This window comes from Paracoccus sp. M683 (assembly GCF_007096355.1).
GTDB lineage: Bacteria > Pseudomonadota > Alphaproteobacteria > Rhodobacterales > Rhodobacteraceae > Paracoccus.
In genome coordinates this window covers 1-56511 of sequence record NZ_VKDF01000004.1, presented here as the reverse complement: position 1 = coordinate 56511, position 56511 = coordinate 1, and the positions used below count along the sequence as shown (strand labels likewise).

57 protein-coding genes and 1 riboswitch (1 of these 58 only partly in view) are annotated in these 56511 nt (G+C 64.8%); of the genes, 25 read left to right on the top strand and 32 right to left on the bottom strand.

From position 1 onward, the window contains the following. From FNJ84_RS06940 to FNJ84_RS06925, 4 genes are all read right to left on the bottom strand, one after another. Positions 1–609, bottom strand: the 5' portion of a protein-coding gene (locus FNJ84_RS06940) for a DUF2189 domain-containing protein (protein WP_370454585.1). Its footprint begins 270 nt before the window's first position; only the first 609 of its 879 coding nucleotides appear in the window; its start codon is at positions 607–609; the stop codon falls past the left edge of the window. 54 nt (positions 610–663) lie between these two features. Beyond that, positions 664–1161: a pantetheine-phosphate adenylyltransferase gene (gene coaD, locus FNJ84_RS06935; RefSeq protein WP_143792296.1), complete on the bottom strand. Its 498-nt coding sequence runs from the start codon at positions 1159–1161 to the stop codon at positions 664–666. Positions 1162–1246: 85 nt separating this feature from the next. Continuing rightward, positions 1247–1708, bottom strand: a complete 462-nt coding sequence (locus FNJ84_RS06930) for a CBS domain-containing protein (RefSeq protein WP_143792295.1) — start codon at positions 1706–1708, stop codon at positions 1247–1249. A gap of 73 nt (positions 1709–1781) precedes the next feature. Continuing rightward, positions 1782–2684, bottom strand: a complete 903-nt coding sequence (locus FNJ84_RS06925; RefSeq protein ID WP_143792294.1) for a LysR family transcriptional regulator — start codon at positions 2682–2684, stop codon at positions 1782–1784. Positions 2685–2787: 103 nt separating this feature from the next. Between FNJ84_RS06925 and FNJ84_RS06920 the strand changes: the two genes are divergently transcribed. From FNJ84_RS06920 to FNJ84_RS06895, 6 genes are all read left to right on the top strand, one after another. Beyond that, a complete protein-coding gene (locus FNJ84_RS06920; RefSeq protein ID WP_143792293.1) occupies positions 2788–4287 on the top strand; it encodes a CoA-acylating methylmalonate-semialdehyde dehydrogenase in 1500 nt (499 codons plus the stop codon). 157 nt (positions 4288–4444) lie between these two features. Then, the gene (locus FNJ84_RS06915) at positions 4445–5590 is read left to right on the top strand and encodes an acyl-CoA dehydrogenase family protein (protein WP_143792292.1); all 1146 of its coding nucleotides are present in this window, start codon (positions 4445–4447) and stop codon (positions 5588–5590) included. Between the two features lie 3 nt (positions 5591–5593). Beyond that, on the top strand, positions 5594–6601 hold the full coding sequence (locus FNJ84_RS06910) for an enoyl-CoA hydratase/isomerase family protein (RefSeq protein ID WP_143792291.1): 1008 nt from the start codon (positions 5594–5596) through the stop codon (positions 6599–6601). Then, the gene (gene mmsB, locus FNJ84_RS06905; RefSeq protein ID WP_143792290.1) at positions 6598–7467 is read left to right on the top strand and encodes a 3-hydroxyisobutyrate dehydrogenase; all 870 of its coding nucleotides are present in this window, start codon (positions 6598–6600) and stop codon (positions 7465–7467) included. The genes FNJ84_RS06910 and mmsB overlap by 4 nt, the downstream gene beginning before the upstream one ends. A 98-nt stretch (positions 7468–7565) precedes the next feature. After that, the gene (locus tag FNJ84_RS06900) at positions 7566–7871 is read left to right on the top strand and encodes a hypothetical protein (RefSeq protein WP_143792289.1); all 306 of its coding nucleotides are present in this window, start codon (positions 7566–7568) and stop codon (positions 7869–7871) included. A 151-nt stretch (positions 7872–8022) separates the two neighbouring features. Next, the gene (locus FNJ84_RS06895; RefSeq protein ID WP_143792288.1) at positions 8023–8469 is read left to right on the top strand and encodes an RcnB family protein; all 447 of its coding nucleotides are present in this window, start codon (positions 8023–8025) and stop codon (positions 8467–8469) included. Positions 8470–8478: 9 nt separating this feature from the next. Here the strand turns inward: FNJ84_RS06895 and recN are convergent, their stop codons facing one another. From recN to ftsW, 14 genes are all read right to left on the bottom strand, one after another. Then, entirely contained in the window at positions 8479–10125 is a 1647-nt protein-coding gene (gene recN / locus FNJ84_RS06890) for a DNA repair protein RecN (RefSeq protein WP_143792287.1), read from the bottom strand. Positions 10126–10137: 12 nt separating this feature from the next. Next, positions 10138–10989, bottom strand: coding sequence for an outer membrane protein assembly factor BamD (locus tag FNJ84_RS06885; RefSeq protein ID WP_143793008.1), 852 nt, complete (start codon positions 10987–10989; stop codon positions 10138–10140). A gap of 155 nt (positions 10990–11144) precedes the next feature. Next, entirely contained in the window at positions 11145–12080 is a 936-nt protein-coding gene (lpxC, locus tag FNJ84_RS06880) for a UDP-3-O-acyl-N-acetylglucosamine deacetylase (RefSeq protein ID WP_143792286.1), read from the bottom strand. A 228-nt stretch (positions 12081–12308) separates the two neighbouring features. Continuing rightward, complete coding sequence (gene ftsZ, locus FNJ84_RS06875; protein ID WP_143792285.1) at positions 12309–13946, bottom strand: cell division protein FtsZ; 1638 nt, start codon at positions 13944–13946, stop codon at positions 12309–12311. A 226-nt stretch (positions 13947–14172) separates the two neighbouring features. Further along, entirely contained in the window at positions 14173–15507 is a 1335-nt protein-coding gene (gene ftsA, locus FNJ84_RS06870) for a cell division protein FtsA (protein ID WP_143792284.1), read from the bottom strand. Between the two features lie 12 nt (positions 15508–15519). Continuing rightward, on the bottom strand, positions 15520–16440 hold the full coding sequence (locus tag FNJ84_RS06865) for a cell division protein FtsQ/DivIB (protein ID WP_255471089.1): 921 nt from the start codon (positions 16438–16440) through the stop codon (positions 15520–15522). Next, the gene (locus tag FNJ84_RS06860; protein WP_255471088.1) at positions 16428–17318 is read right to left on the bottom strand and encodes a D-alanine--D-alanine ligase; all 891 of its coding nucleotides are present in this window, start codon (positions 17316–17318) and stop codon (positions 16428–16430) included. The genes FNJ84_RS06865 and FNJ84_RS06860 overlap by 13 nt, the downstream gene beginning before the upstream one ends. A gap of 208 nt (positions 17319–17526) precedes the next feature. Further along, entirely contained in the window at positions 17527–18459 is a 933-nt protein-coding gene (murB, locus tag FNJ84_RS06855) for a UDP-N-acetylmuramate dehydrogenase (protein ID WP_143792282.1), read from the bottom strand. A 102-nt stretch (positions 18460–18561) separates the two neighbouring features. Then, positions 18562–18741 (bottom strand): hypothetical protein, encoded by a 180-nt coding sequence (locus FNJ84_RS06850; RefSeq protein WP_143792281.1) that lies wholly within the window; start codon positions 18739–18741, stop codon positions 18562–18564. 102 nt (positions 18742–18843) lie between these two features. Next, the gene (locus FNJ84_RS06845) at positions 18844–19197 is read right to left on the bottom strand and encodes a hypothetical protein (RefSeq protein WP_143792280.1); all 354 of its coding nucleotides are present in this window, start codon (positions 19195–19197) and stop codon (positions 18844–18846) included. A 1-nt stretch (position 19198) separates the two neighbouring features. Beyond that, complete coding sequence (locus FNJ84_RS06840) at positions 19199–19450, bottom strand: DUF2484 family protein (RefSeq protein ID WP_143792279.1); 252 nt, start codon at positions 19448–19450, stop codon at positions 19199–19201. Further along, positions 19447–20880, bottom strand: a complete 1434-nt coding sequence (gene murC, locus FNJ84_RS06835; RefSeq protein WP_143792278.1) for a UDP-N-acetylmuramate--L-alanine ligase — start codon at positions 20878–20880, stop codon at positions 19447–19449. Before murC ends, FNJ84_RS06840 begins: the two co-directional genes overlap by 4 nt. Then, the gene (locus tag FNJ84_RS06830; RefSeq protein ID WP_143792277.1) at positions 20877–21962 is read right to left on the bottom strand and encodes a UDP-N-acetylglucosamine--N-acetylmuramyl-(pentapeptide) pyrophosphoryl-undecaprenol N-acetylglucosamine transferase; all 1086 of its coding nucleotides are present in this window, start codon (positions 21960–21962) and stop codon (positions 20877–20879) included. The genes murC and FNJ84_RS06830 overlap by 4 nt, the downstream gene beginning before the upstream one ends. After that, a complete protein-coding gene (gene ftsW, locus FNJ84_RS06825) occupies positions 21962–23128 on the bottom strand; it encodes a putative lipid II flippase FtsW (protein ID WP_143792276.1) in 1167 nt (388 codons plus the stop codon). Before ftsW ends, FNJ84_RS06830 begins: the two co-directional genes overlap by 1 nt. 152 nt (positions 23129–23280) lie before the next feature. Between ftsW and FNJ84_RS06820 the strand changes: the two genes are divergently transcribed. From FNJ84_RS06820 to thiD, 5 genes are all read left to right on the top strand, one after another. Next, complete coding sequence (locus FNJ84_RS06820; protein ID WP_143792275.1) at positions 23281–23622, top strand: helix-turn-helix transcriptional regulator; 342 nt, start codon at positions 23281–23283, stop codon at positions 23620–23622. Then, positions 23619–24080 carry an SRPBCC domain-containing protein gene (locus FNJ84_RS06815; protein WP_143792274.1) on the top strand — a complete coding sequence of 154 codons (462 nt, stop codon included), beginning with the start codon at positions 23619–23621 and terminating at the stop codon, positions 24078–24080. Before FNJ84_RS06820 ends, FNJ84_RS06815 begins: the two co-directional genes overlap by 4 nt. A gap of 27 nt (positions 24081–24107) precedes the next feature. Further along, positions 24108–24202: riboswitch (TPP riboswitch) on the top strand. Positions 24203–24251: 49 nt separating this feature from the next. After that, positions 24252–25043, top strand: a complete 792-nt coding sequence (thiM, locus tag FNJ84_RS06810; RefSeq protein ID WP_143792273.1) for a hydroxyethylthiazole kinase — start codon at positions 24252–24254, stop codon at positions 25041–25043. Further along, positions 25040–25660: a thiamine phosphate synthase gene (gene thiE, locus FNJ84_RS06805; RefSeq protein WP_143792272.1), complete on the top strand. Its 621-nt coding sequence runs from the start codon at positions 25040–25042 to the stop codon at positions 25658–25660. The genes thiM and thiE overlap by 4 nt, the downstream gene beginning before the upstream one ends. Then, complete coding sequence (gene thiD, locus FNJ84_RS06800; protein WP_143792271.1) at positions 25657–26466, top strand: bifunctional hydroxymethylpyrimidine kinase/phosphomethylpyrimidine kinase; 810 nt, start codon at positions 25657–25659, stop codon at positions 26464–26466. Before thiE ends, thiD begins: the two co-directional genes overlap by 4 nt. 25 nt (positions 26467–26491) lie before the next feature. Here the strand turns inward: thiD and murD are convergent, their stop codons facing one another. The 9 genes from murD to FNJ84_RS06755 all read right to left on the bottom strand — a co-directional run bounded on the left by murD (position 26492) and on the right by FNJ84_RS06755 (position 37562). After that, on the bottom strand, positions 26492–27919 hold the full coding sequence (gene murD, locus FNJ84_RS06795; protein ID WP_143792270.1) for a UDP-N-acetylmuramoyl-L-alanine--D-glutamate ligase: 1428 nt from the start codon (positions 27917–27919) through the stop codon (positions 26492–26494). Between the two features lie 76 nt (positions 27920–27995). Next, on the bottom strand, positions 27996–29078 hold the full coding sequence (mraY, locus tag FNJ84_RS06790; RefSeq protein WP_143792269.1) for a phospho-N-acetylmuramoyl-pentapeptide-transferase: 1083 nt from the start codon (positions 29076–29078) through the stop codon (positions 27996–27998). A gap of 3 nt (positions 29079–29081) precedes the next feature. Next, complete coding sequence (murF, locus tag FNJ84_RS06785) at positions 29082–30464, bottom strand: UDP-N-acetylmuramoyl-tripeptide--D-alanyl-D-alanine ligase (RefSeq protein ID WP_143792268.1); 1383 nt, start codon at positions 30462–30464, stop codon at positions 29082–29084. Next, on the bottom strand, positions 30461–31945 hold the full coding sequence (locus FNJ84_RS06780; RefSeq protein WP_143792267.1) for a UDP-N-acetylmuramoyl-L-alanyl-D-glutamate--2,6-diaminopimelate ligase: 1485 nt from the start codon (positions 31943–31945) through the stop codon (positions 30461–30463). The genes murF and FNJ84_RS06780 overlap by 4 nt, the downstream gene beginning before the upstream one ends. A 14-nt stretch (positions 31946–31959) precedes the next feature. After that, the gene (locus FNJ84_RS06775; RefSeq protein WP_143792266.1) at positions 31960–33789 is read right to left on the bottom strand and encodes a penicillin-binding protein 2; all 1830 of its coding nucleotides are present in this window, start codon (positions 33787–33789) and stop codon (positions 31960–31962) included. Continuing rightward, positions 33786–34169 carry a cell division protein FtsL gene (locus tag FNJ84_RS06770; protein WP_143792265.1) on the bottom strand — a complete coding sequence of 128 codons (384 nt, stop codon included), beginning with the start codon at positions 34167–34169 and terminating at the stop codon, positions 33786–33788. The genes FNJ84_RS06775 and FNJ84_RS06770 overlap by 4 nt, the downstream gene beginning before the upstream one ends. After that, entirely contained in the window at positions 34169–35140 is a 972-nt protein-coding gene (gene rsmH, locus FNJ84_RS06765; protein WP_143792264.1) for a 16S rRNA (cytosine(1402)-N(4))-methyltransferase RsmH, read from the bottom strand. Before rsmH ends, FNJ84_RS06770 begins: the two co-directional genes overlap by 1 nt. A gap of 4 nt (positions 35141–35144) precedes the next feature. Then, complete coding sequence (mraZ, locus tag FNJ84_RS06760; RefSeq protein WP_143792263.1) at positions 35145–35645, bottom strand: division/cell wall cluster transcriptional repressor MraZ; 501 nt, start codon at positions 35643–35645, stop codon at positions 35145–35147. 606 nt (positions 35646–36251) lie between these two features. Beyond that, complete coding sequence (locus FNJ84_RS06755; protein ID WP_143793006.1) at positions 36252–37562, bottom strand: FAD-binding oxidoreductase; 1311 nt, start codon at positions 37560–37562, stop codon at positions 36252–36254. Between the two features lie 252 nt (positions 37563–37814). On the opposite strand from FNJ84_RS06755, the gene FNJ84_RS06750 reads away from it, so the two are divergent. Beyond that, positions 37815–38495, top strand: coding sequence for a hydrolase (locus FNJ84_RS06750; RefSeq protein WP_143792262.1), 681 nt, complete (start codon positions 37815–37817; stop codon positions 38493–38495). Positions 38496–38565: 70 nt separating this feature from the next. Here the strand turns inward: FNJ84_RS06750 and FNJ84_RS22345 are convergent, their stop codons facing one another. From FNJ84_RS22345 to FNJ84_RS06735, 4 genes are all read right to left on the bottom strand, one after another. Continuing rightward, a complete protein-coding gene (locus FNJ84_RS22345; protein WP_255471084.1) occupies positions 38566–38694 on the bottom strand; it encodes a hypothetical protein in 129 nt (42 codons plus the stop codon). Then, on the bottom strand, positions 38687–40048 hold the full coding sequence (locus tag FNJ84_RS06745) for a glutamine synthetase family protein (protein WP_143792261.1): 1362 nt from the start codon (positions 40046–40048) through the stop codon (positions 38687–38689). The genes FNJ84_RS22345 and FNJ84_RS06745 overlap by 8 nt, the downstream gene beginning before the upstream one ends. A gap of 115 nt (positions 40049–40163) precedes the next feature. Then, positions 40164–40862, bottom strand: a complete 699-nt coding sequence (locus FNJ84_RS06740) for a type 1 glutamine amidotransferase (RefSeq protein WP_143792260.1) — start codon at positions 40860–40862, stop codon at positions 40164–40166. A gap of 66 nt (positions 40863–40928) precedes the next feature. Next, positions 40929–41897, bottom strand: coding sequence for a threonine dehydratase (locus tag FNJ84_RS06735; protein WP_221931941.1), 969 nt, complete (start codon positions 41895–41897; stop codon positions 40929–40931). Positions 41898–42013: 116 nt separating this feature from the next. On the opposite strand from FNJ84_RS06735, the gene FNJ84_RS06730 reads away from it, so the two are divergent. Continuing rightward, complete coding sequence (locus FNJ84_RS06730; RefSeq protein ID WP_143792258.1) at positions 42014–43141, top strand: aminotransferase class V-fold PLP-dependent enzyme; 1128 nt, start codon at positions 42014–42016, stop codon at positions 43139–43141. Positions 43142–43254: 113 nt separating this feature from the next. Here the strand turns inward: FNJ84_RS06730 and FNJ84_RS06725 are convergent, their stop codons facing one another. Next, complete coding sequence (locus FNJ84_RS06725) at positions 43255–43923, bottom strand: GntR family transcriptional regulator (protein WP_143792257.1); 669 nt, start codon at positions 43921–43923, stop codon at positions 43255–43257. A 131-nt stretch (positions 43924–44054) separates the two neighbouring features. On the opposite strand from FNJ84_RS06725, the gene FNJ84_RS06720 reads away from it, so the two are divergent. From FNJ84_RS06720 to vgrG, 12 genes are all read left to right on the top strand, one after another. Beyond that, the gene (locus FNJ84_RS06720) at positions 44055–44672 is read left to right on the top strand and encodes a flavin reductase family protein (RefSeq protein ID WP_143792256.1); all 618 of its coding nucleotides are present in this window, start codon (positions 44055–44057) and stop codon (positions 44670–44672) included. Further along, positions 44672–45445: an aspartate/glutamate racemase family protein gene (locus FNJ84_RS06715; RefSeq protein ID WP_255471083.1), complete on the top strand. Its 774-nt coding sequence runs from the start codon at positions 44672–44674 to the stop codon at positions 45443–45445. Before FNJ84_RS06720 ends, FNJ84_RS06715 begins: the two co-directional genes overlap by 1 nt. 221 nt (positions 45446–45666) lie before the next feature. After that, entirely contained in the window at positions 45667–46635 is a 969-nt protein-coding gene (locus FNJ84_RS06710; protein WP_143792255.1) for an ABC transporter permease, read from the top strand. Between the two features lie 14 nt (positions 46636–46649). Further along, a complete protein-coding gene (locus FNJ84_RS06705) occupies positions 46650–47594 on the top strand; it encodes an ABC transporter permease (RefSeq protein WP_143792254.1) in 945 nt (314 codons plus the stop codon). Between the two features lie 2 nt (positions 47595–47596). Next, on the top strand, positions 47597–48793 hold the full coding sequence (locus FNJ84_RS06700; protein WP_143792253.1) for an amidohydrolase family protein: 1197 nt from the start codon (positions 47597–47599) through the stop codon (positions 48791–48793). Then, positions 48793–49545, top strand: coding sequence for a hypothetical protein (locus FNJ84_RS22180; RefSeq protein WP_221931940.1), 753 nt, complete (start codon positions 48793–48795; stop codon positions 49543–49545). Before FNJ84_RS06700 ends, FNJ84_RS22180 begins: the two co-directional genes overlap by 1 nt. Next, positions 49542–50288, top strand: a complete 747-nt coding sequence (locus FNJ84_RS22175; RefSeq protein WP_221931939.1) for an amidohydrolase family protein — start codon at positions 49542–49544, stop codon at positions 50286–50288. The genes FNJ84_RS22180 and FNJ84_RS22175 overlap by 4 nt, the downstream gene beginning before the upstream one ends. Continuing rightward, positions 50281–51267: an ABC transporter ATP-binding protein gene (locus tag FNJ84_RS06690; protein WP_143792252.1), complete on the top strand. Its 987-nt coding sequence runs from the start codon at positions 50281–50283 to the stop codon at positions 51265–51267. The genes FNJ84_RS22175 and FNJ84_RS06690 overlap by 8 nt, the downstream gene beginning before the upstream one ends. Beyond that, a complete protein-coding gene (locus FNJ84_RS06685) occupies positions 51264–52223 on the top strand; it encodes an ABC transporter ATP-binding protein (protein WP_143792251.1) in 960 nt (319 codons plus the stop codon). The genes FNJ84_RS06690 and FNJ84_RS06685 overlap by 4 nt, the downstream gene beginning before the upstream one ends. A gap of 57 nt (positions 52224–52280) precedes the next feature. Beyond that, positions 52281–53846, top strand: coding sequence for an ABC transporter substrate-binding protein (locus tag FNJ84_RS06680; RefSeq protein ID WP_143792250.1), 1566 nt, complete (start codon positions 52281–52283; stop codon positions 53844–53846). 105 nt (positions 53847–53951) lie between these two features. Further along, positions 53952–55388, top strand: coding sequence for an amidohydrolase family protein (locus FNJ84_RS06675; RefSeq protein ID WP_143792249.1), 1437 nt, complete (start codon positions 53952–53954; stop codon positions 55386–55388). Positions 55389–55510: 122 nt separating this feature from the next. Further along, on the top strand, positions 55511–56511 hold a 1001-nt coding region (gene vgrG, locus FNJ84_RS22340; RefSeq protein WP_255471082.1), incomplete at its 3' end, for a type VI secretion system tip protein VgrG.

Sequence of the window (56511 nt, the reverse complement as noted above, 5' to 3'; positions counted from 1 at the left end):
GCAGAACAGCACGGTGGCGAATCCCGCGCCGATCAGCGTGCCGACAGCCAGCATCAACAAGCCACGCCCCTGAAACAGAACTTCGGGCGATGAGGTGATATTGGTCAGCGCAGACAGCCCCATGAACAGCGCGAATGTCGTATGTGCGACAAAGACCCAGAACATGAACATCAACAAGATCACCATGGCCATCGACGGGATCTGCCTATCTTTCTGCGCAAAGACCACGCCCGCGACCTTCGGCCAGTCCAACGGCTCGCCGGCCTCGATCCGCCGGCTGACCTCATACAGGCCGACGGCCGCAAAGGGGGCAATCAGCGGAAAGCCGACGATGAAGGGGATCAGCCACCATTCCTGGCCCGACGCCATTGCGACTGCTGCCATGACCAGGCCGCCGGCGACGTAGAAAGCCGAGAACAGCAGACCAAAGGCCGGGGCACAGCGAAAGTCCCGCCACCCGGCAGCCAGGGCCTGCCCGACGGAACCGGCCGTTATTCTTGCGGGCTCTGGAATGCCATCGGGCCGGATCGGCCGCTGGCCACGCGACCCATCTTGCGTCAGAACCGAACCGGGATCGGGGCCATCTTGCGGCGGGTTCGGCTGGGACACGTGGATCCTCCCTCTGATGGTCAGAGGCTAGGTCCGCAGCAACTGCCGATCAAGTCAATGTTGACGAACCCGCGCCAACAGCTCGGTTTCAACATCCGGTGTGACGAATCGCGACACATCGCCACCCAGGCGGGCGATTTCCTTCACCAGCCGCGAGGCAATGGCCTGCCGGCGCGCATCGGCCATCAGAAACACGGTCTCAATGCTGGAATCCATGGCGCGGTTCATGCCAACCATCTGAAATTCATATTCGAAATCAGCCACAGCCCGCAGCCCGCGCACAATGACCGTGGCGCCCACGTCACGGGCGCAATGGATCAGCAGGTTATCAAAGGGATGAACCAGGATCTGCGTGCCGGTCTTTTCCGCGATCGGCGTGCATTCCCGTGTCACCATCGCCACCCGTTCCTCCAGATCGAACAGGGGCCGCTTGTCCTTGTTGACGGCGACACCGATGACAAGGCGATCAACCAGGATCATCGCACGCTGAATGATGTCGATATGACCCAGAGTGATGGGATCGAAAGTGCCGGGATACAGGCCGATACGCATGGACAGGGCTCCTCCGGTTAGCCGCCATATTGACTGACAAAGCCGATCATGCCGCGGATTTCAAGCCTTTACCGGAAAACCCCGCCTAGTTCCCCATGATCATCCCGGTCAGCGCCTCTTTCTCGGCCGCCAGTTCCTTCAACCGCCCGCTGACCGCATCCCCGATCGAGACGACGCCCAGCATCGCCCCATCCTGATCCACTACCGGCAGGTGCCGGAACCGCCCCTTGGTCATGCGATCCAGAATGATCAGCGCATCCTCGGACAAGGTGCAGGTCTGTACCTCGCGGGTCATCAATTCGCTGATCGGGCTGTCCAGCACCGCCGCGCCCTTCTGCCCCAGTTGCCGCACGACGTCACGTTCCGACAGGATGCCTTCGGGCCGCTTGCCGTCGCTTGACACCACAACCGCGCCGATCCGCAGTTCGGACAACAGGCGAACGGCATCTGCCACGGTATCCGACGGCTTGACCGTCGCGATCGTTGTCCCCGCAACGCCCGGTTTGCCCGAATCCGATTTCATCGACAGCAATTGATTGACCAGCATGACTGCCCCCAAATTTTCGCGCATACGTTGAGGGTATCATTTTCACCTTCTGCCGGTCCGTCAAGCCCGGCATTCACCACCCATCGCGCGGCACCATCCCCTCCAGCCGGGCAACTTCGCGCCGCAAAGCCTGCGCCAGGGCCTCGGCCAGCACCGTCAGGCGGCGGCTGGCACGGTCATCGGCATGACGCAGCAGCCAGAAGCTGCGGCTTAACGCGATCTTGTCGGTCAGCACCGGGATCACCCCCGGCGTGAAGGGAATCGCGAAATCATGCACGATTCCAAGCCCCGCCCCGGCCCGAATCGCCTGCATCTGCACCGAAACGGAATTCGAGGTGATCGCCGCAGCCTCGACCCCGGTTTCGGCCAGATAATCCAGTTCGCGGTCAAAAATCATGTCGGGGATATAGCCGATCAGCCGATGATGGCGCAGATCGGCAAGGCTTGTCAGCGCCGCCGCACGCGCCAGATAGTCACGATGCCCGGCAAGATGCAGCCGATATTCGACCAGTCGTTGCACCACCAGCCGGCCGGTTTCGGGCGGCGAGACACCGATAGCCATGTCCGCCTCGCGCTTGGACAGGTTAAAGACACGCGGCAGGGCAACGATCTGCACCTCCAGCCCCGGATAGGCCTCGCATAACTGGCGTGCAACTTGCGGCAGCAGATAGTTCGCACAGCCATCCGGCGCGCCGATCCGCAACTGGCCACCAATCCCGGCCTCGCCACTGGCCGCCTCTGCCGCCGCCGCTGCCGCCTGCTCGGCCGCCTCAGCATGGGGGATCAACCGCGCGCCCTCTTCGGTCAACGCATAGCCCTGGGGCGTTTTCAGAAACAAGGTGACGCCGGTGGCATCCTCCAGCCGGGCGACGCGCCGCCCCATGGTCGAGGCATCCAGCCCAAGCCGCCGCCCCGCGCCAGACAGGCTTTCCGCCCGCGCCACAGCCAGAAATATGCGCAGATCGTCCCAATCCATCGCCAAAGCCCTTTGCATAATCGCAAAACGATTTTGCCACACTGCCCCTTCTCGCAGCATTTCCGCAAGGCTAAGATACCGGCAATGCATTCAGGAGGACGCGATGAAAGAACTGTATCACTGGATCGACGGCAAGGAAGTCAAAGGCACGTCCGGCCGCTTCGCTGATGTCTACAACCCCGCCACGGGCGAGGTTCAGGCCAAGGTTCCTCTGGCCTCTGACGCCGAAATGAACGCCGCCATCGCCAGCGCGGCCAAGGCACAGGTCGCCTGGGGCGCCACCAACCCGCAGCGCCGCGCCCGCGTGATGATGCGCTTTGTCGACCTGATCAACCGCGACATGGACCAGCTGGCCGAGGTGCTGTCCTCGGAACATGGCAAGACCTTCCCCGACGCCAAGGGCGACGTGCAGCGCGGCCTGGAGGTCATCGAATTCTCGATCGGCGCGCCGCATCTGCTGAAGGGCGAGTTCACCGATTCGGCCGGCCCCGGCATCGACATCTTCTCGATGCGCCAGCCGCTTGGCGTGGTTGCGGGGATCACCCCCTTCAACTTCCCCGCCATGATTCCGCTGTGGAAAATGGGTCCGGCGCTGGTCTGCGGCAATGCCGTCATCCTGAAACCGTCCGAACGTGACCCCTCGGTGCCCCTGATGCTGGCCAAGCTGCTGCAAGAGGCCGGCCTGCCCGATGGCGTGTTGCAGGTGATCAATGGCGACAAGGGCGCGGTCGATGCAATCCTGCACAGCCCGGTCATTCAGGCGGTGGGCTTCGTCGGCTCGACCCCGATTGCGCAATATATCTATGAAGAGGCCGCCCGCACCGGCAAGCGCGCGCAGTGCTTCGGCGGCGCCAAGAACCACATGATCATCATGCCCGATGCCGATCTGGATCAGGCGGCGGACGCGCTGGTCGGCGCCGGCTATGGCGCTGCGGGCGAACGCTGCATGGCGATCTCGGTCGCGGTTCCGGTGGGCGAAAAGACCGCAGATGCGCTGATCGAACGGCTGGTGCCGCGGATCGAGAAACTGAAGGTCGGCCCCTATACCGCCGGAGATGACGTGGATTACGGCCCGGTCGTCACCAAGGCCGCCAAGGAAAACATCCTGCGCCTGGTGCAATCAGGCGTTGATCAGGGCGCCGAACTGGTTGTCGACGGCCGCGATTTCAGCCTGCAAGGCTATGAAGACGGCTTCTTTGTCGGCCCGCATCTGTTCGACCGCGTGACCCCCGACATGGACATCTACAAGACCGAAATCTTCGGCCCGGTCCTGTCGACCGTCCGCGCCAAGACCTATGAAGAGGCGCTCGACCTCGCCATGAGCCACGAATACGGCAACGGCACCGCCATCTTCACCCGTGACGGCGACACCGCCCGCGATTTCGCCAGCCGCATCAATATCGGCATGGTCGGCATCAACGTCCCGATCCCGGTTCCGCTGGCCTATCACACCTTCGGCGGCTGGAAGAAATCCGGCTTCGGCGACCTGAACCAGCACGGCCCCGACGCCTTCCGCTTCTACACGCGCACGAAAACCGTGACCGCGCGCTGGCCCTCGGGCATCAAGGAAGGTGGCGAGTTCAACTTCAAGGCGATGGACTGATCCCCTCGCTTTGATCCAAATATCCCAGGGGGTGAGGCGCGCCAGCGCCGAGGGGGGCAGCGCCCCCCTGCCCCGCCCCAAAGCCGGACTTGCACGTCGACGCCCGGCCCTGATAATTAAACAAACGTTCATATCCTGACGAGAGGGGAGGCTTCCGATGGATTTTGCGCTTAGCGAGGAACAGCAGGCCATTTTCGACATGGCCCGTGATTTCGGCGAAACCCGCATCGCGCCGCATTCGCGCGAATGGGAAGCCGCGGGCACGATCCCCAAGGACCTGTGGTCCGAAATCGCACAGCTCGGTTTCGGCGGCCTTTATGTCAGCGAGGAATATGGCGGCTCGGGCCTGTCTCGCCTTGACGCGACGCTGGTTTTTGAAGCCCTGGCCATGGCCGATCCCGCCGTCGGGTCCTTCCTGTCGATCCACAATATGTGCGGCGGCATGATCGACAAGTTCGGCTCGCCCGAGACCAAGGCGAAATGGCTGCCCGACCTGTGCAGCATGTCAAAGATCTTCAGCTATTGCCTGACCGAACCCGGCAGCGGTTCCGACGCCGCCGCGCTGCGAACCCGCGCCGATCGCACCAATGAGGGCTACCGCCTGAACGGCACCAAGGCCTTCATCTCGGGCGGCAGCTATTCCGACGTCTATATCACCATGGTCCGCACCGGCGAGGATGGCCCCAAGGGCATCAGCACGGTGATCGTCGAGGATGGCACGCCCGGCCTTTCCTTCGGCGCGCTGGAACACAAGATGGGCTGGCAGGCACAGCCGACCTCGCAGGTGCAATTCGACGATTGCGTGATCCCGCATGACAATCTGCTGGGTCAGGAAGGCAAGGGCTTTACCTATGCCATGGCCGGCCTAGATGGCGGGCGGCTGAACATCAGCGCGGGCGCGCTTGGCGGCGCCCAGGGGGCGCTGAACGCAACGCTGACCTATATGGGCGAGCGCCGCGCTTTCGGCAAAAGCATCGACCAGTTCCAGGCCCTGCAATTCCGCCTCGCCGAGATGGAAACCGCCCTGCAATCGGCCCGCATCTTCCTGCGTCAGGCGGCGTGGAAGCTGGATAACGGCGCGCCGGACGCGACCAAATTCTGTGCCATGGCCAAGCTTTACGTCACCGACCGCGCGTTTGAGGTCGCCAACCAATGCCTGCAACTGCATGGTGGCTATGGCTATCTGGCCGATTACGGCATTGAAAAAATCGTCCGCGACCTGCGCGTTCACCAGATCCTTGAGGGCACGAATGAAATCATGCGCCTGATCGTCGGCCGCGCCCTTCTGGCCGAGCGGGGATAAGCCGTGAACGACCTCAATATCCGCAAGACAGGACGCGCCGGTCGCATCACCTTCACCCGCCAGCAGGCACTGAACGCGCTGACGCACGAGATGGCACTGGCCATCCATCAGGCGCTGGACGAGTGGCGGGCAGACCCGGCGGTCGATCTGGTTGTCATTGATGCCGAGGGCGAGCGTGCCTTTTGCGCCGGTGGCGATATCGCCGCCGTCTATCGCGGCGGGCTTGAGGGCAACCATCAGATCGGGCGCGACTTCTTCCGCGACGAATATCTGATGAACGCGGCGATTGCCGATTACCCCAAGCCCGTGGTGGCACTGATGCAGGGCTTTGTCATGGGCGGCGGCGTGGGTGTTGGCGGCCATGCCAGCGATCGGATCGTGGGCGACACCACGCAGATCGCCATGCCCGAAAGCACCATCGGGTTGATCCCCGATGTCGGCGGCACCTGGCTTCTTGCCCGCGCGCCGGGCCGGATCGGCGAATATCTGATGCTGACCAGCGACCGCATGGGTGCGGGCGACGCGATCCATGCCGGGTTTGCGGATTACTACCTGCCCGAATCCGACTGGCCTGCGTTGATCGCGCAGCTGGAAACCACCGGCAGCACATCAGTCATCCATGGCCAGACCCCGCCCCCTGCCCCGCTGGCCGATCGCGACCTGTCGGCATTCGGCGGCGAGACTGTGGCCGATATCGTCACCGCGCTGGAAGCCGCTGGCGATCAGGCCGCGCTGAAACCCATCCGCCGCAACTCGCCCCTTTCGATGGCGGCGGGGCTGGCGATGGTGCGCGCGGCACGGGCCGACCAGCGCATCCAGGATTCGCTGGCCCGCGAGTTCCGCTTTACCTATCGCGCCACCGAAATGGGCGATTTCGTCGAGGGCGTGCGCGCCCAGATCATCGACAAGGACCGCAATCCGAAATGGCACGCCGATGCCTCGGCCGCCCATGTGGGCGCGATGCTGGCGCCGCTTGGCGCGGATGAACTGAACTGGGAGGACAAGGCATGAAGATCGCATTCATCGGTTTGGGAAATATGGGCGGCCCGATGGCGGCCAATCTGGCCAAGGCCGGGCATCAGGTCGCGGGTTTCGACACCGCCGCCCCCATGCCCGAGGGCGTGACCAAATCGGCCAGCGCGGCCGAGGCCGCAACAGGCGCCGACGTCGTCATCACCATGCTGCCCAATGGCGCCATCCTGCGCGCGGTGGCGGAACAGGTTATCCCGGCCATGCGGGCGGGCGCAGTTCTGTGCGACTGTTCGACCGTCGATGTGGACAGCGCCCGCGCGGTGGCGGCTGACGCACAGGCCGCGGGCCTCGGCGCGCTGGATGCGCCGGTTTCCGGCGGCATCGGCGGGGCACAGGCGGGCACGCTGACCTTCATGGTCGGCGGCGATGACGCGGCCTTCGCCACCGCCCAGCCACTGTTTGACATAATGGGTCAAAAGACCGTGCATTGCGGCGCCTCGGGCGCGGGTCAGGCGGCCAAGATCTGCAACAACATGATCCTTGGCGTCACCATGATCGCCACCTGCGAGGCTTTCGCCCTGGCCGACAAGCTGGGCCTTGACCGGCAGAAGATGTTCGACGTTGTCTCGACCAGCTCGGGTTACAGCTGGAGCATGAACGCCTATTGCCCCGCCCCCGGCATCGGGCCGAAATCGCCCGCCGATAACGACTATAAACCCGGTTTCGCGGCGGAACTGATGCTGAAGGACCTGAACCTGTCGCAGGATGCCGCAGCCTCGGCCGGCGCCGACACGCCAATGGGCCGACAGGCGCGGGACCTTTACGAGGAATTTGTCGAACGCGAGGACGGCCGCGGGCGTGATTTCTCGGCCATGCTGCCACGGTTCAACAGACGGAACGGGTGAATCCGCCACGGTTGCATGTTTTTTTCGAAGATTACGGAACTCAGGAACGGGGCCCGTGTTCGCCCGGAATAAGGACAGGTGAAAACCGGGGCAAGGAAATGGCACGCGCGGCCTCATTGGCGCAGATTCTGGTGGTTGCCGCCGCATTCACGGCGGTTGGGATCAGGGGCTTTTCGCAGTCGGAAAGCGGGCCGGCGGCGGCACAATCAACAGCCGGTATCGCGGTGGGCGACATCTTGCCCGCCGATCAGGTTCACATCATCACCGAGCCGGGCCTTTATGGGCTGGGCCGCAATGTCGGCAACAGCGAATATGCCGTTGCCAGCGGTCAGTTGATCAGGGTCGATCCAAAGACCATGAAGGTTCTGTCTATCCTGCGCAGCCAGAGCACCATCCTGGATTAGAGGCATTGTTGCCCAAGCCGGATTGACGGCGATCACAACTGTCACAGGGCCGGCGCGCTGCGGAACCGCCGCCAAAGGACAATCGTTGTTCTGCAAATGTGACGACATAAACGGCAGGTCCGCCGAGGGCCGCTGATCGAAGGAAAAGACAATGACCAAGCGACGCCTGATGACTGCGGCTTTGCTGGGCGTCACGATGATCGTGGCCCCGGTCAGCAGCTTTGCAAAAGAAAACAACCAGGGCAACGGACGCGGCCACGACCGTGATCGCGATGTGCGGGTCGAGGTTCGTGACGGCCAGATCCTGCGCGCGCAGCGTCCGATCGTCGTGGCGAATTGCCCGCCCGGCCTTGCCAAGAAAAGCCCGGCCTGCGTGCCTCCGGGGCAGGCGCGCCGGGGCGGCAACAATGGCATCGTGATCGGTGATGTGCTGGATTTGGACGACATTCACGTTATCACCCAGCCCGGTCTTTATGGTCTTGGCGATCCGCCACGCGGGAACCGCTATGCCATCATCGACGGCCAGTTGGTGCGGGTCGATTCCGATACCGGGCGGCTGCTGTCCTTCATCCGGCTGGTGAACGCGATTCTCGACTAGGGCGGTGTTCTAGCCCGCAAGTAACGCGCGCGCCGCATCCACCGCCGCATCCGAGATCTTGTCGCCCGCAAGCATGCGGGCGATTTCGTTGATGCGCGCCGCATCGTCCAGTGGGCTGACCCGGCTGGTGGTCATGCCACCCGACACCGATTTCGCCACGCGGAAATGATGCGCCCCAAGCGCCGCCACCTGCGGGCTGTGTGTCACCACCAGAACCTGCGCGTCATCAGCCAGCCGCCTCAGCCGCCGCCCGACCGCATCGGCCGTCGCACCGCCGACGCCCCGGTCGATCTCGTCAAAGATCAGCACCAGGGCGTCATTACCGCGCGCCAGACAGACCTTCAGCGCCAGAAGAAACCGCGACAGCTCGCCCCCCGAGGCGATCTTGTCCAGCGGTCCGGCGGGCGCGCCGGGATTGGTTGCCACGGTGAAGGCGACCATATCATACCCCTCGGGGCCGGGATCGGCCGGGGTGATTCGCGTCTCGAACACCGCACGTTCCATCTTTAGCGGCGCGAGTTCGGCCGAGACCGCCTTGTCCAACTGCCCGGCCGCGCGGCTGCGTTGCGCGTGCAATGCCTCGGCCGCCCTGTCATACGCGTCGTCGGCCGCGGCAACGGCCTGTTTCAGCGCTGCTATCTGATCCTCACCCGCGTCGATGCGGCCCAGCCTTTCGCGCAGATCATCGGCCAGAACGGCCAGATCGTCGGCCAGAACATCATGCTTGCGGGCCAAGGCGCGCAGGGCAAACAGACGCTCCTCGGTGCGCTCCAGCGCGAGCGGGTCGAAATCCAGCGCATCCAGCGCCGATTCGACGCCCGAGGCCGCCTCGCCCAGTTCCACCAGCGCGCGGCCAAGCGCGCCGATCGGGGCGTCCAGCTGGCCCTCGGCCTTGTCGGCCGCGCCCTCCAGCCAGCGATTTGCATCCAGCAACGCGCCCTCGGCGCCATCAGGGCCAAGGATCTGCAAGGCGCGGGCCACATCGTCGCGGATGCGTGCGGCGGCCTGCATGCTGCGGCGCGCGCTGTCCAGCGCGGCCTCTTCCCCGGTATCCGGCGCGAGATCGTCCAGTTCCTTGACCGCGTGGCGCAGGAAGTCTTCTTCCTTCTTCGCTGCAACCAGTGCCTCGTGGGCCCGTTCCAGCGCGGCGCGCGCCTCGCGCCGGGCCGTCCATGCTTTGCGGGTTTCGGCCATGTCCAGGCCGGCAAAGGCGTCCAGCAAGGCCCGATGGCCGCGTGCGTTCAAAAGGCCCCGATCATCGTGCTGGCCATGCAATTCCACCAGCATCTCGGACAGTTGGCGCAGCACTTCGCCGGATACGCGGCGATCGTTCACCCAACCCGTCTTGCGTCCGTCACCACCATTCACCCGGCGCAGGATCAGTTCGCCACCTTCAGGCTTGATGCCGACCTCGGACAGCACCGCGCGCGCGGGATGCCCATCCGGCAGGTCGAATACCGCCGTCACCTCGCCCTGCTCGGCGCCCGCCCGCACCAGATCGGCGCGGCCGCGCCACCCCAACACGAAGCCCAGACAATCCAGCAGGATCGACTTACCCGCGCCCGTCTCGCCGGTCAGCACGTTCAGGCCCGGCCCGAAACTCAGTTCGAGCCGGTCGATCAGCAGCATATCGCGGATGTCCAACTGGCGAAGCATCGCCGGACCCTTTTACAGCCAGCGGCCCTGCACGACCTGACGATAGATATTGGTCAGCCAGCTATTGCCCTGCGGCGTCGCCGACAGGCCGCGACCACGCAGCTGCTCATAGGCGTCCTGATAGAAGGGCGAGGACTGGAAGTTATGGCCCAGAATCGCACCCGCCGTCTGCGCCTCGTCCGACAGGCCAAGCGCCAGATATGCCTCGACCAGCCGCATCAGCGCCTCGGGCGTGTGGGTGGTGGTCTGGAATTCCTCGACAACCACGCGGAATCGGTTGATCGAGGCACTGTAATGGCCCTGCTTCAGGTAATAGCGGCCGATCTCCATCTCTTTTGCGGCAAGATGGTCAAAGGCCAGGTCGAATTTCAGGATCGAGCTGCGGGCATATTCGCTTTCGGGATATTCCTCGATCACGGCGCGCAGCGCCTGCAAGGCCTGGAAGGTCAGGCCCTGATCGCGGCCCACATCGTCGATCTGGTCGTAATAGGACAGCGCCAGCAGATATTTGGCATAGGCCGCATCCTCATCGCCCGGATAGGTGTCGATGAAACGCTGCGCGGCGCCCCGCGCCTCTTCATAGTTCTTGGCCCGGTGATAGCCATAGGCCTGCATGATCAACGCGCGCTTGGCCCATTCGGAATAGGGATACAGCCGCTCGATCTCGCTGAAATAGAATACCGCATCCTCGGGCTTGCGGCTATTTTCCAGCTCGTATTCGCCGCGTTTGTAAATTTCCTCGGCCGAGAAATTTTCCAGATTGCGCGGCGCTTCCGATTCTCCGCCCATGCGGGAACAACCGGCAGCGACCGATGCCGCAAGCAGGATTGCCATCAGGGTTGCCGACGATTTCGAACGCGCCATGGTCACTCTGTCCATCAATTCCGTCTTGTGACCGTGGTGCTTACGCGCGACGGCCCGGTCGTCCTAGCACAGAACATCAGGGGGCGCAAAATGGCAATCTGTTGATTTTGACCTGCGTTTCGCAAGGACATCGGCGGACAGATGCACCGGGCCGGTCAGCCCAGTGCAGTCTCGTGCCCGGCCACGGGGCCATAGGCGGCAACGCCAGCGCCCGGCAAGCGATTCTCAAGATCGGTCGAGCAGGTGACCCATTCCCAGGCATCGGGCTGGGCGAACAGCGCGCGCAGAAGCTGGTTGGTCATCGCATGCCCGGCGCGATGCCCGGTATATTGCGCCAGCAGCGGCGCACCGGCCAGCGCCAGATCGCCCATGGCGTCCAGCATCTTGTGGCGCACGGCCTCGTCCGAATGGCGCAGCCCGCCCGGCGACAGCACCTGCGCGCCATCCACGACAACCGCGTTGTCATAGGTGCCGCCAAGGGCCAGGCCCTGCTTGCGCATCGCATCGACATCAGCCTGACGGCAGAAGGTGCGGCTGTCAGCAAGCTCGCGCAGGAAGGCGCCATTGGCCATGTCCAGCCGCTTTTCCTGATGGCCGATCGCCTCGTCGGTAAAGTCGATCTGGAAGTCGATTTCCAGGTGGTCGGCGGGGGCAAGCCGGGCGAAAGCCTCGCCCTGGCGCACCTCGACCGGGCGCAGCACGCGGATCGCGCGCAGCGGGCGGCCCTGAAGCCGGATGCCCACACGCAGGATACCGCGCACGAAAGGCTGGCTAGAGCCATCCAGAATCGGCACTTCCGGCCCGTCCACGTCGATCAGCGCGTTGTGGATGCCGGTGCCGGCCAGCGCGGCCATCACATGTTCGATGGTGGACAGGGTCGCGCCCTGGCCATTGTCCAGCAGCGTGCACAGCGGCGAGGGGGTCACGTTGTCCCACCGTGCCGCCAGCCGGTTTTCGCCTTCGGTCAGGTCAATGCGGCGAAAAACAATGCCGTGCCCTGCCGGTGCCGGGTGAATCGCCAGACGGGTGCGGGCGCCCGAGTGCAACCCGACCCCTTCGAACTCTACCGTGCTTTTGATCGTCGCCTGCATGATTCTGCCTGCCATTCCATTTCAATCCGAGAGCAAGGGCGTCCCGGTGCAGCTTCAGGTAAGCGCAGGCCTGCCGCCACTCAATTAACGTTTTGTAACGGCCTGAAACAATCGGCGCGGATAGCGCATGTTTGCTGACCTGTCTGCGGTCAAGAAATTGATCGCAAATAAGGAAAGGGCCGCACCGGGCGGCCCTTTCAGCAGTTCGTTTCCCACAAACGTGAGCGGTCAGTTCGCCTGACGGCGCAGGAAAGCCGGGATTTCCACATTGTCATCGGCCGAGTCGGGGCTGGCCAGATCGTCGAAATCGGATTCGGCCTGACGGGCGCGGGTAGCGACCCGTTCGCTGACGCGCTCGGCGATGGTGCTGGCGGCCGGCTTCTGCGGGGCAGCGGCACCTTCGGCATGACCTGCAACGCGCTCGATCAACCGGCCCAGACCGCCCATGCGGCCTTGCGGTTGCCCGGCCTGCCCGCCCGCAGGGGCGGCAGCGGCCTGGCGCGAGGGGCGTTCGCCATGATGTTCGACGGCGCGCTTCAGACGCTCCATCACCTCGGGCTTGACGTTCACGCGATCCTGGCTGGGGGCCTTGGGCGTGTAATAGCTGGTCAGTTCGTCCTCGACCTCGGGGCTGGCCGGGGCGACGGCCGCCTTGGGCGCCGGAACGCGGTTCCAGCCGGCCGGCGGCATGTCGTCATCGCCAATCACCTCGCGGGTCGCGGCAGGCGCTGCGACAGGGCGGGTTTCCGCGACGGGGGGCGCGACGGGTGCGCGACGCGGCGGGACCGGCAGATCATCGTCCTGCGGCGGCGCGGCGCTTGCCTTTTGCGCGACCGAAGGGTTCTGGGTCAGCGGCTCGGACATGCCACGACGCGGGGCCGGGATCTCGGCGCTGGCGGGTTCGGCGTCGATACCGGTGGCCACGACCGAGACGCGCAGCGTGCCGTCCATGCTGGGATCCAGCGTGGAACCGACGATGATATTCGCATCGGCATCCACCTTGTCGCGGATGATGTTCGCCGCCTCGTCCAGCTCGAACAGGGTCAGGTCATAGCCGCCGGTGATGTTGATCAGCACGCCCTTGGCGCCGTTCAGGCTGATTTCATCCAGCAGCGGGTTGGCAATCGCACGCTCGGCGGCTTCCACGGCGCGGTTCTCGCCCGAGGCCTCGCCCGTGCCCATCATCGCCTTGCCCATCTCGTCCATCACCGCGCGAACGTCGGCGAAGTCGAGGTTGATCAGGCCCGGACGCACCATCAGGTCGGTCACGCCCTTGACGCCCTGATACAGCACGTCATCGGCCATGGCGAAGGCTTCGGTGAAGGTGGTCTTTTCGTTGGCCAGACGGAACAGGTTCTGGTTCGGAATGATGATCAGCGTATCGACGACCTTTTGCAGGGCTTCAACGCCCTCTTCGGCCTGACGCATGCGCTTGGTGCCCTCGAACTGGAAGGGCTTCGTGACGACGCCGACGGTCAGGATGCCCATCTCGCGCGCGGCCTGCGCGATGATCGGGGCAGCACCCGTGCCGGTGCCGCCGCCCATACCGGCGGTGATGAAGCACATATGCGCGCCCATCAGGTGATCGACGATATCCTCGATGGTTTCCTCGGCGGCCTTGGCGCCGATCGAGGGCTTGGCCCCCGCGCCCAGACCTTCGGTCACCTTCGGCCCCATCTGGATGCGGTGTTCCGCCTTCGAGCCGGCAAGCGCCTGCGCGTCGGTATTCGCCACGACGAATTCTGCGCCTTCAAGCTGCTTTTCGATCATGTTGTTGACCGCATTGCCGCCTGCACCGCCGACACCGAACACGGTGATCCGCGGCTTCAGCTCTTCTTCGTCATTCATCATCAGATTGAGGTTCATGGTTTCCGCCTGTTTTCGCTGTCTGCCGGGCCTTAGTTCGCCCACCCGGTCGAATCCCCCGTTATCCCTGCGATGGTAGCGGCAATGCCCCCATACGTCACCCGAAAAACACCCTTCGGCCGCAAAATATGGCGGTACGAACAGGCAACGTCGGCGGTATCTTGCCAAGACAACAGAATATGGTGGGGGCTATGCCGCCGCCACATATCGGTGGTTTTGCGGGTCCCTACCAGTTGTTTCGGAACCAGCGATAGGCGCGGCGCAGGCTGCGCGCGGGATAGCGGTCGGCGGGCATTTCGAAATCCCACCACTCGTCCTGCGGATGGGCTGCGAACAGGGCCAGTCCCACGGCGCTGCTGAAACTGGGATCGGTCAGCTGATGCGCCAGCCCGTCGATTCGCAGCGGCCGGCCGCAGCGGACATTGGGGCCAAGAATGCGCGTCGCCAGCCCGTCCAGACCGGGGATCTGGCTGCCGCCGCCGGTCAGCACGATCTGCTGGCTGGGCAGCGAATCGAACCCCGCCGCATCCAGACGCTGACGCACCTCTTCCAGAATTTCCTCGACGCGCGGGCGCATGACGCCGATCACGTCGCTGCGGCTGACGCTGCGGCGGTCGGATTCCCAATCACCGGTCTCGGCCCCGACCTCGATCATGTCGCGATCATCGCGCCCGGTGGCCTCGATCCCGCCATTCAGCGTCTTCAGCCGCTCGGCCACGGCATAGGGCACGCGCAGGCCCTGGCTGATATCCTGGGTGATCAGATGCCCGCCGATGCGGACCCAATCGGCATAGATCATGTGCTTCTTGATAAAGATCGACACGCCCGTGCCGCCGCCGCCCAGGTCGATGCAAGCCGCGCCAAGTTCCTGTTCATCCTCGACCAGACTGGCCCGACCGGCGGCATAGGATGCGCTGGCGATGCCCGCCAGTTCCAGATCACAGCGCCGGATGCAGTGGATCAGGTTGCCGATCGCATCGCCATCGACGGTCAGCACATGCATGTCGCAAGCCAGCCGATTGCCCGAATGCTCGCGCGGGTCGGCAAGGCCGCTGCGGTGATCGACCGCGAAATTCACGGGCTGGGCATGCAGCACCTCGCGGCCACGGCCGAAATCGGGCGTATCGCAGGATGCCAGCACCGAGGCCACGTCATGTTCCGTGACCTTGCCCTGTTCCAACCCTATCTCGCCCGCCAACCCGTAAGAGGCAGGCCGGCCGCCCGACAGGCAGGCGATCACGTGATCGACGCGCACGCCGGCAACCTTTTGGGCGGCGGCAACGGCGGTACGGACGGCGCGTTCGGTCTCGGCCATGGCGTCGATCTCGCCAAAGCGCATGCCGCGCGCGCGGGTGGTCGAGGCGCCGATGACACGGAAATTTGCCTGCCCCGCCATCGGCCCGACGCCATCCGCCTCGCGCGAGACGCCGGAACCGTCGAATTGCAGCACCAGACAGGCGATCTTGGATGTGCCGATGTCCAGAATACCGATCACGCCCCGCTGCATGGCGGCGCGGCGCATGTTCCGCATTGCACGCTGAGTCTGATAAAGATCGGTCATTGCCCTGTCACCCTATCCATCATTTGCCAGCACCTGCCCGTCCGGCCCCAGCAAGGGCAGGCCACGGGCGCCCCGGATCGTGTTGCGCGCATCAACGCCCATGCGCACCACGGGCCGGGCCGGGTCGCGCAGGTCGATCACGCTGATATCGCGGCCCAGCAGATCGTCGCTGCGCTGCAATTCAATGGCATGTTCCAGCGCGCGAAGGGCATCCACCTCGGGCAGCAGGATGCGCTGGCCATGATCCAGCACCACATCCCACCGACGCTCGCCCTGACGCTGAAGCCCGCGCAGGCGGGGCAGCACCGGACCGGCGGCGTCGATCAGCGCCAGCGCCTCGGCCGTGACCTGATCGGCACCATCGCCAGTGATGATCGGCAGATCCGGCCGCATCTCGCGCGAGGTGACGCCGGCGACGCGATGGCCGTTCTTGTCCAGCATCTCGATGCCGCGGGCATGGCGCCACAGCACCGCAGGCTGGCGTTCAGTCACCACCGCCGACAGGATGCCGCCCGGCTTGATCCGCAGTTCAATCTTTTCCACCGCGTCCAGGGCCATCACCTGCAAGCGCAACGCCGTCAGGTCGATATCGAAGCTGGAGGCCGGCAGGTCGACCGGCAGCATTGACCGCAGCGCCTTGTCCACGGCGGGCGAGGCGCCCTCGATGGTCATCATCTTGACCTGGAATTCCTCGCGGCTCTGGACCTTGTCGACCAGGCCTGCAATGCCTTCGTGCAACATCGCGCGCCGGTCCTCGTCCGACATCCAGATGCCGACCGACATGGCCAGAAGAAAGGCCGGCACACCCACCCGCAAGACCCGCCGGTAAAGAGGCGTCAGCCACATCCGTTCCAGCCGATAGGCCAGCCGTGACGGCGCGGGATCGCGCTTGCGCTTGGGCGGCGTGCCGCGATGATCGGTCAGGCTTGCCACAGCGCGTCCTCTACCATCCAGCGCATCAGCGCAGGGAAGTCGATGCCTTCATGGGCCGCCTGTTCCGGCGCCAGCGAGGTCGGCGTCATGCCGGGCTGGGTGTTCACTTCCAGAATGATAAGCCCCGCCAAACCGCGCGTGTCGTCCCATCGGAAATCGGTGCGCGACAGGCCCTTGCAGCCAAGCGTGTCATGGGCACGCACCGCAAGGTCCAGGCAGGCCGATGTGATTTCCTGGGGGATCTCGGCCGGGATCACATGGCGCGATCCGCCGGGCATGTATTTCGCATCATAGTCATACCAGCCCTCGACGATGATTTCCGTCACGCCAAGCGCACGGTCACCCATCACCGCCACGGTCAGTTCCCGGCCGGGGGCATAGGTTTCGACCATCACGCGGGCGGGCATCTTGTCGTCCAGCGCAGGCGGGCCGTTGTTTTCCGCCGCAACGATATAGACACCCACACTGGAGCCTTCATTATTCGGCTTGACCACATAGGGCGCGGGCATGACATGGCGGGCACGCACCTCGTCGCGATCGGCAACGATGCTTTCCATAACCGGCAGGCCAGCGGCGCGCAAAACCGCCTTCGCACGGGTCTTGTCCATCGCCAAGGCCGAGGCCAGCACCCCCGAATGCGTATAGGGAAGCCCCATCCATTCCAGCAGGCCCTGCACGCAACCATCCTCGCCCCACCGGCCATGCAATGCATTGAACACCACATCAGGCCGCGCCTCGGTCAGGCGCGTGACGATTTCGGTGCCCAGTTCGGCACCCAGCTTGATTTCGATGACTTCAAAGCCCGCCACCCGCAGCGCATCCGCGCATTCGCGCCCCGATGACAGCGACACCTCGCGCTCGGCCGAGGGTCCGCCCATCAGAACAGCTACGGTGTGGGCTGTCCTGCTCGACCTGCCCGCCACGATTTCGCCTTTCGCGCCCGGTTTTTCCGGGCTTTTCATCTGCTTCGCGCGGTCGGGTTCGGCCCGGTCCTGCGCTATATTCGGTATGTAACCATTACCTTAGCCGCAAAGGTTGAATCGCAAAAGCCCAATTTTTGCCGCCGGGCCCCGAACCTGGCCTGCCCTAGGCTTCAGGCAGAGGGTCGCCGATGCGGATGACCTCCCATTGCAGATCATGGCCGCTGTTTTCCAGCACGCGGCGGCGGACCAATTCGCCCAGCTCCTCCAGCTCGGCCGCGGTGGCGCCATTGGCGTTCAGCAGGAAATTCGGGTGTTTTTCCGACATCTGCGCCCCGCCCCAGCTGTGCCCGCGCAGGCCGGCGGCGTCGATCAGTGACCAGGCCTTCATCTCATGCGTGTCATCGGCACGGCCCGTGCTGCTGAACCCGGCAGGATTGCGGAAGGTCGAGCCGGCGCTGCGTTCCCTGGTCGGCTGTGTCGCATCACGCTTGGCAAGCTGGTCGGCCATGCGGGCATGCAGGGCATCGGGGTCGCCGATTTCGGCGTGAAAGACGGCGGCGGTCAGAACCCAGCCCTCGGGCAATTCGGAATGGCGATAGGCAAAGCGCAGGTCGTCGGGCGACAGTGTCACCTGCTGCCCGTCACGGGTGACGGCGCGGGCCTCGATCAGGTGGTCGGCGGCATAGCTGCCATAGCAGCCGGCATTCATCCGCACCGCCCCGCCGATACTGCCGGGAATGGTGCGCAAAAAGGTCAGGTCCAGCCCGGCATCGGCGGCGCGGCGGGCGACATGGGCGTCCAGCGCGGCGGCGCCGGCGATGACGGTCTGGCCTTCGATCTCGATGTCGTTGAAGGCGCGGCCAAGCCGGATCACGACGCCCCGGATACCGCCATCCCGGACGATCAGGTTGCTGCCCACGCCAATGGGAAAGACCGGAACGGCAGGGTCCAGCGCGGCCAGGAACGCGACCAGATCTTCGGCATCGGCGGGCTGGAACAGCCAGTCGGCCGGGCCGCCGACACGCAGCCATGTCAGCCCGTCAAGGGGTCGGTTCGGGGTCAGCGCGCCGCGGGGCGCGGGAATATCGAAGGTCATCCGGTGCTGGTAGCCATGCCGAGGCGGGGCGTCAACTCGGTCAGACCAGCATGATCAGGCAAGCGCGGCCAGGATCAGCCCACATGGCAGGGCAACGGGCTTTCAGCCCCCGGTGCGATCAGGCCGTTTCAGAAGGCCGATCAGACCGCCCAGAACTGCCGGCAAGAACAGAAACAGCAGGATTGACCCGCCGAAGATGGCACCAAATTCATCCCTGTCCACCACGACCAGCCAGATACCCAATCCGGCGATGGCAAGCGCCGCCGGGACCGCGAATGCCATGGGCTAGCTCGGGCCATGCCGCGCGGCGATAGGGGCCACGGCGCCGAAGCCGATCAGCACGGCCAGCCCAAGAAGAAGGAAAAGGGCCATGATTGCGCGGCCCTAGATCAACGCGGCAGCAATCTGCGCGGCCAGCGCCACCGCCAATGCAAGCCCCGTCAACTGCCCCTGCCAGCCGCGCCAGATCGCCGCCCTGCCCGGACCACGCACCCCGCCCAGCCAGATGCCTGCGACGGCAGCCACCAGCCCCGGCATCACCGTGAAGGTCATCGCCGTCCATGCGGCCAGATCGTGATAGGTGCCATCACCGCGAAAGGCGAAATACAGCTGCAAGGAAATCACCGCCAGCAACAGCGACAGCACGGTCGCCGGCCACCACGGCCCGCGCGAGGCCGACCAGTAACCGATGAAACCCGCCCCCATGAGGCAAAGGGCGGCGACCAGCCAGGGGTTCATCTCATTCCGCCGGAGTGGCGTCGCGGCGGCGGGTAAACGGGCGCCAATACAGCACCAGAACCCCAAGCGCCAGGCCGATGATCCCGGCAGCGGGACCACCGCGCAGCGTCAGCCAGCCAAGGACCGGCACACCCAGAACGACCAGGGCCCATGTCGCGACCAGATGGCGATGGGCAGCCAGCAACGGCACCAGCAGCGCCAGCACCAGCCAGATCAATGCGGCGGCAAGCGGCGGATAGGCGGCCGCCGTCACGCGGCCTTCCCCTGCAAGCGTTCAGGCAGGCCATTGGCCCAGGCCGAAATCGTGCCTGCGCCAAGGCAGACCACCATATCACCCGGACGGGCCTGCTCGCGCACCAGTCGCGCCAGATCCTCTTCGTCGATCACGGCACGGGCGTGGCGATGACCATGAGCGATCAGCCCCGCGACCAGATCGTCGCGCGTTGCGCCGGGGATCGGATCTTCGCCTGCGGCATAGACCTCGGCGATGCCGACCACGTCGGCCTCGTTGAAACAGGTGCAGAAATCCTCGAACAGGTTCGACAGGCGCGAATAGCGGTGCGGCTGATGCACGGCGATGACACGACCTTGCGTCGCCTGACGGGCGGCCTTCAGAACGGCGGCGATTTCCACCGGATGATGGCCATAATCGTCGATGATGGTGACGCCGTTCACCTCGCCCACGCGGGTAAAGCGGCGACCCACGCCACCGAACTTGGCCAGCGCCTCGCGGATCTCGGCCTTTTTCATGCCCAGATGGCGGGCGACGGCCACGGCGGCCAGTGCGTTGCTGACATTGTGATCGCCCGGCATGGGCAGGGTGCAGCCCTCGATCATCTCGACATCGCCGGTATCGGTCGGACCTTCGCATTGCAGCGCAATGTCGAAATGCGCGATGCCGTTTTCATAGCGCAGGTTCATCGCCCGCACATCGGCCTGCGCGTTGAAGCCAAAGGTCGTCACGCGGCGGTCGGTCAGCTTGCCGACCAGCGCCTGCACCTCGGCATGGTCGGTGCAGCAGACGGCAAGGCCATAGAAGGGAATGCGCGAGGCGAAATCCAGAAAACCCTGACGCAGCGCGTCGAAGCTGCCCCAATGCTCCATATGCTCGGGGTCGATATTGGTGATGATGGCGATATCGGCGGGCAGGCGGTTGAAGCTGCCATCCGACTCGTCGGCCTCGACGACCATCCATTCGCCAGCACCCGCCCGCGCGTTGCTGCCATAGGCGTGGATCACCCCGCCATTGATGACCGTGGGGTCCAGACCACCCGCATCCAGCAGCGTGGCGACCATGGTGGTGGTGGTGGTCTTGCCATGCGTGCCGGCGATGGCGATGTTGGATTTCATGCGCATCAGTTCGGCCAGCATCTCGGCGCGGCGGACGACGGGAAGGCCGCGACGGCGGGCCTCTTCCAGCTCGGGGTTGCCCTTCTTGATCGCGGTCGAGATGACCACGACGCCGGCCTCGCCGATATTCTCGGCGCGCTGGCCCTCGAACACGGTCGCACCCAGCTTTTCCAGCCGGTCGGTGATCTTGGACCGCTTCAGGTCACTGCCCTGCACGCGATAGCCAAGGGTCAGCAGAACCTCGGCAATGCCCGACATGCCGATGCCGCCTATCCCGACGAAATGGATAGGACCCAGTTCCATGGGCAGTTTGGTGGCGGCGGCGGCATTCATACGGCAAGCTCCGTGACGAGATCGTAAAGGCGGCGGGCCGCATCGGGGCGGCCGAGGGACAGCGCGGCGGCAGCCATGGCCGAGGCGCGTGAAGGATCGGAAAGGACCGCGTGCATGTCGCGCGTCAGGCTTTCGGCGTCAAGAACGGATTCAGGAAGCATCAGCGCGGCGCCGGCATCGGCCAAAGGCCGCGCATTGGCGGTCTGATGATCATTGGTGGCCGTGGGCAGCGGGATCAGGATCGAAGGGCGCCCGATCACCGTCAGATCCGCGATGGTCGAGGCACCAGAACGCGCGACGACCAGTTGCGCCTCGGCAAAGCGGGCGGGCACGTCGTCGAAGAAGTGGCGCACCTCGGCGGTGACACCTGCGGCGCGATAGGCGGCAACCACGCGATCGTGATCCTCTTTGCGGGCCTGATGGGCGACGCGCAGGCGGGGGCGCATCTCGGTCGGCAGGGCGGCGATGGCGGCAGGCACCACATCGGACAGCACGCGCGCGCCCTGGCTGCCGCCGATGACGACGATGTGCAGAGGGCCATCGCCCGGCACGCGATAAGGCGTGCCCGCGCGATCCTTGACCGAGGCGCGAACCGGGTTGCCGGTATGGATGCCATGCACCCCCTGGGGCAGTTCGGTGGGCCATGTGCCGCAGGCGACGGTATCGACGCGGGCGGCAAAGGCGCGGTTCACCCGGCCCATCACGCCATTCTGTTCATGGATCATCCGCGGCAAGCGCATGGTCAGCGCCGCCGACATGGCCGGGATGGTCGGATAGCCGCCGAACCCCACCACGATATCGGGCTTGTCGGCGCGAAACCCCCGGCGCGCGGCCAGCACGCCCGATGCGATCTTGAAAGGCGCGGCCAGCTTGCCCAGCACCCCCCCCCGCGCCGTCGTGGCCGAGGCCACGATGCTGCGTTCCACCGCCGCCGGAAACCCACCGGCATAAAGCGCGCCGCGATCATCGGTCGACAGCTTGACGCGCCAACCCTCGGCCAGCAGCACCTCGGCCAGCGCCTGCGCAGGGAACATGTGACCGCCGGTTCCGCCAGCGGCGATCAGGGCAAGCTTTCCCGCCATCAGCGCCCCGCCCTGCGCAGGATCTGGGCGATCTCGCCCTGCGGGCGGGTGCGGGTCAGTGCCAGCAGCATCCCCATGGCGATCCCCGAGGCGATGACCGAGGAACCGCCATAGCTGACAAAGGGCAGCGTCATGCCCTTGGCGGGCAGCAGCCGCACGGCGACGCCCATATTGATCAGCGCCTGCACGCCAAAGGCACAGGCCAGCCCGGTGCCGGCAATGCGTGCAAAGGGATCGCGTTCCTTCAGCAAGCGCAACAGCGACCGGGTGACGATGATGCAGTAAAGCGTGATGATCGCCAGCACCATGATCAGGCCGTATTCCTCGGCCGCGACGGCGATGATGAAATCGGTATGGGCATCGGGCAGCGACCATTTGACCGTGCCTTCGCCCACGCCAACGCCGAAGAAGCCGCCTTCCTGAATGGCATTGGTGGCATAGCCCAGCTGCGTGCGGGGATCGACCTCGGGCGACAGAAAACCGTCGATCCGGCGGGCGAAGTGATCGGATGCGCCATAGGCAAAGACACCGCCGCAGATGGTGATGGCCGCCACCACCATCAGCAGGATCATCGGCGCACCCGCGACGAAATACATCACGCCCCAGGAAAACAGCAACAGCGAGGCCTGTCCGAAATCGGGCTGCAAGGCCAGCAGCACGACCACCACCACTGCGGCGATGAAGGAATAGGCCTTGCCCGGCGGCCCACCGACTTCCTGGCTAGAGGCCATGAACCAGGCGCAAAGCGCGACAAAACCGGGCTTCAGAAACTCGGACGGCTGCACCGACACCCCGGCGATGGACAGCCAGCGGACAGCACCCTTGCCAAAATCCGTGCCGATCATCGGCAGCGCCAGAATGGCCAGGAACGCACCCAGAAAGCCCAGCACGCCAAGGCGGCGCACCTGACGGGGCGACAGCATCGAGATGACCAGCATCACGACCAGCCCGAACCCGCCCATCACCGCCTGGCGCTGAACATAGTAAAACCGGGGCAGATTGTTCTTTTCCGCCAGCGGCACCGACGCGGCAAGGCCCAGCAACAGCCCCATTGCGAACAGTCCCAGCACGCAGATCAGGGACCATTTGTCCAGCGTGCGCCACCAACGTGGGAGAATCGGATCACCCGCCCGAACGGACGTGGCGCCAAAGACCATCTCGGTCATGGAAATACCGCCTTCACTGCCTCTGCCATGTCCGGTTTTCCCGGATCTGGTCGCAGCATAGCCTGATTCCACAAGCCATGCTACTGGCGTTTTTCCTCAGTTGTCCGACATGGCTTGATTAAATAACGAAACAGTTATATAACAACTTCATTATGGATACTCTCGATACTCGACTTGCGGCCCTTGCCGACCCCACCCGCCGCGCGCTGATACAGCGACTGGCGCAGGGCGAAGCGACGGTGGCGGAACTGTGCCAGCCCTTCGGCATAAGCCAGCCCGCCATATCGCGGCATCTGAAGGTGCTGGAACAGGCCGGGCTGATCGAAACCCGCATCGAAGGCACAGCCCGTCCGCGACGCCTGCGCCATCAGGCCATCGCCGAAACGGCGGCGTGGTTTGGGCCCTTCCTGGCCACGCTGGATGCCCGTTTCCGCGCATTGGATCAGGTGCTGGCGGCAATGCCCGATCTTCCAACTGAAAGGAAAGACCCATGACCAAGTTGATTGCCAAGGCCGAAGGCGACCGCGATGTCGTCGTCACGCGCCGCTTTGCGGCCCCGCCCGAAAAGGTCTGGAAGGCGATCACCGATACCGCGCTGATGCGGCAATGGATGACCAGTGACTTCGGCGCGCTGAAATCACTGACCGGCGAGGCAGTGGTCGGTGGCCAGCACCATTTCACCTGGGACAACGAGGGCACCGATATGAACATGATCGCGACCTATGACTTGCTAGAGGCCCCGACACTGATCCGGCACCGCGAATCATGGCCCGAATATGGCTATATGGAAAACCATATCGAAACCCGGCTGATCGCAGTCGAGGACGGCACCGAGATGCATATGGTGATCACCTTTGCCAATGCGGAAGCCCGCGATCAGACGCTGGCCGTCGGCATGACCGAGGGGATGGAGGCGACCTACGCCAACCTCGACAAGCTGCTGGCTGGTTGACTTCTGCGGCTGCTGCTGCTCTCCATGACCTCGCGACAGGGGCGCTTGCGACACGCGGGCTGAGACGCACCCTTGAACCTGAACCGGATAATGCCGGCGGAGGAAGTCGCGGGGCCAGCGCTCGATCCGCGCCCTGCCCCGGCCTGCCTTCGCCCCGAATGCGAGGGCAAGATGAACGATACCGGAACCTATCTGGCGCAGATGCGCCAATCTGCGCCACTCGTGCAGAACATCACCAACTACGTCGCCATGAATGTCATGGCCAATGTCATGCTGGCGGCGGGCGCCTCGCCGGCGATGGTGCATGCGCGGCAAGAGGCGGGCGAGTTCGCGGGCATCGCCGATGCGCTCAGCCTCAATATCGGCACGCCAGACGCGGATTGGTTCGATGCCATGCTGGACGCGGCGGCGGTGATGAACGGCCGCGGCCGCGTCTGGGTGCTGGACCCGGTCGCCGCCGGAGCGACAGCGTTCCGCCGGCAGGCCTGTGAACGGCTGCTGGCCGCACGCCCGCCGGTCATTCGCGGCAATGCATCCGAGGTGCTGGCACTGGCCGGCGCAGCTTCGGCCTCAAAGGGGGCGGATGCAGGGGACCAGGTCGAGGCGGCGCATCAGGCCGCCCGTGATCTGGCCGTGCGGATCGGCGGCGTGGTCGCGGTGACCGGGCCGGTCGATTTCGTGACCGACGGGGACCGCGCGTTGCATGTGGCCAATGGCCATGCGCTGATGCCTCGGGTCACGGCGCTTGGCTGCGCGCTGACCGGGATCGTCGCAGCCTTCTGCGCCGTCACCCTCGATCGGCTGAGCGCGACGGCAGCGGCGCTGGCCTATTACGGGCTGGCGGGGCAGATTGCGGGGGAACGTGCCGCCGGGCCGGGCAGCTTTCAACCGTTGTTCCTGGATGCGTTGCACCGGCTGACACCGGCGGATCTGGACCTTGGCGCAAGGATCACCGCAGCATGAGACAGCCTGGACCCGTCTATTTCGTCACCGATCCCACCGCGCCGCTGCCCGTGGCTCAGCAGGCGCTTGCCGCAGCAAAAGGCGGCGCATGGGCCGTGCAACTGCGCGACAAGACCGCGACCGATGACCAGCTGATCGCCACCGCGCGGCAAATCAAATCCCTCCTGGCCCCCATGGGCGTGGCGCTGATCGTCAATGACCGCGCCCAGGTGGCGCTAGAGGCTGTTGCCGACGGGCTGCATATCGGTCAGGGCGATGGCGATCCGGCCCGGATCCGGGCGATGATCGGCGCAAAGATGATGCTGGGCCTGTCAATCGACAACCCGGCCCAACTGGCCGCGATACCGCCGGGCTGCATCGACCATATCGGCACCGGCCCGGTCCGGGCCACGGCGACGAAACCCGACCATGCCGCGCCCTTTGGCTTTGACGGGCTGGCCTTGATCGCAGCCCGCGCGCCCTGCCCCGCCATCGCGATCGGAGGGCTGGCGCTTGGCGACGCACGCGCCCTGCGTCTGGCGGGCGTGGCGGGGGCGGCCTATGTCTCGGCCATCGCACGCACTGAAAACCCCGAACAGGCAACCCGACAACTGGTGCGCGAATGGGGCGCGCCATGATCGCGAACATCCTGTCCATCGCCGGATCGGATCCCTCGGGCGGAGCGGGCATTCAGGCCGATATCAAGACCATCGCGGCCAATGGCGGATATGCCATGGCCGCGATCACGGGACTGACCGTGCAGAATACCCAAGGCGTCAGCGGCGCATTTCTGCCGCCTGCGGAATTCATCGCCGATCAGGTCATGGCGATCAGGGCAGATATCCGTATCGACGCGGTCAAGATCGGCATGCTGGGCAATGCCGCGATCACCGCTGCCACGGCTCGGGCATTGCAAGGGCTGCGAGGCCCCATCGTGCTGGATCCGGTCATGGTGGCCAAGGGCGGCGACAGGCTGCTTGAACAGGCAGCGGTGGCGGCACTGCGCCGCGATCTGCTGCCGCTGGCTACGGTCATAACCCCGAACCTGCCCGAGGCAGCCGACCTGCTGGGCCAGGCGGTCGCAACCGATCGCCACGCCATGCTACAACAAACCACGGCCCTTCTTGGCCTCGGCCCGCAAGCGGTGCTGCTGAAAGGTGGCCACCTGCCCGGCGAGACCTGCCCCGACCTGCTGGTCACAAGCGAAACCCAGAGGTGGTTCGAGTCCCCCCGCCACCCCACCCGCAACACTCATGGCACCGGCTGCACCCTGTCCTCGGCCCTGGCCACATGGCTGGGCCGGGGCCTGCCGCTTGTCAGTGCCGTCGACCGCAGTAAGGCCTATGTCACCGCCGCCATCGCATCGGCAGACGCCCTGTCGGTCGGCAGCCAGAGCGGCCATGGCCCCCTGAACCATTTTCCGGCACAGGCAGCCTCGCTTTGATCAAAATATCCCGGGGGAATGGCCGTCAGGCCATGGGGGCAGCGCCCCCCTGACCCCGCGCCAAAGCCTCGACCAGCAAGGTGAAATGCTCGCCCCGCTTTTCGAAGTTCGGGTATTGGTCAAAACTCGCGGCTGCCGGCGCCAGCAGCACCGTTTCGCCAGGCAGCGCCTCTGCATGGGCATGGGCGACGGCCTGATCCATCGTCTGAGCGATTTCATAGGGGGTCTGACCCAGTTCCAGTGCGAAATCGCGGGCGGAATGACCGATCAGATAGGCTTTGGTCACGCGCGACAGAATGGGTTGCAGCGCGGCGATGCCACCGTCCTTGCCCAAGCCCCCGGCGATCCAGCGGATCCGGTCAAAGGCCTGCAACGCCTTGGCGGCCGCATCCACATTGGTGGCCTTGCTGTCATTGACGTAACGCACGCCACCGATTTCGGCCACGGTCTGACTGCGATGCGGCAGACCCGAGAAGCTGTGCAGCGCCGCCTCGATCTCGCGCGGGGGCAGGCCCACGGCCCGGCAGGCGGCATAGGCGGCACAGGCGTTCTGGTGGTTATGCGCCCCCGGCAGCCCCTTGACCTCGCGCAGGTCGATCGAGGCCACCTGACGCCCCTTGCGATATTCGGCAAGATAGCCTTTGCGGGCAAAGACGGACCAGCCGGGACCGTCCAGTTTCGCCTCGGCCGAAACCCGGATCACCCGATCATCCGCAGGAGCCATGGAAAGCTGATCGGCAAGATACAGCCCCTCGATCTCATCAACGCCGATCACGGCACGGTCCGGGCCACCTTCTGCAAACAAGCGGCGCTTCGCCGCGAAATAGCCCCCCGGACCGCCATGGCGATCCAGATGATCAGGCGACAGGTTGGTGAAGACCGCCACATCCGGCGTCAAGGCACGGGCAAGGTCGGTCTGATAGCTGGACAGCTCCAGCACGATGACCTCGCCATCCTCGGCGGGGTTCAGCGACAGAACACCGGTGCCGATATTGCCGCCCATCTGTGTAGGCCGACCGCTTTCGGTCAGGATGTGATGGATCAGCGCCGTGGTCGTGGATTTGCCGTTAGAGCCGGTGACGGCAATCACACGGGGGATGCGGTCGAACTCGTTCCAATCACTGGTGGCAAAGCTGCGAAAGAACAGGCCGATATCATTATCGACCGGCACCCCAAGGCGCAGGGCCTTTTCGATGACCGGATGGGGTTTGGGATAAAGATGCGGGATGCCGGGGCTGGTGATCAGCGCCGAAACGCCCTGCCAGCCCGCATCGCGGGTCAGATCGACGATGTCCCAGCCATCTGCGGCGGCGGCCTCGCGCGTGTCGACGCCGTCATCCCATGCGATGACATGGGCGCCGCCGGCTTTCAGCGCGGCGGCGGTGGCCTTGCCCGAGCGGCCAAAGCCCAAAACGGCGATGGTCTGGTTTTCGACGCCTTGAACGGGGATCATGTGCCTTCTCCGAACTGTCGGAGCGGGGGCTGTCTGCCCCCGGACCCCCGAGGATATTTGACGACCAAAGCAGGCCCTAGCGCAGCTTCAGCGTGGCCAGGCCGATCAGCCCCAGGATCAGGGCGATGATCCAGAAGCGGATGACGATCTGCGCCTCGCCCCAGCCCTTCTTTTCGAAATGGTGGTGGATCGGGGCCATCAGGAATACCCGCTTGCCGGTGCGCTTGAAGTAAAGCACCTGAATGATGACCGACAGGGCCTCGACCACGAACAGACCGCCGACGATGGCCAGCACGATTTCATGCTTGGTGGCGACGGCGATGGCACCGAGCGCGCCGCCCAGGGCCAGCGAGCCGGTATCGCCCATGAAGACCGCAGCGGGCGGCGCGTTATACCACAGAAAGCCAAGCCCGCCGCCGATCAGGGCCGAGACGAAGATCAGGATCTCACCCGTGCCGGGGACATGGTGGACGCCCAGGTAATTGGTGAAGTCGACGCGCCCGACCGTATAGGCGATGACGCCAAGCGTGCCTGCCGCGATCATCACCGGCATGATCGCCAGCCCGTCCAGGCCGTCGGTCAGGTTCACCGCATTGGCGGCGCCGACGATGACGATCATGGCGAAGGGAAGGAAGAACCAGCCCAGATTGACCAGCGTATCCTTGAAGATCGGCAGGGCAAGCATGCCGGTCAGACCAGTGGGTTGCAGCCACATGGTCCAGGCGGCAGCGACGAAAGCCAGCGCCAGCCCCAGCACCATGCGCACCCGACCCGAGACGCCCTTGGTGTTCATCTTGCTGACCTTGGCATAGTCATCGGCAAAACCGATGGCCGCATAGCCCGCCGTCACGGTCAGGATCATCCAGACATAGCCATTGTCCAGCCGCGCCCAGAGCAGGGTCGAGGTGAACAGCGCCGACAGGATCAGAAGCCCGCCCATGGTCGGCGTACCGGCCTTGACGAAATGCGTTTCGGGGCCGTCATCGCGGATCGGCTGGCCCTTTTTCTGGGTGCGGCGCAGATAGTTGATCAGCGGGCGCCCGAACATGAAGCCAAAGATCAGCGCGGTAAAGAAGGCCGCGCCGGCGCGGAAGGTGATATAGCGGAACAGGTTGAAGAGGTCGCCCCCTTCGGACAGGCTGCTGAGCCAATACAACATCGTCTAAATCCCTGTTACCGGCGGGGGCGTTTGCCCCGATTTGCGCAGCGCGTCAACCACGGCGGAAATCTTTGACGACTTCGAGCCCTTGACCAGAACGATATCGCCGGGCCGCACCAGATCAGTGGCGCGGGCGGCAAGCTCGGCTGCGGTTTCGGCCCATTCCCCGCGCTTGGCGGGCGGCAGGGCATCGTAGAGGTGACGCATGCGGGGACCGGCCAGATGGATCAGATCGACCGATGCCATGGCCGGATCATCGGCGACAGCGGCATGCAGCGCGATCTCGTCCGGGCCAAGTTCCAGCATGTCCCCCAGGATCGCGACGCGGCGGCCGGGCGTCAGCCCGACCAGCGTGGCGAGGCCCGCTGCCAGCGAGGCAGGATTGGCGTTGAATGCGTCGTCAATCAGGCGGATCGCGCCGAGCATCTCGACCGCGCCCCGCCCTTTCGGGGGCAACCAGTCGCCCAGGCGTTTGGCCGCCAGCTTCACGTCAGCACCGGCCGCATTCAGCGCAGCCAGCACCCCAATGGCGTTCATGGCAAAATGCGCGCCGGTGGTTTCCAGCGTGAAATCAACGATCTGGCCAGTGATATTGGCGTGAAGCCGCAGGCGGCCATCGCCGGGCATCACCTTCAGCGGCTTGGCCATGCCGTGTTGCCCGAAACCGACAACCAGCGCGCCGGCCCGGTCGGCACAGTCACGCAGGATCGGCGTGGTCGGCAGATCCTCGGGGATGATGGCGGTGCCCATCGTGACCAGCCCCTCGAAGATCGCGCCCTTTTCGCGGGCGATGCCATCCATGCTGTCAAAAGCTTCCAGATGCGCCGGCGCGATGGTGGTGATCATCGCCACATGGGGCCGCGCCATGCGGGCCAGAGGGGCGATTTCGCCGGGATGGTTCATGCCGATCTCGATAATGGCGAAATCGGTGGCCACGGGCATCCGCGCCAGCGTCAGGGGAACGCCCCAGTGGTTGTTATAGCTGGCCTCGGCGGCGTGGATGCGGCCCTGTCCGGTCAGCGCCACGCGGGCCATATCCTTGGTCGAGGTCTTGCCGACCGAGCCGGTGATGGCGATCACTTTTGCCTGCGTCCGGGCGCGACCAGCCCGGCCAAGCGCCTCTAGGGCGGGCAGAACCTCGGGGACGATCAGCAGCGGCGCGGTGGCGGGAACGCCATCGGGGATGCGGTCGACCAGCGCGGCAGCCGCGCCCTTTTCCAGCGCCTGAGCAACGAAATCATGACCATCGCGTTCGGCTTGCAAGGCGACAAACAGGTCGCCCGGCTGAATCGTGCGGGTGTCGATGGAAACGCCCGACGCCACCCAATCGCCCTGCGCCCGCCCGCCAGTGGCGGCAGAGGCATCGGCTGCGGTCCACAGGCTCATATCTTGCCATCCAGCGCGGCGACGGCAACGGATGCCTGTTCCGCGTCATCAAAGGGGTAAACGTCATGTCCGACGACCTGGCCGGTCTCGTGGCCCTTGCCGGCGATCAGCAGCGCATCGCCCGGTTGCAGGGCATCGACACCGCGCAAGATCGCCTCGGCCCGGTCCGCGACCTCGATGGCGTCGGGGCCGGCGCCGGCCATCACGGCGGCGCGGATGGCGGCAGGATCCTCGGTCCGGGGGTTGTCATCGGTGACGATGACCACATCGGCAAAATCGCGGGCGGCCTGGCCCATCAGCGGGCGCTTGCCGGTGTCGCGATCGCCACCCGCGCCGATGACCACGACGATGCGGCCCATCACATGCGGGCGCAGCGATTGCAGCGCCGCGATCACCGCGCCGGGCTTGTGGGCATAGTCGACAAACACCGCCGCACCATTGTCGCGCTGCGCGGCCAGTTCCATCCGGCCGCGCACGGTGGTCAGGCCGGGCAGCGCGGGAATGATCGCCTCGGGCGGATCGCCGGCGGCCATGACCAGCCCCATGGCCAGCAGCACGTTTTCCGCCTGAAACCCGCCGATCAGCGGCAGGCGCACCAGATAGGGCTTGCCCGCAACGGCAAAGCGCAGGTCCTGCCCGGTGGCATCGTAACGCTGATCGAGGATGCGCAGGTCCGTGCCCTCGGCCCGGCCCACCGTGGTCAGCGGCAGGCCCCGGTCGCGGGCAATGCCCGCCATCTGCACGCCGCGATCGCTGTCGGTATTGATGACGGCAGCGGCGCCTTCATCAAGGATATGGTTGAACAACAGTGCCTTGGCGGCAAAATAGTCGTCGAAATTCTTGTGATAATCCAGATGATCCTGGCTGAAATTGGTGAAGGCCCCCGCCTGAACCCGAACGCCATCCAGCCGGCGCTGATCCAGCCCGTGGGACGATGCCTCCATCGCGGCATGGGTCACGCCAGCGGCGGCAGCCTCGGCCAAAACGCGGTGCAGGGTCAGCGGATCGGGCGTGGTATGGGCCAGCTTGGCCTGATAATCGCCCTGCACCCCCATCGTTCCCATCGAGATCGCGCTGTAGCCAAGCGCCTGCCAGATCTGGCGGGTGAAATTCGCAACCGAGGTCTTGCCAGAGGTGCCGGTGACGGCGACCACATGTTCGGGCTGGGCGGCAAACCACAGCGCGGCGGCACCGGCCAGCGCCGCACGGGGATCCTCGGTCACGACAAGCGCGCCATCCCAGTCCTTCAGCACATCGGCGGCGATCTCTGCCCCCTTGCGGTCGGTCAGCACGGCACCCGCGTCCATGCGCAGCGCGTATTGGATGAAATCGGCGCCGTGGCGTTCGGATCCCGGCAGCGCCGCGAACAGATGCCCCGGCTGAACCTGCCGGCTATCCAGCGAAATCCCGGTGATGCGCGGGTCACGCCCGTTTCTTGCCCTCAGCCCCAGATCTGAAAGCTTCTTGTCCGTCTCGGCCACTGTCCCGCCACCTGTCAGTTATTTGCGACGACCTTTACAGCAGGGGGGGCCGCGGGTTCAACATGAGGCTCGAAACGTGCCGCGATGTTCGGCAGTTTTTCGTCGCTGATCGGGCCAAGGCCAACCAGCGGCGCCAGGCGGCGGACCAGTTCGGCGGCAACCGGCGCTGCGGTGGCGCCTGCGGTGCGGCTTTGCCCGGCACCGCGGCGCACCGAAGGTTCATCCAGCGTCACGATCAGCACATATTCGGGATCCGAGGCCGGAAAGACCGAGGCAAAGGTCGAGACCACCTTGTCTTCGTAATAGCCGCCGCCCGGACGCGGCTTGTCGGCGGTGCCGGTCTTGCCCGCGATTTCATAGCCGGGCACTTCCGAGGAACGGGCTGTGCCGCGCGTCACCACCTGACGCAGCATCGAGATCGCCAGATCGGCGGCCTGCGGCGACAGCACTTGTTCGCCCTGCGGACGGCTGCGGCGGTGGACCAGCGTTGGCGTGACCTTGCGGCCGTCATTGGCGATGGTGGCATAGGCCGCCGCCAGATGCAGCGGGCTGGCCGCGATGCCGTGCCCGAACGACACCGTGGCCGAAGTCACGGCCGGCCAGCGCGTCGGCACCAGCGGCTTGCCGGTGGGCGCCTCGACCATCTCGACCGGGGTGGGTTCGAACAGGCCCAGCTTGACCAGAAAGTCCTTCTGACGTTCCGCGCCCAGCAATTGTGCGATGCGGACGGTGCCGACATTCGACGATTTCACGATCACATCGGTCACGGACAACTGCCGGCCATAATCGCTGAAATCGCGGATGCGGAACTTGCCGATCCGCATTGGCGTGGTCGAATTGATCATCGTGTTCGGATTGACCAGCCCCAGATCCATCGCCTGCGCGACCGGGAAGATCTTGAAGGTCGAGCCAAGCTCGTACTGGCCCTGCACCGCGCGGTTGAACAGCGGGCTGTCCGAGGGATCGCCCTTCAACAGCGGGCGCGGCCGGTCATTGGGGTCGAAATCGGGCAGGCTGGCCATGGCCACGATCTCGCCGGTCTTGACCTCCATCAGGATGCCGGCGGCGCCCTTGGCGTTCATCACGGACATGCCCGAGGCCAGCACCTCTTCCATCGCCGATTGCGCGGTCAGGTCGATGGACAGCGCCAGCGGCGCCCCCTCGTTCGAGGGATCGCGCAGCCAGCCGTCAAAGGCTTTTTCCACACCGGCGACGCCCAGAACCTCGGCGCTGCTGACGCCTTCCTGACCGAAGGCGGCGCCGCCAAGGATATGGCTTGCGATACGGCCATTGGGATAAAGCCGCATCTCGCGCGGGCCGAACAGCAATGCGGGTTCGCCAATATCATGGACGGCCTGCATCTGTTCGGGGCTGATCTTCTTCTTGATCCAAAGAAACTTGCGGTTGCCGGTCAGATCGGCGCGCAACCGCGCCTCGTCCAGATCGGGGAATATCCGCATCAACCCGGTCACGGCGCGTTCCGGGTCGATCATCTGATGGGGATGGGCATACAGCGAATAGGTCAACAGGTTGGTGGCCAGAACGCGGCCGGCGCGGTCGGTGATGTCAGCGCGCTGCGACATGATCCGGGCACCCATGACCTGCGCCTGCGGCTCGGACGGTTCGCTTGCAGCAAGCGTGCCCATGCGCACGCCCACGGTGCCGAAGGCGCAGGCAAAGGCGGCAGCCATCAGGATCAGCCGGCTTTCGGCCCGGCGGCGGGCCTTGTCCTGGATCTCGGCATGGCGGCGGGCGCGGTTTTCGGCCTCGATCGCATCGGGGTTCTGGCCGGTCTCGCGGGCGCGCAGAATACGGGCAAGCGGGCGCAGGGGGGGGCGGATCATGGCTGTTCCTCACGGGCCGGAACCAGAAGGCCGGCGGCACGGTCACTGATGAATTTCGGGCGCGCCTGCGGGCGCACGGGTGGCGTGGGCGGCGGCGCGGGATAGTCGATCTGCGCCAACCGGATGAACTGGCCCGCCTCGATCGGCACAAGGCGCAGGCGTTCGAAATTCAGGTCGACCAGTTCGCGCAGCCGCGTCGGGCGGTTCAGATAGGCCCATTCGGCCCGCAGGACGCCCAAATCCTCGCGCAGCTGGCCGATCTGGTTCTGCACCTGCCGCATCTCGTCCAGCGCGGCCTGGGTGCGGTAATTCTCGCGATAGGCCCAGAAGGCCAGGCCCATGACGGAGAGGACACAGGACAGAATGATGATCGAGCGCATCAGGCGCCTCCCATGGCAGAGGGCAGTCTTGGCAGGCCCAACCCGGACGTATCGGCGGGGCTGGCGGGTGCATCGGTGCGGATCGCCACGCGCAGCAGGGCCGAACGGGCGCGCGGGTTTTCGTCCAGCTCGTCCGGGTCGGGGCCGATGGCCTTGCGGAATGGCAGGCTGAATGCCGGCTGCGCGGCTTCCGTCGGTGGCGCATAGCGACTGCCGCCGCCGGCAGCATTTGCGCGCGCCTGCATGAAACGTTTGACGATCCGGTCCTCAAGCGAGTGAAAGCTGACCACGGCCAGCTTGCCGCCCGCCCGCAGCGCGCGCTCGGCCGCCTGAAGCCCGGAGATCAACTGGCCAAATTCGTCATTCACCCAGATGCGGATCGCCTGAAAGCTGCGCGTCGCGGGATGGCTTTGCCCCGGCTTCGCGCGCGGCAGGCAGGCCGAGACGACCTCGGCAAGTTCGGCGGTCCGGGCCAGCGGACGCGCGGCAACGATCGCCCGCGCAATGCGGCGGGCGGCGCGTTCCTCGCCATAATGATACAGCACATCTGCGATCTGGTCCTGATCGGCGGTGTTCAGCAGATCGGCGGCCGAGGGGCCGTCATCGCCCATCCGCATGTCCAGCGGACCGTCGCGCAGGAAGGAAAAGCCGCGATCGGCCTGATCCAGTTGCATCGAACTGACACCCAGATCCAGCACCACACCATCGACCGGCGCGCCGGCCAGGTCGTCCAGATCGGAAAACGTGCCCTGAACCAGCCGCAGCCGGTCGCCATATTCGCCCGCCCAATCCTGCGCCATGCGAAAGACCGAAGGATCGCGGTCGATGCCGATCACCTGCCCGGCGCCGGCCTGAAGCAGGCCGCGCGCATAGCCACCAGCACCAAACGTGCCATCGACCCATACCCCGCCGACAGGTTCGACCGCCCTGAGAAGCGGCTTCAGCAGGACCGGGATATGCGGATCGGCCATCTGGTCAGCCCTCGTCCCGCGCAGGCAACAGCGACAGCGGGTCGGCGCCCGGTTCAAAATCGGGGATGCGCGCCTCAAGACGCTCGGCATCTTCGGCATAGGCCTCGGGCGTCCACAGCTTCAGATATTCACCCGACGCGATGAAGAAGGCGCGTTCGGTCAGGCCGATCTTCTCGCGCAGCTTCTGGGGCAGCAGCAGGCGGCCATCGCCGTCGATTTCGGCCTCTTCGGCGAAACCGTTCATCGAGGCCTCCAGCATGGCGCGTTCAGGCGTGCCGCGCTGCATGCGGTCGATCTGGCGGTCGATATCCTCGATCGCCTCCATCGTGTAAAGTTGCAAGTGGTTCTGCTTGCTGGTGCCATAGACGATGACAAGCTGGGGGCGATTGCCGGGCTGCCAGTCGGGGTCGCATTGTTCAAACACGCGACGGAACTTGGCCGGGATCGAGACACGACCTTTCGTGTCGACCTTGACCTCTTCCGAGCCTCTGAACCTGCGCGCCACGTAGGCTGCTCCTTACCTCACTGTCCGCCCTTTCGGTCCGCCCGAAAGAGAAAGGGCGGATCGGGCCGCTGCCACTGCCCGATCCGCCGCCCTCGTTCCCATTACTGGGCCCCGTCTTTCCGGGGTTCGCCTGACCGCCACGCGCCACCTGGGGGAGGTGCTGCTCGCACGTTGGGCCGGCATGTTTGGAAAACGGGTGCCTGTATGAAGCCTGCTTCGCCTTCGCGGGGTCTTGTTGCCCCTTCACTGCCCGTTTTCGTGATTCAAGTTGTGACATGGGATTTCATGGGACGCAATGGAAATCTATGGGCCAAACCGCAGACATGTTCGACCAATGCCGCGAAACACAATAAGAACATTACGCCGATCATAGGGAAATTTGTATAAAAATTGCGCCTCAGCCAGCCACGAACACTATATGTAGTGAAATGATGGCGGACTGAAAAAAGTGGGGCAAAATCCCAGACAGAACGAAATATGGATCAAATCGCCGGCGAAACACGGGAAATCTGGCACGAATCACGCAATTTCACAGCTTGGTGATTCGGATTTCACGGCCGAGTGCCATGATTTCCCAGCAGCAGGCGACGCCAAGCCGCCGGTGCCCTAAAATCCCAGACGGTCCCGCAATGCATACCAGCTCATCCCGGCGACCAGCATCGGACCGCGCAGCATCGCCCCGCCGGGGAAGTTGCTGCCGGGCACGGCGGCCATGGCATCGAACCCCGCCGCCTGTCCGGCGACCGCATCGGCCATCAGCCGGCCGGCCAGTGTCGCCAAGGCGACGCCGTGGCCCGAAAAGCCGCTGGCAGACAGGCAATTCGGCGCCGGCCGGGCAAAGAAGGGCATGCGGTTCATGGTGATGGCCAGCGTGCCGCCCCAGCCATGGGGCAGCGCCACATCCTTCAGCCCCGGATAAACCGACAGCAGATGCGGGCGCACCTTGGCCCGGATGTCGCGCGGAAACCGATAGCCCACGGACTCGCCGCCGCCAAAGATCAGCCGCCCGTCATCCGACAGCCGCCAGTAATTCACCACGAATTTTGTATCGGCAACGGCCACGTTCCGGGTCAGCACCTGCGCGGCGCGGTCGCCCAACGGCTCGGTCGCGACGATATAATTGTTGATCGGCATGACCCGACGGGCGACCGGGGTGGAAAGATCACCCAGATACCCGTTGCCGCCAAGGATCACATGATCGCAGATGACTCGCCCGGTATCGCAGCGCAGAATGGTCTTGTCGCTTGCCTTGCGGGCATGTTCGATGGTGTGAACATGGGTGCCCTCATAAATGCGCGCGCCAGCATCCCCAGCCAGCCGGGCCATGCCAATGGCCAGGTTCAGCGGATGCAGATGCCCGGCCCCACCATCCAGATCGCCGCCGACATAGGCGTCCGAGGGCACCAGCGCCCGAAACCCATCCCGATCCAGCGGCACAACCTTGTCATAGCCGTAATGTTCGGCCAGATGCGCGGCCAGCCTGTGGGCATGCGCGACCTCATCGGCGCTGCGGCAGGCATGGGCCACGCCATCATGCACGGGCACCCCGGCCTGCGCCGCCAGATCGCGGGTCAGCGCCTTGGCATCCTCGGCCAGATTCCACAGCCGCCGGGCGGTGTCGCGCCCCAGCTGGCGTTCCATCCAGTCGACCTCTTGCCGCTGGCCCGAACCCAGCTGTCCACCATTGCGACCCGAAGCGCCAAAACCAACGCGATGCGCCTCTAGCAAGACCACGTCGAAACCCGACCGCGCCAGATGAAGCGCCGCCGACAGCCCGGTATAGCCGCCCCCCACCACCGCCACATCAGCCCGGATCTCGCCTTTCAGCTGCGGAAACGGATCCAGCAGGTCGCGCGTATCGGCGTAAAGGCTGGGCGGATATTCGCCCCGCCGGTCATTGGCATAAAGCAGGTTCATCACAACAGCATCCATCGCGGCGGCCAGAACACTGACCAGATACAGAGATGACAGATCGCGGGCGGTTTCTCCAGTGGGCAGCAACAGCCGGTTCGGCAAGCCGGAAGTCCAGAACCTAGCGTTCTTGTTTTGCGAACATATATTATCTTTATCGTTCTGAATTTTGGATTAGATCACATGGCATGACGGCGGACGAACGGATCACGCAAGCCCGCCCTCAACCCACCTGAACAAGACAAGGAAGCATATATCATGTCGACTCCTGCCAATTTCGACGGCAAAGCCCCGGTGATTGATGTCGATGACGCGGTGATGCTGCTGATCGACCATCAAAGCGGGCTGTTCCAGACCGTCAACGACATGCCGATGACCACGCTGCGCCGTCATGCCGGTGCGCTGGCCTCGATGGCGATGCTGGCCAAGATCCCGGTCATCACCACGGCTTCGGTGCCGCAGGGCCCGAACGGCCCGCTGATCCCGGAAATCCACCAGAACGCGCCGCATGCGCAATATGTCGCCCGTCACGGCGAGATCAACGCCTGGCACAACCCCGATTTCGTCGCGGCGGTGAAGGCCACGGGCCGCAAGACCCTGATCATCGCAGGCACCATCACCAGCGTTTGCATGGCCTTCCCCGCCATCAGCGCCATTGCTGAAGGCTATCGCGTCTTTGTGGTGATCGACGCCTCGGGCACCTATTCCAAGATGGCCGAGGAAATCACCCTGGCCCGCGTGGTTCAGGCTGGTGCCGTGCCGATGGATACGGCCGCCGTGGCATCCGAACTGCAAAAGACCTGGCACCGCGAGGATGCCGGTGAATGGGCCGCGATCTATACGCAGGTCTTCCCGGAATACCAGCTGCTGATCGAAAGCTACCAGAAGGCCCGCGAGGTCGAGCAGACCGGCGAAGAGCTGGATTCGCAGCGCAGCTGATCCGATCTGAACCGAGCTGAACAATCAAACGGCCCCGGCAGCACGCCGGGGCCGGATTATTTGCGGCCTTTCATTGCGGTCCGGCCGAACGCAGCGCCACACCGCCGCCAGCAGCAGCAAAAAGGGCAATCACCGCGCCCAGGATCATCGCCCCAACCGTCACGGCGATGACCTTCAGGGCCGATCCCATACTAGACATTCAACAGCAGATGCTCACGCTCCCACGGGCTGATCACCTGTAGAAATTCCTTGTATTCGTTGCGCTTGACCGATTCGTAGACATCCACAAATTCCTTGCCCAACACGCCGGTCATCGCCTCGCTTTCGACCATCAGGTCCAGGGCGTCGCCCAGGGTCAGGGGCAGTTCATCCTCGGACATATAGGCATCGCCCAGGCATTCGGCGCGTGGGTTTTCGGCCTCGATCAGGCCCAGATAACCGCAGGCCAGCGACGCCGCGATGCCCAGATAGGGGTTGCAATCCATGCCCGCCAGTCGGTTCTCGATCCGCCGCGCCTCGGGGCCAGAGATCGGCACGCGCAGGCCAGTGGTGCGGTTGTCGCGGCCCCATTCCAGATTGATCGGCGCGGCGAAATCCGGGACATAGCGGCGATAGCTGTTCACATAGGGCGCCAGCAACGCCACCGCCGCCGGCAGATGCCTTTGCATGCCGGCGATGAAATGCATGAATTGCGGCGTCTCGCGCCCGCGTTCATCGGAAAAGATGTTCTGTCCGGTTTTCAGATCCACAACCGAATGGTGCATGTGCATGGCGCTGCCCGGTTCGCCTTCGATCGGCTTGGCCATGAAGGTGGCGAAACAGTCGTGGCGCAGCGCGGCCTCGCGGATGAGGCGCTTGAAATAGAAGATCTCGTCGGCCAGCGCGACCGGATCGCCGTGGTTCAGGTTGATCTCGATCTGACCGGCGCCACCTTCCTGCAAGATGCCGTCGATTTCAAAGCCCTGCGCCTCGGCAAAGTCATAGATGTCGTCGATGACCTTGCCATATTCATCCACCGCCGACATGGAATAGGCCTGTTTCGCCGCCGCCCGCCGGCCGCTGCGGCCCATCGGCGGAATGATCGGCTGGTTGGGGTCGATATTGCGGGCAACCAGGAAAAATTCCATCTCGGGCGCGACGACCGGGCGCCAGCCCTTTGCCTCGTAAAGCCCGACGATGCGCTTCAGCACATTGCGCGGCGCCATCGGAACCGGCTGGCCCGCCTGGTCAAAGACGTCATGGATCACCTGAACGGTGTAATCGGCGGTCCAGGGCGCGGCGGTCGCGGTGCTGAAATCCGGGGTCAGGATCATATCGGGTTCGGTAAACGCCCCCGAAGGATTGTCGGCCCATTCGCCGGTGATGGTCTGCAAGAAGATCGAGTTCGGCAGAAAGAACTTTTCCTGCTTGGCGAATTTCGACGCGGGCATGGCCTTGCCCCGCGCGACGCCGGCAATATCGGCGACGATGCATTCCACCTCGTCCAGGCGGATATCCTTGATATAGTCCTGTGCCGCCTGCGGGATGCGCGTCGTCCATTCGGGTTGTTTCATGTATCACCTGTTGTGGCGGCTGGTTCGGGAAAGATCCGCCAGCGCCTGTCCTGGATCGGTCCGCCCCATGTGGCGCGACCGGGCCGTTTTCTGTCCGTTGCCCGGTTTGCCGCCCTCACGCGGCCCCCTTGGCAAGGTTGCGGGGCTGCTTGAAAAACGCCTCGATCCGGTCCGCGACCTGATTGCCGGCCTTGGCCTCGCCCATCCGGGCCTGCGCGCCATCCAGCAGATCCTGCGACACCTTGCCCTTGGCCCGATGCTCGATCAGGCCCTGGACAAAATCGTCCTCGAACTCGGGATGCGCCTGCACCGTATAGGCGCGGTCGCCATAGACCAGCGCGGCGTTTTCGCAAAAGGCGTTGGTGCCGACGACGCGGGCATCCGCCGGCAGGTCCACGACCTGATCCTGATGCCAGGCGTTCAGCACGACCTTTTCGCCCTCGAAATCGTAATCCTGCGTGCCGACGGCCCAGCCATCCGGGTGTTTGATGACACGCCCGCCCAAGGCCTGCGCGATGATCTGATGGCCAAAGCAGATCCCGACCAGCGGCACGCCCTGCGCATAGGCCTGCCGGATGAAATCTTCCAGCGGCGGGATAAAGGCGTGATCCTCATAGGCACCGTGGCGTGACCCGGTGATCAACCAGCCATCGGCATCGGCGGGGCTGACAGGAAAATCCATGCCCTCGACATGAAAATGGCTGAAATCGAAGCCGCGCCCGGCCAGCAGCCGGGTGAACATGTCAGGATAATCGCCCAGAGAGGCTTTCAGAACCTCGGGCGACTGACCAGCTTGAAGAATGCCGATGCGCATGGATAGCCTGCTTGATGTGAACTTACCCACAACCTATGCCCGCGCCCCCCGATGCCGCAAGGGGGGTCACGGCGCCGGAGTTCCCCCCGCCAGCAAGGTCGCGGCCTTGGCGCTGTCGATATTGCCGCCCGACAGGATCACGGCAACACGTCGGCCCTGCTGGCGGTCGCGCTCGGCCATCAGCGCGGCAAAGGCGGCGGCACCGGCGCCCTCGGCGATATTGTGGATGCCTTCGAAGATCGCGCGGGCGGCCTGCGCGATCTGGTCGTCGCTGACCGCCACGATCCGCGCGGCGCCGGGGCCATAGATCGCCAGCGCCTCGGCCACGGGCACGCGCACGGCCATGCCATCGGCAAAGGTCACGGCGCTGTTCGTTTCCACCACGCGCCCCTGTTCAACCGACAGCTTGGCGCCTGCCGCGCCCTCGGCCACCACGCCCACCACCTCGGTCCGCAGCCCCAGCGCGTCACGCGCGGCGATCACGCCGGCAATACCCGAGCCGCAGCCGATGGGCACATAGACCGCATCCAACGGCGGGGTGTCATGAAACATCTCCCAGCCATAGGTGGCGACGCCTCGCACCAGTTCGCGATGGAAGGGCGGCACCGGGAACAGGCCTTCATCCTCGGCCGCAGCCATCGCGGCCAGACGCGCCTCGTCGAAATCATCGCCATGTTCGCGCAACTCGGCGCCATAGGCACGCATGGCCGCGTTCTTTTCGGGCGAGTTGCCGCGCGGCACATAGATCACCGCCCGCAGCCCGGCGGCCGTTGCCGCCCGCGCCTGGCTTTGGCCGTGATTGCCGCGCGTGGCGGTAATGACACCGGGGCAATCGGGCTGGGTCCGGCGCAGCCAGTCGATCAGGGTGATGCCGCCCCGCACCTTGAAGGCCCCGGTCGGCAGGTGGTTTTCATGCTTGACCCAGACCTCTGCGCCCACCCGCGCGGAAAGCTGCGGCCAATGATGGGTTGGCGTCGGCGGGATCTGGGCGTGGACCAACGTGGCGGCCTGTGACAGTTCGGAACGGGTGAACATCGCGACTCCTGCGTTTGCGGCAAGGGTAGAGGCAGGCAGCCTCCGCCACAAGGCGGGCTGGCCCATGCCCCGGCCCCGCGCTAACCTGCCCCCAGATCTGACGGAAAGGACCCGCCATGCCCGGATTGCGCCCCGATATCGACCCTGACGGCTTGCAGGAATTCTCGGTCGTCTTCACCGACCGCTCGCTGAACCACATGTCACAGAAATTCCAGCGGGTGATGCGCGATTTGTCGACCACGCTGAAAGGAGTCTACAAGGCCGAAGAAATCGCCATCATTCCCGGCGGCGGCACCTATGCGATGGAATCCGTGGCCCGGCAGTTTGCGCGCGGCGCCCATGCACTGATCGTCAGGAACGGCTGGTTCAGCTATCGCTGGACACAGATCCTGGACGCGGGCGGCTTTGCCGAGGAAACCACCGTCATCACCGCCCGCCCCGCCGGTAACGCCCCACAGCCTGCCTATGCGCCCCCGCCCATCGACGAGGTCACGGCCGCAATCCGCGACAGCCGCCCCGATATCGTCTTTGCGCCCCATGTCGAAACCGCCGCCGGGCTGATCCTGCCGGATGATTACATCACCGCACTGGCCACCGCCGCGCATGAGGTCGGCGCGCTGATGGTGCTGGATTGCATCGCCTCGGGCGCGATCTGGGTGGATATGGCCGCCACCGGCGTCGACGTGCTGATCTCGGCCCCGCAAAAGGGCTGGTCCTCGACCCCCGCAGCAGGTCTGGTGCTGCTGTCATCCGAGGGCGCGCGGCGGCTGGCCGAAACCACCAGCGACAGCTTTGCGCTGGACCTGAAGAAATGGCGCGCGATCATGAAAGCCTATGAAGACGGCGGCCATGCCTATCACGCCACCATGCCGACGGATTCGCTGTTGTCCCTGCACGCCGCCATGCGCGAGACCGAGGCCATGGGTTTTGACGCCGCCCGCGACGCACAATGGGCCCTTGGCAATGGCGTGCGCGAGATGCTGGCGGCCAAGGGTATCCGTCCGGTCGCCGCACCGGGCTTTGGCGCGCCGGGTGTGGTGGTCAGCTATACCGACGACCCCGACATCAGGACAGGCAAGAAATTCGCCGCCGAGGGCCTGCAAATCGCTGCCGGCGTGCCGCTGCAAGTCGGCGAGGGCGACAGCTTCTCGACCTTCCGTCTGGGTCTGTTCGGACTGGACAAGCTGAAGGATGTCCCGGCGACTTTGGCGCGGCTGAAACCCGCCATCGACAAACTGCTCTGATCGGCCTCGCTTTGATCCAAATATCCTGGGGGAATCCGGCAAGGCCGGATGGGGGCAAAGCCCCCCCTTTTCCAGATCCGGCTCGAACCCGTCAGGGGACCGACTGGGCGGGTCTAACCAAGCGCGTCGCGAAGGCTCTTTGCCGGCTCGCGATCCTGGATCAGCTTCAATTCGCTTTCGACATGGGCCAGATGCGCGGCCATGGCCTTTTGCGCCGCCGCCAGATCCCGGTTCTTCAGATGCAGCAGAATTTCTTCATGCTCGTCGGGGCCGCAGTTATGCCTGTTCGAATCGCGGAAGGCCGCGGTGATCAGTGAGGTGCGGCTGACCAGATCCCGCATCAGGCGGCACAGGAAATCGGCCTCGGCCAGTTCCGCCAGCATGACGTGGAACCCACCGGACAGCTTGATGATGTCACGCTGGTTGCCGCTGTTATTCGCGATCCGCTCCTTGGCGACATGCTCGAACATCTCGACCAGTTTCGCCGCATCCAGCTGATCCACCAGCCGCGCCAGCACCCGCTGCTCGACGGCCGAGCGGATATGGAAGATGTCCTTGGCGTCCTGAACGCTTGGCTTGGCGACGACAGCACCCTTGTTGCTTTCAATGACGATCAGGCCGTCCCTCTCCAGCAGGGCCAGAACCTGACGAATCCGCGCCCGGCTTACGCCAAAGACCTCGGCCAACTCGGTTTCCTTCAGCCGCGTTCCCGGCAGCAGCCTGCGGTCGGCGATCGACAGCCAGACACGTTCGGCAATCTCTTCGGTGGTCAGATGTTCCATGGGCGTCTCGATCCGGGTCAAGGCCAGACATAGCCTGTTTCACCGGATATGGTCCAGACAGAAATGCCTGCATTATTGTTGACAATCTTGTATACGATATATAGCCAGATATCGAGGACACAGGGGATAGCATGGAATTTGATCTGACACAGCTTCCGTCTCAGGACCGCTATCGGCTACTGACGAATTTCGTCGGGCCGCGCCCCATCGCGCTGGTCACCACGCGCACGGCCAGCGGCCGCGACAACGGCGCCCCGATGAGCTTTTTCAACGTCTTTTCACATGATCCGGCGATCCTGGCACTGGGAATACAGCCGCGGCTGGACGGGCGCGAGAAAGACACGATGGCCAATATCCGGCGCACCGGACAATTCACCGTCAACATGGTCGACATGGCCCTGTCACGGACGATGCTGGTTTGCGGGCTGGGGGTCGACACCGAAGTGGATGAGTTGCACCTGGCAGGCGAGATCGTCGCGGCCGGCGCGCAGGTCGATTGTTCCTGGCTGCCGGCAAGCCCCTGCGCGATGGAATGTCGCGTCGACCGGCTGATCGAATATCCGCGCCGGGTGATTGTGCTGGGCGAGGTGGTTCATATGCATGTGCGGGCCGATTGTCTGGACGCGCAAGGCCGCTATGTCGATGCCGATCGCTATCACCCGATCGCCCGGCTTCACGCCGACAACTATGTCGTCGCGGACCAGCAGTTCGAGCTGAAGCCGCCCGCTCTGGCAGAGTTGGTCCGATGATGGCGGGGCCGCTGCACATAGCGCTGATAAATCCCAACGCAACGGCCTCGATGACCGGCCAGGCGCTGCAAAGCGCGCGCCGCGTCGCCCAGCAATTGACGCGGATCACCGCCCTGACCGGCGCCGATGTCCCCGCAACCATCGAGGGGTTCGCCGACGAGGCGATGTCGGTGCCTGCAATGCTGAGGATGATCCGCAAAGCCGAATCCGGCGGTGCGCAGGCCACGGTCATCGCCTGTTTCGACGATCCTGGTCTGGATGCCGCGCGCGAGGTTGCGACCGGCCCGGTGATTGGCATCTGCCAGGCCGGCGTGCAGGCCGCGATGGTGATCGCCAAGCGGTTCTCGATCATCACCACCCTGCCCCGCTCGATCCCGATCATCGAGGATCTGGTGCAGCGCTATGGCGCCGATCGCCATTGCCGCCGGGTTCGCTGTATCGACCTGCCGGTCCTGGCGCTGGAATCCGAAATGGCCCGCGCCTATGACCTGCTGCTGGCCGAGATCGCCCGCGCCCGCGACGAAGACGGGGCCGAGGCAGTGCTGCTGGGCTGCGCCGGCATGTCGGAACTGGCGCTGCCCCTGACCCAGGCCACCGGGGTGGTGGTCATCGACGGCATCGTCGTCGCCGTGAAACAGGCCGAAGCGCTGGTTGGGGCCGGCCTGAAGACCTCAAAGGTCAATGCCTATGACTATCCGCGCCTGAAAGCCGGATTGCGGCAGCATGAAACCCCTGCGCCCCATGCCGAAACCGCCCTGAAAAGCGGCAGCTGACACATGTGCCGCGCAGTTTCGCGGCATGTGGACCGGAACAGAACGGATGCGTTGTTGACGAATGTGTTTTTTATTGTCGCCCCAATTGTCGACAATTAAATTGACAATGTAACACAACAATCTAGGATCACGGGAAGGAAACCATGGCTGGACATCAGGAAGGACGCCATCGCGCGACAGCCGCGCAGACCTGCCGCACCCCCAGGAAAGAGAGCTAGGCCATGCTGGTATTCGTCATCAAAAGGCTGCTGAATGCCGCGCTGGTCATGCTGGCGGTTTCGTTTCTGGCATTCCTGATTTTCCAGCTTGCGGGCGACCCGGTGGACATGATGTCGACCGAACAGTCGACCCAGGCCGACCGGGACGAGCTGCGCGAAAGGCTGGGGCTGAATGACAGTTTCCTGGTCCAGTATCTGCGCTTTGTCGGCAATGCGGCGCAGGGGAATTTCGGGATTTCCTATCGCAACGGGCAAGAGGTCCTGGGCCTTATCGCGGACCGCTTTCCCGCAACGATGGAGCTGGTGCTGATCGCGACCATCCTGTCGCTGGTCATCGGCCTGCCTTTGGGCGTGCTGACGGCGATCAAGCGCGGGGCCTGGTATTCCGAGGCCTTGCAATTCGGCTCGATCATCGGGGTCTCGCTGCCCAGCTTTGTCGTGGGCATCCTGCTGATCCTGGTCTTTTCGGTCAGCCTGGGATGGTTGCCGGCTTTTGGCCGCGGCGACGTGGTGGATCTGGGGTGGTGGTCGACGGGGCTGCTGACCAAATCCGGGCTGATGGCGCTGATCCTGCCCTCGATCTCGCTGTCGCTGTATCAGGTGACGCTGATCATGCGCCTGGTCCGGGCCGAGATGCTGGAGGTGATGCGCTCGGACTATGTCAAGTTCGCCCGCGCCCGCGGCATCCCGCGCCACCGGATCTATTTCCGCCATGCGCTGCGCAATTGCCTGATGCCTGTGGTCACGCTGACGGCGATGAATATCGGCACGCTGATCGCATTCGCGCTGATCACCGAGACGGTGTTCCAATGGCCCGGCATGGGGATGCTGTTCATCCAGGCGGTGACCTTCATAGATATTCCGGTCATGGCGGCCTATCTGTGCATCGTCGCCTTCATCTTCGTCTTTCTCAACACGATGGTCGACATCACCTATGCGGTGATCGACCCCCGTTTGCGTGACGCGACATAGGGGCCACATTCATCATGACACAGCTGACCTCTTCGCCCGCCGACCTTCCCTCGCGCTGGCAGCGCATTCGCAGCAGCGACCTGTGGTGGTCCTTTACCCGCTCGGCCTCGGCACGGCTGGCGGCGGCCATCCTGCTGGTTCTGGTCTTGTCTGCCTTTCTGGCCCCGCTGATCGCGCCACAGAACCCCTATGACCCGGCGCAGCTGGACATGTGGAAATCGGAACTGCCCCCGATCTGGCTGGAGGGCAGCGAATGGCCCTATCTGCTGGGCACCGACACCCAGGGCCGCGACATGCTGTCGGTGATGCTGTACGGCACCCGCACCTCGGTCATGATCGGCATCGCCTCGGTCGCGCTGTCGCTGCTGATCGGGCTGACCTTCGGGCTTGTCGCCGGCTATTTCGGCGGCATCGCGGACAATATCCTGATGCGGATCGGTGATGTTGTCCTGTCGATCCCGACCATCCTGATCGCCATCCTCGTCTCGGCCGTGGTGCGTCAGATGCTGCCGCCAGACCTGCGCGAGATCGGCGCCTCGGCGGTGCTGATCCTGGCGATCACCATCTCGGGCTGGGTGCAATATGCGCGCACCGTCCGCGCCCAGAGCATTGTCGAGAAGGGCAAGGAATATGTCATGGCCGCCAGGCTGCTGCGCGTGCCCGCCCGCCGCATCATGGCGCGTCACATCCTGCCCAATACCCTGACCCCGGTTCTGGTCGCCGCCACGCTGAGTTTCGGCATGGCCATCCTGACCGAGGCGACGCTGTCCTTCCTGGGCATCGGCATGCCGCCGGGCCAGCCGTCACTGGGGACGCTGATCCGCATCGGAAACCAATACCTGTTCTCGGGCATGTGGTGGATCGTCATCTTCCCGGTGGTGCAGCTGTCGCTGCTGGTCATTTCCGTCAACCTGCTGGGCGACTGGCTGCGCGACGCCCTGAACCCGAAGCTGAGGTAAGCATGTCCGACCTGCTTGTAAGAAACGTCCGTCCCCTGGGCGCTGACCCTACCGACATCCTGATCCGCGACGGGATCATCGTCGCCATCGGCCCGGCCGATATGCCCCAGGGCATCGCCGTCGAGGATGGCGGCGGCGCGATAGCCTGGCCCGGCCTGATCGACGCCCATACCCATCTGGACAAGACCACCTGGGGCATGGACTGGCACGAAAACAACCGCGAGGCGGTGCTGCGCAGCCGCATCGACTTTGAACGAGAGAATCGGCTGGCCATCGGCATCGACCCTCACCGACAGTCCATGCGCCACGCCATCAGCCTGGCCGCCAATGGTGCCAGCCATATCCGCAGCCATGTCGATATCGACATGACCCATGGCTTGCGGCTGGTCGAAGGGGTGCAGCAAACCCGCGAGGCGCTGCGCGACATCATCGACATTCAGATCGTGGCCTTTCCGCAATCGGGCGTGATGGTCGCGCCGGGCGTGGTCGATCTGCTGGATCAGGCCCTTGCCAATGGCTGCGAGGTTCTGGGCGGCATCGACCCTTGCGGCATCGACCGCGACCCCAAAGGTCAGCTGGATGCGCTGTTCGCACTGGCGTCAAAGCATGACGTGCCCATCGACATTCACCTGCACGAAGCCGGCGAGCTTGGCGCCTTTACCATGGAGCTGATCTTCGAACGGGTCCGCGCCAATGGCATGCAGGGTCGCTTTGCCATCAGCCATGCCTTCGCCCTGGGCATGAACGATCACCTGCGGGTCGGCCATCTGATCGAACAGATCGCCGCGCTGGACATCGCCATCGTGACCACCGGCGCGCCCTCGGCCACGGTGCCCTCGGTCAAGCGGCTGCGCGAGGCGGGTGTGCGCGTGGGGGCGGGCTGCGACGGCATCCGCGACACCTGGGGGCCCTGGGGCCAGCCCGACATGATCGACCGCGCCACCGTCATCGGCATGCGGAACGGCTTTCGGTCCGATGCCGACCTGCGGCTCGCGCTGGAGATCGTCTCGACCGGCGGGGCGGCGGCGATGGGGGTGCCGGGCCATGGCGTCGCGGTCGGCAGCAAGGCCGATTTCACCCTGCTGGACGGCCAGACCGTCGCCCATGCCGTCGTCAACACCACAGCCCCCCGGCCGCTGGTCATCAAGGCCGGCCGGGTCATCGCGCGGGGCGGCCGCAGCATCGTGGAGATGCCCTGATGGCAGATGCTGCCCTTGCCACGCTGGATCTTGGCCGCCGCCCCGATGGGCCGACCCTGCTTTGCGCCGATTGGGTGCTGGCCCATGACGGCGATCAGCCGGTGCTGCTGAAGCGCGGCGAAGTGGTGATCGACGGTGACCGGATCATCTTTGCCGGCCACGCCTTTGCCGGCCAGGTCGCCCGGCGGATTGATTTCGGCGCCGCGCTGATCTCGCCCGGCCTGATCGACCTGGACGCGCTGTCAGACCTGGATACCACCGTCCTTGGCATCGACCATTTCCCAGCCTGGAAAAAGGGCCGGGTCTGGCCGCTATCCTATGTCCAGCGCGGCCCATACGAGATGTATACCCCCGACGAGCTGGCCTTTCAGAAGCGTTTTGCCTTTGGCCAGCTGCTGCTGAACGGGATCACCACCGCAGCGCCCATCGCCTCGCTGTTCTATCGCGAATGGGGCGAGACCGTGGCCGAGTTCGACGCCGCCGCCGATGCGGCCGGGGAACTGGGCCTGCGGGTCTATCTCAGCCCCGCCTATCGCGCCGGCGGGATGGTATTGCACGGGCCGGGCGACATGCGACCGCATTTCGACGAACCGCGCGGGCTGGCCGGGCTGGACGATGCCGCCGCCTATATCGCGCGTCAGGCCGGCCGCCATGGCGGGCTGATCCAGGGGATGCTGGCGCCCGACCGGGTCGAGACCTCGACCGCGGGCCTGCTGCGGGCCAGCTTCGAGCGCGCCGCGATCTGGACGTGAAGCTGCGGCTGCACATGGCCCAGGGCAAGATGGAGGTCGATACCGTCAGGGCGTTGCACGGCAGCACCGCCCCGGCATGGCTTGCACGCGAGGGGCTGCTGAACGATCGGCTGATCGCGCCCCATGCCACCAATGCGACGGATGAGGATCTGGCGCTTTATGCGCGGCACGGGGTGTCGGTGGTGCATTGCGCGCTGGTCTCGGGGCGCAGCGGCAGCAGTCTGAACAGCTTTTCCCGGCTGCGCGACATGGGGATCAACATCGCCATGGGCACCGATACGGCGCCGGCGGACATGCTGATGAACCTGCTGGTCGGGCTGATCACCTGCCGGATGAATGATGACGGCCCCGAACGCATCGCCTGCCGCGACCTTTTCGATGCGGCGACCCTTGGCGGCGCGCGCGCGCTTGGCCGGGCCGATCTGGGCCGGATCGCCGCCGGTGCCAAGGCAGATCTGGCGGTGTTCCGGCTGGATGACCCGGTCATGACCCCAACCGTGGACCCGATCACCACGCTGGTGACGGGTGGCTCGGGCAAGGTCACGCAGGCGGTCTTTGTCGATGGCCGGCTGTCCATGCGCGACGGCATGGTCGCCGGCATCGACATGGCGGCGGCGCGGCGGCAGGCGCAGGCGCAGTTCGACCGGCTGGTCGCGCAATACCCGGCCCGGACCTGGGACCATCCCCCGGTCGAGAAGATCTTCCCCCCAAGCTATCCGATAAAGGAAAGCCCGCATGTTTGACGCAAGCCAACCCTGCCTGGAGGTAAAGAACCTTGTGGTAGAATTTCCCAATCGCCACGGCACGCTGACCGCGCTGAACGACGTCTCGCTGTCGATCCAGCCGGGCGAGATTCTGGGCGTCGTCGGCGAAAGCGGCGCCGGGAAATCCATGACCGGCGCGGCGATTCTGGGGCTGCTGGAACGACCCGGCCATATCGCCTCGGGGCAGATCACACTGGCGGGGCGCCGCATCGACCAGCTGGCCGACCGCGAGATGGAAAAGCTGCGCGGCCGCGAGATCGGGGCGATATTCCAGGATCCGCTGACCTCGCTGAACCCGCTGTTCACCGTGGGCGCGCAGCTGACCGAGACCATTCGCCGCCACATCCCCGATACCAGCCGCACCGCCGCCCGTCAGCGCGCCATCGCCCTGCTGCGCGAGGTCGGCATTCCAGGCCCCGAGGAACGCGTCGATCACTATCCGCATCAATTCTCGGGCGGGATGCGCCAGCGCGTCGTCATCGCCTTGGCGCTGGCCGCCAAGCCCCGGCTGATCATCGCGGATGAGCCGACAACGGCGCTGGATGTCTCGATCCAGGCGCAGATTACCGGGCTTTTGCGGCGGCTGTGCAAGGACCATGACACGGCCGTCATGCTGGTCACGCATGACATGGGCGTCATCGCCGAAACCGCCGACCGCGTGGCGGTGATGTATGCCGGCCGCCTGATCGAGATCGGCCCGGTCGACCAGGTGCTGAAGGCCCCCGCCCATCCCTATACGCGCGGGCTGATGGCCTCGATCCCGGCGCTTGGAGCGCGGATCGAGAAGCTGCACCAGATCGACGGCGCCATGCCACGGCTGAATGCCATCCCGTCCGGCTGCGCCTTCAACCCGCGCTGCGCCATGGCAGGCCCGCATTGCCGGCGCGAACGCCCCGCAATGGTCCCCACCAGCGCCGGTCAGGCCGCCTGCTGGCTGTATCAAGGAGGTGTCGCATGACCCGCAGGACCGCCGCATTGAAAGTCGAGGCGCTGGACCGTGTCTTTGACGTCTCGGCCCCGCTGCTGAACCGCCTGGTCTATCGCCAGGACCGCCGCTTTTTGCATGCCGTCAACGATGTGACCTTCGAGGTGCCGCAGGGCGGCTGCCTCAGCCTGGTGGGTGAATCGGGCTGCGGCAAGTCGACCGTGGCCAAGCTGGTGACAGGGCTTTACCCGCCAAGCGCGGGCCAGATCCGCTTTGCGCCCGGCCGCTCGGGCGCGCCGCTTTCTGCGCAGATGATCTTTCAGGATCCCTATGCCTCGCTGAACCCGCGCTGGCGCGTCAGGAACATCATCGCCGAACCGCTGCGCGAGCTGAAGCTGCGCGAAACCGAGGCCGAGATTACCGACCGCGTCGCCGATCTGCTGGCCATCGTCGGGCTGAACATCGCCGATGGCGAGAAATTCCCGCACGAATTTTCCGGCGGCCAGCGACAGCGGATCTCGATCGCCAGGGCGCTGGCATCCGAGCCGGAATTTCTGGTCTGCGACGAGCCGACCAGCGCGCTGGACGTGTCGGTGCAGGCCCAGATCCTGAACCTGATGCGGCGCCTTCAGGACGAGTTGGGGCTGACCTATCTGTTCATCAGCCATGACCTGTCAGTGGTGCGCCACATGTCGGACCGGATCGCGGTGATGTATCTGGGCCGGATCGTGGAACAGGCCGATACCGAGGTTCTGTTCGCCGATCCCAAGCATCCCTATACCCGGCTGCTGCTGGACACGATCCCCGATGTGAACGCCCCTCATCGCAACCGCGAGATCGTCGCGGGCGAGGTGCCAAGCCCGCTGTCACCGCCCTCGGGCTGTGCCTTTCACCCGCGCTGCCCCTTGGCACAGGACCGATGCAAATCCGACCGTCCCCCGCTGCGCATCGCACCCGACGGCGCATCGGTCGCCTGTCATTTCGCCTGAACCCAAACCACGCGCCGCGTACCGGCCATCACCCGATAACCCAGCAGGAGAGTGCAAATGAAGATCATCAATACCATGGCTGCGGCCCTTGCCCTGTCGGTCAGCGCCTTCGCCGCGCAGGCCGAAAACACGGTCAAATGGGGGTCGCGCGCCGATATCTATTCGCTGGATCCGAACTCGGTCCCCTCGACGGCGAACCTCGCCTTTCTGAACCACATCTATGAAGGGCTGGTCCGCTATGACAAGACCTTCGGCCTGGAACCGGCGCTGGCCGTCGAATGGGAACTGGTCGATGACGCCTTTTGGCGCTTCAAGCTGCGCGAGGGGGTCAAATTCCACGACGGCGCCGATCTGACGGCCGATGATGTCGTCGCCTCGTTCAAACGCGCCGCCGACCCGGCCTCGCCGCTGAAGGGCAATATGCCGCTGTTCAAGGACATTCGGAAGATCGACGACTATACGGTCGAGATCGACGTGACCACGCCATCCTCGCTGTTTCTGAACGACATCACCAATATCTTCGTTTTCGACGCCGACTGGCTGAAGGCCAACAACACCGAGGCCCCGACCGATTTCGGTGCTGGCGTCGAGGGCTATGCCACCGGCCACACCAACGGAACCGGGCCCTTCGTGCTGGAAAGCCGCGCCCCCGACAGCAAGACCGTGCTGCTGGTCAACCCAGATTGGTGGGACGAGAAACAGCACAATATCGACCGGCTGGAATTCATCCCCATCACCTCGGCCGCGACCCGCATCGCCGCGCTGCTGTCGGGCGAGGTCGATGTGATCGACAGCGCCCCCATTCAGGATATCGAACGCCTGAAGGCCGATCCCGGTGTCAAGGTCATGACGATGACCGAATTGCGCACCGTCTTTGTCGCGATGAACCGGCGCGAAACCCTGCCCGACGGGCGCCCCAACCCCTTCAACGACATCCGCGTCCGCCAGGCCGTTCAGGCGCTGATCGACCGCGATCTGATCAACCAGCGCGTCATGCGCGGGCTTGCGCGACCCTCTGGCTCTCTGATCGCGCCCGAGATTGCGGGCTATGCCGCCTCGCTGGACAGCTTTGATCCGGCTGATCCCGCAAGGGCCGCCGAACTGCTGAAGGAAGCCGGGGCCGAGGGGCTGCGCTTTACCTATACCTGCATGAATGACGAAAGCATCAACGAGGAAGACTGGTGCCAGGGCATCGCCAATATGCTGTCCCGCGCCGGGATGCAGGTCGACATCGACATGGGGCCACGCTCGGTCCAGTCGCCCAAGCGCTCGCAGGGCAAGACCGAGATGTTCAACCTCAGCTGGGCGAATGAACCGACGCTGGATGCGTTCTCGCTGTTGTCGCAGGTGCTGTCGACCAAGGACGGGGCCTATGGTGTCTCGAACTATGGCGGCTGGTCCTCGCCCGAGCTTGACGCCATCGTCAAGCAGGCCGCAGCCGCAACCGACCCTGCCGAGCGGTTGAAGCTGGAAGAGGATGCGTTGCGCGTCGCCAAGGACCAGATCCTGCTGATCCCCCTGCATCAGCAGCCGATTGCCTGGGCCACGCGCGACCGGGTTCAGGATCTTGATCTGCGGGCCGACAACAAGGCGCGTCACTGGTTCACCACCCTGGCCGAATAGGCCGGGTCGCGCGCTGCCCGGAACAGCAGCGTATGATCACAGTGACTGCGGGCCGGCCCTGCCGCTGGCCCGCACTTCGTTGCCCCCAATCAGCCCAAGGCCGACATGACCGCCACGATCTTTCGCCATGCGACCGTGATCGCGATGGACCCGCAACGCCGCATCATCGAGGACGGGGCCGTCCGCGTCACCGGCAACCGCATCCAGGCGGTCGGTGCCAGCGCCGAGATTGCGACACAGCCGGGCGACCGCCAGATCGACTGCCGGGGCAAGCTGATCATCCCCGGACTGATCGACGCGCATGGCCATGCCGGCCATTGCCTGATCCGCAGCCTTGCATCCGATACCAGCCCGTCCTGGATGAAGATCGTCACGCCGCTTTACTATCACTTCACCACCCGCGATTTCTGGTATGCTGATGGCCTCGTCTCGGGGCTGGAGCGTTTGCGCGCAGGTGTGACAACCGGGGTCAGCATCATCTCGTCCATGCCACGCAGCGACGATCCCGAATTTGCCGTGAACCATGCCCGCGCCTATTCGCAGATCGGCCTGCGCGAGATCATCTGCACCGGCCCCGCCGGCCTGCCCTGGCCGCAGCAGGTCACCCGTTGGGACAGCGGCACCCCCCTGCGGCGCTCCATCACCTTCGCCGAGATGATGGAGGGGGCCGAGGCCGCGATCCAGACCCTTGACGGCAGCGATCAGGGGCGCATTCGGGTCTATCTGACGCCCTTCACCATCGTGCCTTCGATTGATCCGTCGAACATCTCGACACCCGATCAGGCCGTGGCATTGACGCCCGATGACCGGATGCACGCCCGCGCGGTCCGCGACCTGGCCCGGAAATACGGCATAAGGCTGCATTCCGACGCCTTTGCCGGCCATATCCGGCTGGCCTTTCAGGATCAGGAAAACGCGCTGCTTGGTCCTGATATCCACCTGCAACATTGCTGGGGCATTTCACCCGACGAGATCGACATTCTGGCCCAGACCGGCACCCATGTCACTCATGCGCCGCCGGGACGCGCAACCCCGGTGATCGAGATGATGTCGCGCGGCATCAGCCTTGCCATCACCACTGACGGCACCGCCCCAAGCCGGTATTTCGACATGCTTCAGACCGCCCGACTGTTCCAGTCCGTCCAGCATGTACAGCGCAATCACGACCGGTTTTTCTTTCCGCCCGGCAAGGTGCTGGAAATGATCACCATCGACGCCGCCCGCGTGCTGGGGCTGCAAGATCAGATCGGCTCGCTGGAGCCGGGCAAAAAGGCCGATCTGGTCGTGCTGGACATGGACCAGCCGCATCTGACCCCGGACTGGATGCCCGTCCACCGGCTGATCCATCAGGCGACCGGGGCCGATGTCGAGACGGTGATGGTCGATGGACGGCTGCTGATGCAAGGGCGGCAGGTGGCCTCGGTCGACGTCAAGGACGCCTTGGAACAGGGCCGGCACGAGGCGGCTGCGCTGGTCCGGCGCGCCGGTGCGCAAAGCCATATGCACGATCCGGGCTGGGGGCAGCTCTATCGCACATTTTGACGGCCTCCTGACCAATAGGCCTGCCCAAAAGGCCTGACTGATCAGGCAGGGGGCAGTGGCCCCCTCTTCGCGGACATGTTAGTCCATTTCAACAGTTCTGTTTTTTCCCGTGGAGGCCCTTTTTGAACGCCCCCTTTCAGCAGACCGAACGCCTTGGCCGCCTGACCACCGCGCTTGGTGCCGATACGCTGGCGCTGCTGCGCTTTGACGGCTCTGACCATCTGAACGATTTGTTCGACTATCGGGTCGAGGCCCTGGCCACCCGCGATGACCTGGATTTCGACGCGCTGATCGGCACCCATGCCACCGTCGAGATCGAGGCCCATGACCAGATGCGCCCCTTTGACGGCATCGTCACATCCGCCCGTTGGGCCGGCGTGGGCGAGAACGGGCACCGCTATGACCTGACCCTGCGGCCCTGGTTCTGGCTGGCCAGCCACAGGCGTAACCAGCGGATCTTTCACAATAAAACCGTTGTGCAGATTTTGAATGAATTGCTGGGCGAATATGCAGCCCTGGGCGACCCGGCCTTGCAGGTCAAATTAACCCGCGATTATCCTTTGCTTGAATACACTGTCCAATATCGCGAATCCGACCTGGATTTCGCCCGCCGACAGATGGAGCGCCATGGCATCAGTTTCCACTTCACCCATGCGATGGGCAGCCACAGCCTTGTTCTGACCGATGACCCGCTCAGCCATGAGACGATCGGGGACCGGCCGTTCAAGCGCTATGACGGGCATCACCACTATGAACAGGAACATTTCNGGCACCGCTATGACCTGACCCTGCGGCCCTGGTTCTGGCTGGCCAGCCACAGGCGTAACCAGCGGATCTTTCACAATAAAACCGTTGTGCAGATTTTGAATGAATTGCTGGGCGAATATGCGGCCCTGGGCGACCCGGCCTTGCAGGTCAAATTAACCCGCGATTATCCTTTGCTGGAATACACTGTCCAATATCGCGAATCCGACCTGGATTTCGCCCGCCGACAGATGGAGCGCCATGGCATCAGTTTCCACTTCACCCATGCGATGGGCAGCCACAGCCTTGTTCTGACCGATGACCCGCTCAGCCATGAGACGATCGGGGACCGGCCGTTCAAGCGCTATGACGGGCATCA

Coding starts and splice junctions, on each gene's coding strand:
- coaD (WP_143792296.1), bottom strand. CDS start 1,161: ATGCGTATCGGCCTGTATCCCGGCACTTTCGATCCCATCACTCTGGGT.
- FNJ84_RS06930 (WP_143792295.1), bottom strand. CDS start 1,708: ATGCTGGTCAATCAATTGCTGTCGATGAAATCGGATTCGGGCAAACCG.
- FNJ84_RS06925 (WP_143792294.1), bottom strand. CDS start 2,684: ATGGATTGGGACGATCTGCGCATATTTCTGGCTGTGGCGCGGGCGGAA.
- FNJ84_RS06920 (WP_143792293.1), top strand. CDS start 2,788: ATGAAAGAACTGTATCACTGGATCGACGGCAAGGAAGTCAAAGGCACG.
- FNJ84_RS06915 (WP_143792292.1), top strand. CDS start 4,445: ATGGATTTTGCGCTTAGCGAGGAACAGCAGGCCATTTTCGACATGGCC.
- mmsB (WP_143792290.1), top strand. CDS start 6,598: ATGAAGATCGCATTCATCGGTTTGGGAAATATGGGCGGCCCGATGGCG.
- FNJ84_RS06900 (WP_143792289.1), top strand. CDS start 7,566: ATGGCACGCGCGGCCTCATTGGCGCAGATTCTGGTGGTTGCCGCCGCA.
- FNJ84_RS06895 (WP_143792288.1), top strand. CDS start 8,023: ATGACCAAGCGACGCCTGATGACTGCGGCTTTGCTGGGCGTCACGATG.
- recN (WP_143792287.1), bottom strand. CDS start 10,125: ATGCTTCGCCAGTTGGACATCCGCGATATGCTGCTGATCGACCGGCTC.
- FNJ84_RS06885 (WP_143793008.1), bottom strand. CDS start 10,989: ATGGCGCGTTCGAAATCGTCGGCAACCCTGATGGCAATCCTGCTTGCG.
- lpxC (WP_143792286.1), bottom strand. CDS start 12,080: ATGCAGGCGACGATCAAAAGCACGGTAGAGTTCGAAGGGGTCGGGTTG.
- ftsZ (WP_143792285.1), bottom strand. CDS start 13,946: ATGAACCTCAATCTGATGATGAATGACGAAGAAGAGCTGAAGCCGCGG.
- ftsA (WP_143792284.1), bottom strand. CDS start 15,507: ATGACCGATCTTTATCAGACTCAGCGTGCAATGCGGAACATGCGCCGC.
- FNJ84_RS06860 (WP_255471088.1), bottom strand. CDS start 17,318: ATGGGCGGACCCTCGGCCGAGCGCGAGGTGTCGCTGTCATCGGGGCGC.
- murB (WP_143792282.1), bottom strand. CDS start 18,459: ATGACCTTCGATATTCCCGCGCCCCGCGGCGCGCTGACCCCGAACCGA.
- FNJ84_RS06850 (WP_143792281.1), bottom strand. CDS start 18,741: ATGGCATTCGCGGTCCCGGCGGCGCTTGCCATCGCCGGATTGGGTATC.
- FNJ84_RS06845 (WP_143792280.1), bottom strand. CDS start 19,197: ATGAACCCCTGGCTGGTCGCCGCCCTTTGCCTCATGGGGGCGGGTTTC.
- murC (WP_143792278.1), bottom strand. CDS start 20,880: ATGAATGCCGCCGCCGCCACCAAACTGCCCATGGAACTGGGTCCTATC.
- FNJ84_RS06830 (WP_143792277.1), bottom strand. CDS start 21,962: ATGGCGGGAAAGCTTGCCCTGATCGCCGCTGGCGGAACCGGCGGTCAC.
- ftsW (WP_143792276.1), bottom strand. CDS start 23,128: ATGACCGAGATGGTCTTTGGCGCCACGTCCGTTCGGGCGGGTGATCCG.
- FNJ84_RS06820 (WP_143792275.1), top strand. CDS start 23,281: ATGGATACTCTCGATACTCGACTTGCGGCCCTTGCCGACCCCACCCGC.
- FNJ84_RS06815 (WP_143792274.1), top strand. CDS start 23,619: ATGACCAAGTTGATTGCCAAGGCCGAAGGCGACCGCGATGTCGTCGTC.
- thiM (WP_143792273.1), top strand. CDS start 24,252: ATGAACGATACCGGAACCTATCTGGCGCAGATGCGCCAATCTGCGCCA.
- thiE (WP_143792272.1), top strand. CDS start 25,040: ATGAGACAGCCTGGACCCGTCTATTTCGTCACCGATCCCACCGCGCCG.
- thiD (WP_143792271.1), top strand. CDS start 25,657: ATGATCGCGAACATCCTGTCCATCGCCGGATCGGATCCCTCGGGCGGA.
- murD (WP_143792270.1), bottom strand. CDS start 27,919: ATGATCCCCGTTCAAGGCGTCGAAAACCAGACCATCGCCGTTTTGGGC.
- mraY (WP_143792269.1), bottom strand. CDS start 29,078: ATGTTGTATTGGCTCAGCAGCCTGTCCGAAGGGGGCGACCTCTTCAAC.
- murF (WP_143792268.1), bottom strand. CDS start 30,464: ATGAGCCTGTGGACCGCAGCCGATGCCTCTGCCGCCACTGGCGGGCGG.
- FNJ84_RS06775 (WP_143792266.1), bottom strand. CDS start 33,789: ATGATCCGCCCCCCCCTGCGCCCGCTTGCCCGTATTCTGCGCGCCCGC.
- FNJ84_RS06770 (WP_143792265.1), bottom strand. CDS start 34,169: ATGCGCTCGATCATCATTCTGTCCTGTGTCCTCTCCGTCATGGGCCTG.
- rsmH (WP_143792264.1), bottom strand. CDS start 35,140: ATGGCCGATCCGCATATCCCGGTCCTGCTGAAGCCGCTTCTCAGGGCG.
- FNJ84_RS06755 (WP_143793006.1), bottom strand. CDS start 37,562: ATGAACCTGCTTTATGCCAATGACCGGCGGGGCGAATATCCGCCCAGC.
- FNJ84_RS06750 (WP_143792262.1), top strand. CDS start 37,815: ATGTCGACTCCTGCCAATTTCGACGGCAAAGCCCCGGTGATTGATGTC.
- FNJ84_RS22345 (WP_255471084.1), bottom strand. CDS start 38,694: ATGTCTAGTATGGGATCGGCCCTGAAGGTCATCGCCGTGACGGTTGGG.
- FNJ84_RS06745 (WP_143792261.1), bottom strand. CDS start 40,048: ATGAAACAACCCGAATGGACGACGCGCATCCCGCAGGCGGCACAGGAC.
- FNJ84_RS06740 (WP_143792260.1), bottom strand. CDS start 40,862: ATGCGCATCGGCATTCTTCAAGCTGGTCAGTCGCCCGAGGTTCTGAAA.
- FNJ84_RS06735 (WP_221931941.1), bottom strand. CDS start 41,897: ATGTTCACCCGTTCCGAACTGTCACAGGCCGCCACGTTGGTCCACGCC.
- FNJ84_RS06730 (WP_143792258.1), top strand. CDS start 42,014: ATGCCCGGATTGCGCCCCGATATCGACCCTGACGGCTTGCAGGAATTC.
- FNJ84_RS06725 (WP_143792257.1), bottom strand. CDS start 43,923: ATGGAACATCTGACCACCGAAGAGATTGCCGAACGTGTCTGGCTGTCG.
- FNJ84_RS06720 (WP_143792256.1), top strand. CDS start 44,055: ATGGAATTTGATCTGACACAGCTTCCGTCTCAGGACCGCTATCGGCTA.
- FNJ84_RS06715 (WP_255471083.1), top strand. CDS start 44,672: ATGGCGGGGCCGCTGCACATAGCGCTGATAAATCCCAACGCAACGGCC.
- FNJ84_RS06710 (WP_143792255.1), top strand. CDS start 45,667: ATGCTGGTATTCGTCATCAAAAGGCTGCTGAATGCCGCGCTGGTCATG.
- FNJ84_RS06705 (WP_143792254.1), top strand. CDS start 46,650: ATGACACAGCTGACCTCTTCGCCCGCCGACCTTCCCTCGCGCTGGCAG.
- FNJ84_RS06700 (WP_143792253.1), top strand. CDS start 47,597: ATGTCCGACCTGCTTGTAAGAAACGTCCGTCCCCTGGGCGCTGACCCT.
- FNJ84_RS22180 (WP_221931940.1), top strand. CDS start 48,793: ATGGCAGATGCTGCCCTTGCCACGCTGGATCTTGGCCGCCGCCCCGAT.
- FNJ84_RS06690 (WP_143792252.1), top strand. CDS start 50,281: ATGTTTGACGCAAGCCAACCCTGCCTGGAGGTAAAGAACCTTGTGGTA.
- FNJ84_RS06685 (WP_143792251.1), top strand. CDS start 51,264: ATGACCCGCAGGACCGCCGCATTGAAAGTCGAGGCGCTGGACCGTGTC.
- FNJ84_RS06680 (WP_143792250.1), top strand. CDS start 52,281: ATGAAGATCATCAATACCATGGCTGCGGCCCTTGCCCTGTCGGTCAGC.
- FNJ84_RS06675 (WP_143792249.1), top strand. CDS start 53,952: ATGACCGCCACGATCTTTCGCCATGCGACCGTGATCGCGATGGACCCG.